We start from the raw sequence: 56,276 nt of genomic DNA on the forward strand, positions 1-56,276 counted from the left end.
GTGGTGGTGGATCTCGCCGCCGACCAGGGCGGGAACTGCGCACTCACTCGGCCGGGCGAAATCGTCGACCACGGCGGCGTGCACGTGCACGGGCCGCTCAACGTGCCCAGCACCATCCCGCTGCACGCCAGCCAGATGCTCTCGAAGAACTTCCAGAACTTCCTGCTGCACCTGCTGAAGAAGGGCGAGGCGCAGATCGACCTGGCCGACGAGGTCACGGCCGGGGCGCTCGTGACTCGCGGCGGCGAGGTCGTGCATCCGGCCGTGAAGGCCGCGCTGGGCTAGCGACTCACTTCTTCGGCGTCGTGTTCGGCTGCGCCGGGGCCGGCGCCGGGGTCTGGTTGTTGGCCGCGTTCGGATCGTCGTCGACGGTGATGTCGACGCCGCCCTTCTTGGTCTTGTAGATCTTGCGCAGCTCCTCGCGGCGCTCGCGCTCGATGTCCTGCTGCTCCTTCACGGTCGACAGGTCGAGCTCGCGCCGCGCGACCGCCTGCTTCTCGCGCTTGCACGCGTTCTCCATGTGCGGGCCGCAGGTCGGGTTCTTGCAGCAGGCCTCCGCGAAGTCGTCGAAGGTCTTCATCTTCCTGGGCAGCGGCGCGCCGTCCCAGGTCTCGGAGAAGGCCTTCGACAGAGTGACTGCGCCGTTGAAGGTGTCGCGCGCCTCGACCATGTCGTTCTCCTTCCAGGCCAGCAGGATGGAGATGCGGTCGAGCTCGTCCTGCGGCGCCTGGGTCTTGCCCGCCTTGGTGAGATAGCGGCGCGCGGCCTCGAGGTCGCCCTTGTACACGCAGATGTGGGCCAGGTTCGAGTAGAAGGTCCCGCCGTACTGCCGGTAGCGGTCTTCCTGCGCCAGCCGCAGCGCGTTGCGGAACGAGGTCTCGGAGCCGCTCAAGTCGCCTTCGTAGGCCGTGATGATGCCGAGCCAGGTGTGCGGGCTGGGGTCGGTGGGCTCGAGCTTGGCCGCGGCCAGGATCTCGTTCTGCGCCTTGCGCAGATACTCGACGTACTCGGTCTGCTTGCCCTCGTCCATCGCCTTGCGCGCGAGCTCGTAGTAGAGCTGCCCCAGCTTCATGCGCGCGTCGAAGTCCTTGGGGTCGGAGTCGACGTCTTTCTGCAGCTTGTCGGCGGCGCTCTCGAGCCGGCCCGCCTTCTCGTCCTGCGCGATCTCGCGCGGCGACGTGCCCGTGGAGCACGAGCCCAGGGCCAGGGTGAGCGCACACAGCCAGGCGAACGGTCTCTTGGACATGGAAACTCCTGTGACTCAAACTCCGGTGAAGAAGGCCTGCAGCACGCGGATCATCGGCTCGACGTCGGCCGCGCCCGCCATCTCGCGGCACGAGTGCATGGAGAGCATCGGGTTGCCGACGTCGACCGCGGGAATGCCGGTGCGCGCGGCGCTGATCGGCCCGATGGTCGAGCCGCACGGGCCGTCGTTGCGCGGCGTGAACTGCTGCGGCGTCACGCCGACCTCGGCGCACAGCGCGGCGAACGCGCCGGCGGTGCGCGCGTCGCTGGCGTAGGACTGATTCACGTTGGTCTTGATCACCGGCCCGCGGCCGAGCACCGGCCGGTGACCGGCGTCGTGCTTCTCGGCGTAGTTCGGGTGCACGCCGTGCGCCATGTCGGCCGAGACCAGGAGCGAGCGCGAGCGCGCGCGCGCGAAGCCCTGCGGCTCGCCGCCCTTGAACGCGCCCACGATCCGCTCGAGTGACTCGAGCAGGAACGTGCCGGCCGCCCCCTGCGCGCTCTGACTCCCGACCTCCTCGTGGTCGTAGAGCACGACCGCGCGCGTGGCGCGGCCGAGCGGCGCGTTCGCCGCGCCGAGCAGCGCCGTGGTGGCGGCGTGACACGAGGCCAGGTTGTCGAGCCGGGGCGCGGCCAGGAACGCGCCATCGGCGCCCAGCGCGGCGGCGGGCTGCGCGTCGTAGAGCATGAGCTCGTGCGCCAGCACGTCTTCCGGAGCCACGTCGGCGAGCTGCTGCGCGCGCAGCTCGGTCGCAACCAGCGCCGCCAGGCCGGGCGCGCCTTCGAGCCCCACGACCGGGAGCGCCTGCGTCTCGGGGTTCAGCTTCAGGCCCGACTCGCGGATCTCGCGGTTCAGGTGGATCGCCAGGCTGGGAATGCGCAGCAGCGGACGGCCGAAGTCGACCAGCACGGTGCGCGCGCCGTCGCGCTCGCGCAGAGTGACTCGCCCGGCCAGTGACAGGTCGCGGTCGAGCCAGGTATGCAGGAGCACGCCGCCGTAGGGCTCCACGGCCAGCTGCCGGTAGCCGTGCGCGGACACGTCGGCGCGCGGCTTGGCGCGCAGGTTGGGCGAGTCGCTGTGCGCGCCCACGATGCGGAAGCCGCCCTCGACCGGCGACTCGTCGCCCACCTGGAAGGCCAGCAGGCTGCCCCCGTTGCGCACCACGAAGCGGCGGTCGCCCGGCGACAGGCTCCACAGCTCGCTCTCACTGCAGGCGCGGAAGCCGCGCTCGGCGAGCCGCCGCGAGACCTCGGCCACCGCGTGGTAGGGCGTCGGAGCTGCGTCGATGAACGCGAGCAGGTCGCGCGACGGATCCGGCATGCGCGCGAGGTTAGCGGCCCCTCGGGTAGAATGCAGCGCGCCCGCGGGGCGCGGCGAGGGAGTCGCGAAAAGCATGACCACGGTGGCCGCAATTGCGCGCAAGAGTCCGGACAAGCCGGCCCTGATCTACGGCAACGGCGAGACAGTCGAGACCTTCGGCCAGCTCGAGCAGCGCTCGCGGCGCATCGGCCACCTGCTGCGCAAGGCGGGGCTCGAGCCCGGCGACGGCATCGCGGTGTATCTCGCGAACGACGACGAGTTCTTCGACCTGTACTGGGCGTGTCACCGCGTCGGGCTCTACTTCACGCCGGTGAACTGGCACCTGCAGGAGGACGAGATCCAGTACATCGTCGACAACTGCGACGCGAAGCTCCTGTTCGCGCACGCGCGCTTCGGCGAGCTCGCCGCGCGGGTGGCTTCGCGCGCGCCCAAGCTCGCGGGCCGCTTCGCGCTCGGCGGCGAGATCCCCGGCTTCCGCAGCCTGGCCGAGGCGCTCGACGAGCTGCCCGCCGACGCGCCGCTCGAAGACGAGCTCGAGGGCTCGGTCATGCTCTACTCGTCGGGCACCACCGGCAAGCCCAAGGGCGTGCGGCGCGCGCTGCCGCGCCTTCCGGCGGGTCACCCGTCGACCATGGCAGGCGTGGTGGGGCTGGCGATGCTGTTCGGGATCAGCGAGAACGACGTGTATCTCACGCCGGCGCCGCTGTATCACGCGGCGCCGATCGGCTTCACGTCGTCGATGCAGCGCTTGGGCGCCACGGCCGTGGTGCTGCGCCGCTTCGAGCCGGAAGAGGTGCTGCGCACGATCGCCGACCAGCGCGTGACCTCGGCGCAGTTCGTGCCGACTCATTTCCGGCGCCTCCTCTCCCTGCCCGAGTCGGTGCGCGACAAGGCCGATCTATCGAGCCTGCGCGTCGCGATCCACGCGGCCGCGCCCTGCCCGATCCCGCTCAAGGAGCAGATGATCGCCTGGTGGGGCGACGCCATCATGGAGTACTACGGCGGCACCGAAGGCGGCGGCACGCTGATCCGCGCGCAGGAGTGGCTGACTCACAAGGGCTCCGTGGGCCGGCACTGGGCGGGCGGCGTGGTGCACACGCTGGACGAGAACGGCCTGGAGTTCGACGAGCCCGGCCGCGAGGGCGCGATCTACTTCGACGCCCCTTCGGACCCGAGCGCCCGCTTCTCCTACCACAAGGATCCGGACAAGACCGCGTCGACCTACAAGGGCAGCCTATTCACGATCGGCGACATCGGCTACAAGGACGCCGAAGGCTACGTGTATCTCACGGACCGGCAGTCGAACATGATCATCTCGGGCGGCGTGAACATCTACCCGCAGGAGACCGAGAACCACCTGATCATGCACCCCAAGGTGCAGGACGTGGCGGTGATCGGCGTGCCCAACGAAGACTTGGGCGAAGAGGTGAAGGCGGTGGTCGTGCCCGCGGCCGGAGTGAGTCCCGGCCCGGCGCTGGAGCGCGAGCTGATCGAGTTCTGCCGCAGCGCGCTCGCGCACTACAAGTGCCCGCGCACCATCGACTTCGCGTCGGACGTGCCGCGCACCGAGACGGGCAAGATGGCCAAGCGCCGGCTGCGCGAGAAGTACTGGGCGGGCCGCGAGAGCCGCATCGTATGACCCGGCCGGTCACGATCGTCGGCAGCTACCTCTCGCCCTACGTGCGCAAGGTGCTGGCGGTGCTGCAGCGCAAGGGCATCGCCTACGAGATCGACCCGATCACGCCCTTCATGGGCGACGAGCGCTTCTCGCAGCTCTCGCCGCTGCGGCGCATCCCGGTGCTCCTGGACGGCGACCTCGCGCTCGTGGACTCCACGGTGATCTGCGAGTATCTCGAGGAGCGCACGCCCGAGCCGGCGCTCTACCCGCGCGGCCTGGCGGCGCGCGCGCGCGCGCGCTGGCTCGAGGAGTACGCCGACTCGCGCATGGGCGACGTGTTCATCTGGCAGTACTGGTATCCGCTGGTGGTGAACCGCTTCGTGTTCGGCGCCAAGCCGGACCCGGCCGCGATCGAGAAGACCGTGGCGGTGGAGATCCCCGAGGTGCTCGGGTATCTCGAGCGCGAGCTGCCCGAGCGCGGCTTCCTGTTCGGCGCGGAGCCGACCGTGCCCGACCTCACGATCGCCGCGGTCTACCGCAACCTGGAGCTCGGCCGCCATCGTCTCGACGAGACCCGCTGGCCGAAGACCGCGGCGTTCCTGGCGCGCGCGGCCGCGCTCGACGAGCTGGCGCGCCTACGGCCGTTCGAAGAGGCCATGCTGCGCGCGCCTCCAACCCAACACCGGAAGGTGTTGGCCGAGCTGGGCGCGCCGCTCACGCGCGAGTCCTACGACACCGGCGTGCCGCGCCCGGGGATCATGCGCCTCTGACTCGTGGAGTCAGGTGCTGGACTCGTTCCCGCCCTGCTCCGGCTTCCACTCTTTAGGCGGCGTGCGCAGGTCGTGCTTGCGCAGCGGCAGCTCGCGCAGGCGCCGGCCGGTGAGCGCGAAGGCCGCGTTCGCCACGGCCGCAGCGATCGGCGGCGTGCCGGGCTCGCCCGCGCCGCCCGCGTGCGCGCCCGACGGCACGAGCGCGAGCTCGATCACCGGCGCATCGGCCAGCTTCACCATCGGGTAGTCGGGGAAGTTCTGCTCCACGACTCGCCCGTCCCGGATCGAGATCTCGCCGTAGAGCGCGGCCGTGAGTCCGTAGATGATGCCGCCCTCGAGCTGCGCCCGGATGCCGTCCGGGTGTACCACCTCGCCCGGGTCCGCCGCGCACCACACCTTGTGCACGCGCACGCGGCCGTCTTCGCCCGCCGAGACCTCGGCGACCTGCGCCACGATCGTGTCGAACGCCTCCTTCAGCGAGATGCCTCGGGCGCGTCCCGGCGGCGTGGGGCCGCCCCAGCCCGAGAGCTTCGCCACCGCCTCCAACACCGCGCGGTGTCGGGGCGCGCCGGCGAGCAGCTCGCGGCGGTATTCATAGGGGTCGCGCTGGGCGGCGGCCGCGAGCTCGTCCACGAACGACTCGATGAAGAAGCCGTGGATGCTGTTGTCGACGCTGCGCCACGGGCCGAACGGGATCGGGTCGGTGCCGGAGGCGAAGCGCGCGGCCCGGTGCTCGATGCCGTAGGCGATGTGGTTCGCGTCGGAGGGATCGTGCTTCTCGGTGAACTCCTGCAGCCAGGCGACCGTGCGCCCCGAGGCATCGAGCCCGCCGCGCATGCGCGAGATCGATGCGTTGCGGTAGTTGTCCTGAGTCATGTCCTCTTCGCGCGACCAGATCACGTTCACCGGGCGGTCGAGCTGCTTGGCGACGTCGATCGCGCGCTCGAGATAGTTCAGCGTCGGGCCGCGGCGCCCGAAGCCGCCACCCATCGCGGTGTGGTGCAGAGTGACTCGCTCGAACGACAGTCCGGACAGCTCGGCCGCCTTGGCCCGCGCGCCCAGCCCGTCCTGGAAGCCGCCCCAGACCTCGAGCCGGCCGTCGTGGAACCAGGCGGTGCAGTTCACCGGCTCCATGCAGGCGTGGGCGAGATAGGGCACGCGGTAGGTCGCCTCGACCACGCGCGCGGCGCCGGCCAGCGCGCCGTCGGCGTCGCCGTGCGCCCAGTCCTTGTGCAGGCCGCCGGCCTTCAAGGCCGCTTCCATGCCGGAGAAGATCGATCCCGACGAGTGACTCGCGGCGCCGCCCGCGAACTCGACGGGCAGCGCCTCGAGCGCCTGCTTGGCGCGCCAGTAGTTGTCGGCCACGACGGCGACCGCACCCGGGAGCTCGAACGCCTTCACCACGCCGCGCCGGCTCGAGACCGCCGCCGCGTCGAAGCGCGTCACGCGCCCGCCGAACACCGGGCTCGCGCGCACCGCGGCGAACAGCATGCCCGGAAGCCGGGTATCGATGCCGTAGCGCGCGCTGCCATCGACCTTCGAGGGCAGGTCGAGGCGCTGGATCGGCTGCCCGACGATCGTGTAGCGCTCGCGCGCCTTCAGCGGCACGTCGGCCGGCGGATCGAATGCGGCCGCGGCGCTCGCGAGCTCGCCGTAGCCGGCCGAGCGGTCCGATTTCGCGTGGAAGAGGCGGCCTTTCTCGGTGGTGACTTCGGACGCGGGCACCTTCCACTGCGCGGCCGCGGCCTGGACCAGCATCCAGCGCGCGGCGGCGCCGGTCCGGCGCATGCCCGCGATGCCGGTCGCGCGCACCGAGAGACTCCCGCCGGTGATCTGCACGTGCTTGAACTCGGCGATCTTGCGCGTGGCGAAGTCGGTCGCGCCCGAGAGCGACGCGGGTATCTCGTAGTCACCCAAGAGATAGCCGCGTGCCAGCGCACCGTTCGCGAACGCCGGGTCCGCCGGCGCCTGCTCCACGCGCACCTGGCTCCAGTCGGCGTCGAGCTCCTCGGCGAGCATCATGGGCAGCGACGTGTGCACGCCCTGGCCCATCTCGGAGTGCGGCACGATCACGGTCACCGTGCCATCGGGGGCGAGCTTCACCCAGGTGGCGAGCAGCACCTCGTCGCCGGCGGCGCCGAGCGAGCGCGCGCGCTTCAGGTTCGACAGAGGAGACAGGGCGTAGCCCAGCAGGAGTCCGCCGCCTGCCAGCGTCCCGCCGACGATGAAGGCGCGCCGGGTGAGTGCCATGGCGCCTCCTAGCCCCGCGCCACGGCGTGGATGGCCGCGCGGATGCGGCCGTAGGTGCCGCAGCGACACACGTTGGTCATCGCGGCGTCGATCTCGGCGTCGCTCGGCTTCGGGTTCGCGTCGAGCAGCGCGGCCGCCGCCAGGATCTGGCCCGACTGGCAGTAGCCGCACTGCGGCACCTGATGCTCGAGCCAGGCCTGCTGTACACGGTGCAGTGTACCCCCGCTCGCCAGCCCCTCGATCGTGGTGACCTCGTGGCCTTCGGCCGCGGCCACGGGCAGCACGCAGCTGCGCACCGCCTTGCCGTCGACGAGCACCGTGCACGCCCCGCAGTACGAGACACCGCAGCCGTACTTGGTCCCGGTCAGGCCGAGCTGGTCGCGCAGCGCCCAGAGCAGCGGCATCTCGCTCTCGACGTCGAGCTCGTGCGCGGTCCCGTTCACCCGGATCTGCATGGCGCCCTCCACTCGCTGGGGTCTGGCCAGGACGGTAGACCGATCGAGCGCTTTCGTCTCGTCGGCCCGGATCGTTCACCCGGGCATTCCGGCACTCAGCCCCAGCGCTCGAAGTAGGTGATCGAGTCGGCGCCGGGCCGGTCGGCGGGCTTGAAGTCCATGCCCTTGGTGTAGGCGACGGGCAGGAGCCCGACCTGGGTCACGTCCTTGGGGATGCCCAAGAGCTCGGCCGCCTCCTCCTCGCGGTTCATGTGCAGGGTGGTCAGCACCGAGCCCAGCCCGCGCGAGCGCAGAGCGAGCTGGAAGCTCCAGACCGCGGGGTAGATCGAGCCGTAGAAGCCTGCGCGCATGCCGAGCGGGAGTGAGTCGTTCACGCGCCCCAGCGCGCACGGGATCACGTGCACCGGCACCTCGTGCAGGTGGTCGACCAGCCAGAGCGCGGAGTCGTATACGCGCCGGGTCTGTGCCTCCCCGGGCGGTGTCGCCTTCAGGGCCTGCTCGAGATACTGCGCGCCGCCGCGCTTGTAGATCTCGGCGAGCGCCTGGCGCTTCTTCGCGTCGGTCACCACGAGCCAGCGCCAGCCCTGGCGGTTGGAGCCGGTCGGCGCCTGCTGGGACAGGCGGATGCACTCCAGGATCACCGACCTGGGCACGGGCTTGGCCAGGTCCAGGCGCTTGCGCACCGCGCGCGTCGTGGCGAGCAGGCGGTCGACGCCGTCGAGGTCGAAGCCGCCGCCGAAGCTCGCGGCGTCCTCCCAGCCGATGCCCACGTCGAGCTTGACGCCGAACTTGCCGATCATCACGCCCGCGTCCTCGCGCAGCGACTTCCAGGGCGCGGAGTGACTGCTGCGGGTGAGCGCCTCCTCGCTGTCGAAGGCCATCTCGGCGATCCGGTGGAAGACCGGCGCGCCGCCCTCGAGGCCGGCGTCGGTGCGCGTCAGCACGATGCGCCGCAGCTCGGGGACCGCGCGCGCGAGCGGCACGTGGACCTCGAGGTAGTGTTTCTCGAACGCCGCCACGTCCGCGGGCTTGGGATGCGACCAGGCTGCCACCACCTTGTACACGCCGTTCTCCTTCGCCGTGACGGACTAGCCGCGCGCGGCCTTGGACACGTAGAAACGCACCAGCTCGAAGCGATCGTTGCCCCAGAACATCTCGTCGCCGACGAAGAGGGTCGGCACGCCGAACACGCCGCGCGCCACCGCGGCCTCCGTGTCGCGAGTGAGTCGCGCCTCGAGCTCGGCCGACTTCGCGCGCTCTAGAACCGCGTCCGGGTCGAGGCCGGCGGCGCGGATGCGCTGCGCGAGCAATGACTCGTCGGAGAGGTCGCGGGCCTCGGCCCAGCGCGCGCGGTACAGGGGGTAGTGCAGCTCGCGGAAGCGGCCCATGTCCTTGGCGACCAGCGCGCAGCGCAGGGCGAGCTGTGTGTCGCTCTTGTACAGGGCGCGCGCGGCCGGGTCGATCTGCGCGCCCAGCGCTTCGGCCCAGTGACGCACGTCGTTGGCGTAGTTGGCGGTCTTGCGCGGACCGAGCTCGGGCGGCTTGCCGACGCCGGGCTCGACCAGCCGGCGCAGGTGCACCGGCCGGAAGTCGATCTCGACCCCGAGGTCGCGGAAATACGCCTCGGCGCGGTGCGAGCCCAGGTACGCCCACGGACACGCGTAGTCGAAGTAGAGCGGAAGCTGCACGGCGGTTCCTCCCTGCGGCCAGCGTATCATGCGGGCCTTCGTGGAACCGGACTTCACCGCGCTCGAAGCCGAGATGGAGCGCCAGATCGCGTCGGGCCTGCGGCCGACGCTGCAGATCGCCGTCGACTGGCGCGGCCGGCGCGTGTTCGAGCGCGCGCTCGGGCCGGGCGCCACGAGCGACGCGACTTACGTCTTGTGGAGCTCGACCAAGCCGTTCGTGGCGGTGGCGCTGCTGCAGGCCGTCGACGAGGGCAAGCTCGCGCTCGACACGCGCGTCGCGACTCACATCCCGGAGTTCGGCGCGCACGGCAAGCACAAGGTGACTCTGGCGCAGCTCTTGTCGCACCGCGGCGGCTTCCCCGACAACACGCCCGAGCTGTCGCGGGCGCTGGCGCGGGTGTCTCGCGACTGGAACGAGGCGCTGCGCTTCGTGTGCGACATGACGCCCGCCTGGGAGCCCGGCACCGACCGCGGCTACCACCCGTCGTCGGCCTGGTTCGTGGCCGGCGAGCTGCTGCAGCGGCTCGACGGACGGCCGCTCTACGACTCACTGCGCGCGCGCGTGCTCGATCCGCTGGGCATTCCGCGCGACGGCTTCACGCTGGGCCGGCCCGAGGAGCTGGCCGCGCCACCGCTGCGCGTGACTACGCGCGACGTGCGCGGCGCGCCACCGCAGGCAGAGGCCGACTGGTGGAACGACCCGCGCACACACTCCGCGGTGATTCCCGGCGGAGGCGGCATCGCGCGCGCGCGCAGCCTGGTCGCGTTCTACCGCGCGCTGCTCGCCGGCGGGCGCGGCGCCCACGGGCGCATCCTGTCCGCGGCGATGTTGCGCGCCGCCACCTTCCCGCACGCAGTCGGCATCCGCGACCGCACGTTCCTGCTCGACATTCCGTGGGGGCTCGGCTTCCACCTGAAGCACGTGGTGCCGTCGCTCGATGACTGCGGCACGCGCGCGACGCCGGGCACGTTCGGACACGGCGGGCACTTCCTGGTGAACACGGCGTTCGCGGACCCGAGCCGCGACCTCGCGGTCGCGATCCTGTCGAACGGGCTGGGCGAGCCGCGCGCGGGCCGCGCAGCCGTGACCGCGCTGTCGGACGCGGTGCACGCCGCGATCGACGCTGCGCAGGCGCGCGTCGCGGAGTAGACTTCGGGCATGAGCGGTGACTCGATCGCGCCGGGCCTCCTCCTCGCCATGCCGCAGCTCGACGATCCGAACTTCGCCCGCGCCGTGGTGCTCATGGTGCAGCACGGCGACCAGGGCTCGTTCGGCCTGGTGATCAACCGGCCGAGCGAGACACCGGTGATCGACGTGACCGCTCCCATGGGCATGCGCTGGCGCGGCGATCCGTCGGCGGTGATCTGGATCGGCGGGCCGGTGAGTCCCGAGACCGGCTGGCTGTTGCACGAGCCCACGCAGGCGGTCGCCGGCGAGGGCACGCTCGAGGTGAGCGACGGCGTGTCGCTCTCGACCTCGCCCCACAACTTCCGCGCGCTGATCGAGCACCCGCCGCGCCGCGTGCGCTTCCTGGCGGGCTACGCCGGCTGGGGCGCGCATCAGCTCGAGAGCGAGCTGGCGCAGGGCGCGTGGCTCACGAGCGATGTCACTCCGGAGCTGGTGTTCGACACGCCGGCGGAGCGCATGTGGGACGTGGCGCTGCGCTCGCTCGGCATCGAGCCGGGGGCGCTCGTGCCGGGCGTCGGAGTCCACTGAGTCAGGCGAGCAGCTTGCGCAGCGCCGGCTCGAGCTCGGGATCCTGGAAGCGGAACCCGCTGGCCAGGAGCTTGGCGGGCCGCACCCGCTGACTCGCGAGCAGCATGCCGTCGGCCGCTTCGCCCAGCGCCAGCCGCAACAGCGCGGCCGGCAGCGGCAGAACGGCCGGCCGGTGCAGCGCGCGCGCGAGCGCCTTCGAGAGCTCGGCGTTGGTCACCGGCTGGGGCGCCACCAGATTCACCGCGCCCACGAGCGCGGGCGTCACCAGGATGTGTCGTGCGGCGGCGCACACGTCGGCGCTCGTGATCCACGACACCCATTGCGTGCCGGGCCCGACGCGCCCGCCGAGCCCGAGGCGGTGTTGCAGCGCCAGCGGCGCCAGCGCGCCGCCGTTCGGATCGAGCACGACCCCGAGCCGCAGGTTCACCACGCGCGCGCCCGCCGCGCGCGCGGGCTCGCACGCGCGCTCCCACTGCGCGCACACATCGGCCAGGAAGCCCTGTCCCGCCGGGCTCGTCTCTTCCAGCCACTCACCGCCGCGGTCGCCGTAGTAGCCGATCGCCGAGGCACAGAGCAGCGCCGGCCGCGGCGTGAGGCGCGCGATCGTCTCGGCCACGAGCGTGGTCGACGCCACGCGGCTGGCCGCGATCTCCTGCTTGCGCGCGGCGGTCCAGCGCACGCCGGCGACCCGCTCCCCCGACAGGTGGATGAACGCATCGAGCCCCGCGAGCCGCGCGGGATCGAGCCGGCCCCGCGCGGGGTCCCACTGGAGCTCGTTCTCGGCCGCGCTGCCGCGCACCAGCCGCAGCACGCGGTGGCCGTCGGCGCCCAGCGCCTCGGCCAGGCGCGCACCGACCAGGCCGGATGCCCCGCTCAGCGCGATGCGGGCCATCAGCGCCGGATCTCGAAGGCGCCGAGTGTCTCGCCGGCGCTCGCGTCGGCCACCTCGACCCCGGTCACGAGCGCGCCGCGCGGACCGCGGCGCAGGAACGCGAGCGCCTGCTCGAGCGCCGCGTCGTCGCCCTCGACCAGCGCCTCGACGCGCCCGTCGGGCAGGTTGCGCACCCAGCCGCGCACGCCGAGCTCGCGCATGCGCTCCTGAGTCGCACCGCGGAAGAACACGCCCTGCACCCGCCCCGTGACCCAGCAGCGCAAGCGCTTCATTCCGCCTCGGGCTCGGCCGGTCCCATGGCCGCCGCCAGCGCCAGGTCGCGCTCGCGCACCGAGCCCGGGTCGAACTTCCGGGCGGAGGCCGCCATGCGCGTGAGCGCCGCCCCGATCGGCATGGGCGGCGCCGAGTCGCCCTTCTTCGGCTTCACGAAGCGCACCGGGTTGATGCGCGCGACCACGAGCGTGCGCAGATACGGTGACTGGAAGCCGCGCTCCTGCAGACCCGTCACGATCTCCTTCACGCGCGCGTCGATCTCGAGCAGGCGCGCCGAGTAGCCGGCGCGCTCGCGCAGCGCCGCCGGGAGTGACTTCTCCGAGAAGCGGTCCACCCGGCGCAGGAACGACAGGTACGCGCCCCCCGCGAAGCGCGGCGCGCTCTGGTAGCACAGGCCCAGGGTCAGGAACGCGGGCTGCTCGAACTCGGCCGCGAGCTGCGACTCCGCCGTGCGCGGCCGCTCCTTGGCCAGCGCCTGGGCCATGCGAATCACTTCGAGGCTGCGGTCCTTGGTGTTGTGCGCCTTCTCGGTGTTGAGCGCGAGGATCTTGTACGCGAGCGCCTCGTCGGCCGACACGAGCGCGGTGATCGCGCGCATGCCGAGGAGCTTCGCCGCCGCGAGCCGGTGTCTCCCGTTGGGCGTCCAGAAGCGGCCGCCGCCGCGCACGGCGATGACCGGGTCGAGGAACGGCCCCGACTCCTCGATCTTCTGCGCCAGCCGCTTCACGTGCGTGGGCGAGAGATCGCGCTGGAACGGGGTGGGCTCGATCGCCTCGAGCGGCAGCACCGCGAGCAGCAGCGCATGACTCGACAGCGGATCGCGGTAGGCGCCGGCCGGCGCGCCACCGGCGGCGATCACGGCGGCAGAGAGCTCGCCGAGCTCCGCGGCGTCCGGCAGAAGCGGGGCCGCCGTGGCCTCGGGCCCGCGGCGCTCCTTCGCGGGCGTGAGTCGCTTGCGCGCGGCGCCCGCCTTCTTCTTGCCTCCGGTCGCCTTCTTTCGGGCCGCCACGCGGCGATTCTACTCGGGAAGCGTGCGGACGACGTATCGGGGCGGCGCCCGGCCCCCCGAGCGCCGCCCCTTCCCCGTTTTCCGAGGAGTGACCCGTCGCCTGTTCGATCGGCGCCCGCGGGAGCGCCTGAGTGACCTCGATCACCCGAGCCCGCCGGCTAAGCTCTGCGCGTGTCCCGGGGCAAACGCCGCCGCCAGCGTCTCCGCTCGCCGTTGCGCCGCAATGGCCTGGTGCCGCGCCCGCGCGCGATCGCGGAGCTCGTGCGCACGCGGGAGCTGCGCTTCACGGACGGGAATCGGGTCGACCTGTACGAGACCGGGCGCGTCGGCCTGCAGGCCATGCTGGCCGCGATCGAGCGCGCGCGCCGGCGCATCCACCTGGAGACCTACATCCTGCGCACGGACGAGATCGGCAGCGAGTTTCTCGCCGCGCTCACCGAGCGCGCGTCGGTCGGCGTCGAGGTGCGGGTGCTCTACGACTCGCTCGGCTCGTTCGGGCTCGACGACGCGGCGCTCGAGCCGCTGCGCGCCGCGGGCGGACAGGCGATCGCCTTCAACCCGATCGTGCGCTTGTGGCCGCGCTTCGCGCCGCGCCGCCGCGACCACCGCAAGATCCTGGTGGTCGACGGCAGCGTGGCCTTCATGGGCGGGCTCAACATCGGCGACGAGTACATCTCGGGCCTGGGCCGCAAGCCCTCGGGCGAGGAGTGGCGCGACGCGCACGTGCGCGTCGAGGGCCCGTGCGTGCGCGACCTCGAGGCGGTGTTCCTCGAGAGCTGGTTCCGCGCCGACGGGCCCGAGGTCGCCTGGCACTCACTGCTCGAGCGCGCGCCCGCCCCGGCCGGCGACGTGCGCTGCGCCGTGCTGGCCGACGGCCCGACCTACCGCCGCCGGCGCACGCGCGACCTGTTGCTGGCAGCGCTCGAGCACGCGCAGGGAGCGGTGCGGCTGGTCTCGCCCTACTTCGCGCCCGGCCGCCGCGTGCTGGAGCTGCTCGCCGCGGCCAGCGCGCGCGGCGTGAGCGTCACTCTCTTGCTCGCGGGCACGCGCACCGACCATCCCTCGCTCATGCGGGCCACGCGCGCCGTGCTCCCGGGGTTGCTCGCCTGCGGGGTGCGGGTGTTCGAGTACGACGCCGCCATGATGCACGCCAAGCTGGCCTGCTTCGACGGCGACTGGTGCGCGGTGGGCACCTCGAACCTCGACCGCCAGAGCTTCGAGCATTCCTACGAAGTGAACCTGGTGATCGAGGACGCCGACGTCGCCAAGCGCACGATCGATCTGTTCGACGCCGACATCGCGCAGGCGCGCGAGGTCACGCTCGAGTCACTGGGCCGCCGGAGCTGGCTCGAGCGCATGCGCGACCGCTTCTGGGCCGTCGTCCTGCGCTGGGTGTGACTCACAGCGCGCCGCGTTCCACCAAAAGACCGAGCGCCACGCGGCCCGCGAGCTCGAAGATCGGCTGCGCGACCATGATGTGCTGGGTGGCGACGTGCACGTCGCGAAAGCAGCGCGAGAGCGGACTCGCGTCGTAGACCGAAGTGCCGCCGGCGGCGTGGTAGGCCAGGTCGACGGCGCGGGCGGCGCTCCAGGCCGCGTTCGCGGCCGCCAGCCGCAGGTCCGCGCGCGTCTCGATCGGCAGTGACTCGCCGCGCTGGGCGATCTGCCAGGCCTGGCCGACCGCGTCGTACACGTAGGCGCGCGCGGAGCGCAGCGCCGCCTCGCCCTCGCCCACCTGGCGCTGCACGACCGCGCGCGCGGCCAGGTTCCGCCCGCTGCCCGTGGGCACCTTGGCGCCCGCCAGGGCGACCAGCTCGTCCAGCGCGCGGCGCGCGATGCCCAGCGTGACTGCGCACACGCCGAGCGCGAGCAGCCCGAAGGTCGGGAACCGGTACAGCGGCCCCGGGCAGCGCGGCGGCTCGCCGATCACCAGCGAGCGGCCGTCGGGCACGAAGGCGTCGGTCACTTCGAAGTCGTGACTGCCGCTCCCGCGCAGCCCGCCCGTGTACCAGGTGTCGAGCACGCGCACCTGGTCGCGCGCGAAGAAGAACAGCCGCGACTCACCCGCCGCGTCGGGCGCCGTGCCGCCCACCAGCCAGTCCGAGTGCAGACACCCGCTGCCGAACGGCCAGCGGCCGCTGACCTCGTGTCCGCCCGGCACGGCGCGCGCGCGGCCCAGCGGCGCGGCCGCGCCGCCGGTGATCACGGCCGGATTCGCGCCGTAGATCTGCGCTGCCTGCGCCTCGGGCAGGGACGCCGCGAGCACGCCCGTGGTCGCGCCGATCATCACGCACCAGCCGGCCGCGCCATCTGCGCGAGACACTTCCTCGATCACGCGCAGCACGTCCGCTGGGGAGAGCTCGCTGCCGCCGAAGCGCGCCGGCACGCAGATGCCCATGACGCCCGCGCCGGCGAGCTTGCGCATCAGCGCCGCCGGCTGCGTGCGCGCGGCCTCGGCCTCCGCCGCCGCGGCGCGCACCTCGCCGGCCAACTCGCGCGCGGCGCGCAGCGCTGCGGGCTCGGCGTCGCTGACACTCATGGGCGCGCAATCTACACGAATTCGCGCGTTTGACCGGGCGCCGGAATCTTGTTAGTAAACGTTTACTAGATGCGAGCCACCCCTCGAGCCAGCGCCGTGCGCGCGCGTGCCGCGCGCCGGCCGCGGCCTACCTCCGAAGAGCGCCGCGGCCAGATCCTGCGCGAGGCCGCGCGCTGCTTCGGCACGCGCGGCTTCCGCGGCACCACCACGCGCGACGTCGCGAACGCGGTCGGCATCACCGAGGCCGCGCTCTACCGGCACTTCCCCAGCAAGGAGGCGATCTACGCCGCCATCCTGGACGCGCGCATGACCGTGCCCATGGCGATCGACGGCGTGGAGCCGCTCGCGCAGGCGCGCGACGACCGGCAAGTGTTCCAGACACTCGCGGTCGCGATCCTGGAGAGCGTCGAGTCCGACCCGTCGTTCCTGCGGCTCCTGCTCTACTCCGCGCTCGAGGGGCACGAGATGGCGCGCCCCTTCTACGAGAAGCGCATGCGGCGCGTGCGCGAGTTCCTGACCCGCTACATCGCGCAGCGCACGCGCGACGGCGAGTTCCGCGACCTGGAGCCCGTGCTCGCGGCGCGCGCGTTCGTGGGCATGGTCGCCGACCACCTGATCGCGCGCACCGTGTTCGGCCAGAAGGACCCCGTGCACTACGACCCGGAGCGCGTGGCCGAGAGCTTCACCTCGATCTTCCTCGACGGCGTGCGCGAGCCGGCGGCGCGCAAGCGCGGAGTGACTCGTGGCTGAGGCGGCGCTCGAAGGACGCGAACGCGGCCGCTTGAAGGTCGGCCTGCGCGAGGGCGTGGGCGCCGCGGTGCTGGTGCTGGTGCTGGCCGCGATCGGCTACTGGTTCGTGGCCCTGCGCGGGCGCGAGAGCACCGACGACGCCTTCGTCGAGGGCCACATGGTGCTGATCTCGCCGCGCGTGGCCGGCCAGGTGAGTCAGGTGTTCGTCGAGGAGAACTCGCACGTGCGCGCCGGCCAGCCGCTCGTGCAGCTCGACCCCGCGGACTTCGAGGCGCGCGTGGCCCATGCCAGAGCCGACGTCGAGGCCGCGAAGAACCGCATGGCCCAGTCACAGGCCGCCGCCGAGGCCGCTGCCGCGCAGGCCCGTGGGGCCGCGGTGCGCGTGAAACACGCCGAGCAGGAGCTCGAGCGCGCGAAGGGTCTGTTCGAGCGCAAGGTCTCGAGTCAGAACCAGCTCGACGCCGCGGTCGCAGCGCGCGACGCGGCGATGGCCGAGCTGCACGCGGCCGAGCAGCGCGAGCTCGCGGAGCGCGCGTCGGTGGTGAACGCGGCGCCCGTCCTGCAGGCCGAGGCATCGCTGCGCGAGGCCGAGCTGGCGCTCTCGCACGCCACGATCAGCGCGCCCTTCGACGGCGACGTGGGCCGCAGGTCGGTCGAGCTGGGCGCCAACGTGTCTCCCGGCCAGGCGCTGTTCGCGCTCACCGCGCGCGAGGGCAACTGGGTCACCGCCAACTTCAAGGAGACCCAGGTCGGGCGCATGCACCCCGGCGATCCGGTCGAGATCCGCGTCGACGCTTTCCCCGACCACGTGTGGCGCGGTCACGTCGAGTCGATCTCGCCGGCCACCGGCGCCAAGTACGCGCTGCTGCCGCCCGACAACGCCACGGGCAACTTCACCAAGGTGGTGCAGCGCATCCCGGTGCGCATCGCGCTCGACCCCGAGCCAGCGGGCGCCGCGGACGTCGCCTCGGGCCCGGCCGAACCGCTCTCGGTCGGGCTCTCGGTGAGCGTGAGTGTCCGCCTCCGCTGAATCTCCGTCCGATGGTCGCGTGGGCACCCTACCCACGCTCCGCGCCCCGTCCGATGATCGCGTGGGCACCCTACCCACGTCCGATGATCGCGTGGGCACCCTACCCACGCTCCCGATCCCGGACGAGTTCCGCATGGATCTGCGCAAGACCCTCATGCTCATCGGGGTCATGCTGGCGCTGGTGCTGGAGATCCTCGACTCGTCGATCGTGAACGTCGCCCTGCCCAGCATGATGGGCAACCTGGGTGCGACGGTGGACGAGATCTCGTGGGTGGTGACGAGCTACATCATCGCCAACGTGATCGTGATTCCGATGACGAGCTTCCTGTCGGGCCGCTTCGGCCGGCGGCGCTACTTCGTGGGCTCGATCCTGATCTTCACGGCCGCGTCGTTCCTGTGCGGACTGTCTCACACGCTGCCCCAGCTGGTCGTGTTCCGAGTGATCCAGGGCATGGGCGGCGGCGCGCTGCTGTCGACCTCGCAGTCGGTCATGATGGAGTCGTTCCCGCCCCAGCGTCAGGGCAGCGGCCAGGCGCTGTTCGGCATGGGCGCGACGCTGGGCCCGAGCCTGGGCCCGACGCTGGGCGGCTGGATCACCAACCAGTGGTCCTGGCCGTGGATCTTCTACGTGAACATTCCGCTCGGCCTGATCGCGGCGTTCCTGTGCTGGAGCTACCTGCCCGAGCCCAAGTTCGTGCGCCGCGTGGAGGGCGTGGACTGGCGGGGCATCGTCCTCCTGGTGGTCGGCGTGGGCGCGCTGCAGACCTTCCTCGAGCGCGGCAACCGGCTCGACTGGTTCGAGAGTGACTTCATCACGTTCCTGGCCGTGACCTGCGTGGCATCGCTCGCGTACTTCGTGTGGCACGAGCTGCACCACGAGCATCCGGTGGTCGACCTGCGCGTGTTCCGCCACCGGTCACTCATGATCGGCTCGATCTACGGCGCGATGATGGGCGTGGGCCTGTACGGCAGCGTGTTCCTGTTCCCGCTGTTCACGCAGCAGGTGCTGGGCTGGAGCTCGTGGCAGTCGGGCCTCGCGATCGCTCCGTCGTCGCTCGCGACCGCGCTGGTCATGCCGATCGCGGGCCGCGTGGTGTGGCGCTTCGGGCCCGCGCCGCTGTTCGCGACCGGCATCGCGATCTTCGTGCCCACGCTGTGGGCGATGAGTCACTGGACGCTGCAGAGCGGCGAGGCCGACCTGTTCTGGCCGCAGATCACGCGCGGCGTGGCGCTCGGGCTGATGTTCGTGCCGCTCTCGCTCGCCACGCTGCGCAGCCTGCCGCCCGAGGACATGCTGCAGGGAGCGGGGCTCTACAACCTGTTCCGCCAGGTCGGCGGGAGCCTCGGCATCGCCGTGCTCGCGACCCTGGTCGATCACCGCGCGGTGCTGCACCACGCCTATCTGTCCGAGAGTGTCTCGCCGTTCAGCATGGCGACCCAGGAGCGGCTGGCGGGGATCGCCGGCGTGCTGGTGCAGCGCGGGCTCGACCCGACCAGCGCCATGGACGCCGCGCGCCACACGCTCGACCTGATCGTCTCGCGTCAGGCGGCGGTGCTCGCGTTCCGCGATTGTTACTGGGTCGTGCTCGGCGTCTTCGCGGTGCTGGCGCCGCTCGTGCCGCTCTTGCGGCGCCCGCCCGGCGCCGGCCCGGGCGCGCCGCAGGCGTCCTCGGCCGCCGCGCACTGACTCAGCGCTGGCCCACCGTGGCGGGCGAGCGCGACTGGATCGAGCGCAGGAAGACCACGAGCTGGTCGATCTTGCGCTTCACCTCGGCCTCCTTGGCCGCGCCGGCGGCGGCGCCGCCGCCGAGCGCGCGGCCCCAGATCGGCATGTCGCTCTTGCCGTGCCCGTGCACGATGCGCCGGCCGTCGATGATCTCGCGCACCTCGACCTCGGGGAACTCACCACCACGCCGCTGCGAGATGTGCGTCAGGTCCGCGGGAGCGACGCGGAGCTCGTCCGCGAGCGGACCGTCGCCGCGTCCTTCGGCGCCGTGACACAGCTCGCAGTGCTGCTCGAACAGGTCGCGGCCCGCGGCGATGTCCTCCGACTCACCCGCGCGCGCGACCAGACCGAAGCACAGGAACGTCGCGACCCCCAGCCAGACGAAGCTTCTCGACATGACGCCGATCGTAGCAGCCGCCTGGCGCAGCGCGAGTGAGACATCGCGCCGCGGCGGCGGCGCGAATCGTCACACGTTGTCGGACTCCGTCGAGCTCGCCCGCGTGCCGGCGGAGCCCGCGAGATCGCCCCAGCGCCAGCTCGCGATCGCGGGCAGGTCCTCGCCGTGCCTCTCGATGTACTCCTGGTGCTCGATCAGCCGGTCGCGGATCGCCTGCTTCGCGTAGGCGGCGCGCGCGCCGAGCTGCGGCACGCGGTCGATCACGTCGTTCACCAGGTGGAAGCGGTCGAGGTCGTTGCGCACGACCATGTCGAACGGCGTGGTCGTGGTGCCCTCCTCCTTGTAGCCGCGCACGTGCAGGTTCTCGTGATTCGTGCGCCGGTAGGTGAGTCGGTGGATCAGCCACGGGTAGCCGTGGAAGGCGAAGATGATCGGCTTGTCGCGGGTGAACAGCACGTCGAACTCGCGGTCGCTGAGCCCGTGTGGATGCTCCTCCGCCGGCTGCAAGCGCATCAGGTCCACGACGTTGACCACGCGCACCTTCAGCTCGGGCAGGTGGCGGCGGACCAAGTCCACCGCCGCGAGTGTCTCGAGCGTCGGAACGTCGCCGCAGCAGGCCATCACCACGTCGGGCTCGCCGCCCCGGTCGTTGCTCGCCCAGTCCCAGATCCCGATCCCGGCGCTGCAGTGCTTCACGGCCTGATCCATGTCGAGCCACTGCGGCGCGGGCTGCTTGCCGGCCACGATCACGTTCACGTAGTTGCGGCTGCGCAGGCAGTGATCGGTGACCGAGAGCAGCGTGTTCGCGTCGGGCGGAAGGTAGACGCGGATCACTTCGGCCTTCTTGTTCACCACGTGGTCGATGAAGCCCGGGTCCTGGTGACTGAAGCCGTTGTGGTCCTGGCGCCAGACGTGGGAGCTCAGCAGGTAGTTCAGCGAGGCGATCGGCCGCCGCCACGCGATCTGCCGTGACACCTTCAGCCACTTGGCGTGCTGGTTGAACATCGAGTCGACGATGTGGATGAAGGCCTCGTAGCAGCTGAAGAAGCCGTGGCGGCCGGTCAGCAGGTAGCCTTCGAGCCAGCCCTGACACTGGTGCTCGGACAAGACCTCCATCACGCGCCCGTCGGGGGAGAGGTGGTCGTCCTCGGGCCGGATCTCCGCGACGAAGCAGCGGTCGGTGGCTTCGAGCACGTCCTGCCAGCGGTTCGAGTTGTTCTCGTCGGGGCTGAATACGCGGAAGTTCCGGCTCTCGAGGTTGCGCTCCATCACGTCGCGCAGGAATTCGCCCTGCACGCGCGTGGCTTCGGCGCTCGATGCGCCGGGCTTCGGCACGGGGACGGCATAGTCGCGGAAGTCGGGCAGCCGCAGGTCGCGCAGCAGGAGCCCGCCGTTGGTGTGCGGATTCGCGCTCATGCGGCGCTCGCCCTTGGGCGCGAGCGCGGCGAGCTCGGGCACGAGCCGGCCCGCCGCGTCGAACAGCTCGTCGGGGCGGTAGCTGCGCATCCAGCCTTCGAGCACGGCCACGTGCTCGGGCCGGTCCATGTCACTCATCGGGACCTGGTGACTGCGCCAGTAGCCCTCGCACAGCTTGCCATCGATCTCGCGCGGACAGGTCCAGCCCTTCGGCGTGCGCAGCACGATCATCGGCCAGATCGGCCGCGCCCCCTGGCCGCGCTCGCGCGCGTCGGCCTGGATGCGCCGGATCTCGGCCAGCACGCGCTCGAGTGTCTCGGCCATCTGCCGGTGCACGAGCTCCGGCTCGTGACCCTCGACGAAGAACGGCGCGTAGCCGTAGCCCTCGAGCAGCTTGCTGAGCTCGGCCTTCGGGATGCGCGCCAGAAAGGCGGGGTTGGCGATCTTGTAGCCGTTCAGGTGCAGGATCGGCAGAACGCAGCCGTCGCGCGCCGGGTTCAGGAACTTGTTCCCGTGCCAGCCGGTCGCGAGCGGCCCGGTCTCGGCCTCGCCGTCGCCGACCACGCATGCCGCGATCAGGTCGGGGTTGTCGAACGCCGCGCCGAACGCGTGGGCCAGCGAGTAACCGAGCTCACCGCCCTCGTGGATCGAGCCGGGTGTCTCGGGCGCCACGTGACTCGGAATGCCGCCCGGGAAGCTGAACTGCTTGAACAGACGGCGCATGCCCTCCTCGTCGGGACTGACGTCCGGGTAGACCTCGCTGTAGGTGCCCTCGAGATACGCCTGGGCGATCAGCGCCGGGCCGCCGTGACCGGGACCGGTCACGAACAGCATGTCGAGGTCGTGCTCGGTGATCAGCCGGTTCAGGTGCAGGTACGCGAAGTTCAGCCCGGGCGTGGTGCCCCAGTGGCCGAGCAGCCGCGGCTTGATGTGCTCGCGCGCGAGCGGCTTGCGCAACAGCGGGTTGTCGAGCAGGTAGATCTGTCCGACGGAGAGGTAGTTCGCGGCGCGCCAGAGCGCGTCCAGCCGGTGCAGCGACTCGTCCGAGAGCGGGCCCATGGAATGACTCCTTCTCCAGCTTGGGACGCAAGACGGATGCCAGGCGCTTCGATCAGGCGCGGAGCTCGGCCAGGCGCGCGACGGCGTGCTCGGCGTCGTCGGGCTCGAAGAACTCGATGCGCGTGATCCGGCCCGCCGCGACGGTCATGAGCGCCAGGTGATTCCCCTCGAACTCTCCGCCTTGCACGAGCGTCCCCGAGACCTGGACCACGCTCACCACCCCGTGCGGCTCGAGCGCCAGCCGGAAGGGCGTGACCACGCGCACGCGCGAGGCGAGCTCGGCCATCACCGCGACGCTCTCCGCGTAGGCGGCGGGCCCTTCCAAGAGCCCGAGCCGCATGCGCCGGTGATCCAGGAGCACGAAGTCGTCCGACAGGACCGCGCGCACCCGCACGGAGTCGCGCGCGTCCAGCGCGTCGGCGAGCTCGATCCCGGGCGCGAGCACCGCCGCGGCGACCGGGTCGCGCGCGCACAGGCGGTCGCGCAGCTCGCGCAGCGCGCGGGGGCGTTCGTCCGGGGCGAACTCGCGCAGCAGCGCGATGCGACCCTCCGCGTCGAGCTCGAGCATCCACAGTGACTCTGCGCTGTCCCCGCGGAGCAGCTCGACCGCGGAACGCGGGTCGGCGGCGCCGACCAAGGTGCGCGCGCGGACCGCGCCCGACTCGACGCGCTTGCAGAGCTCGGCCAGGCCCCGCTCGAGCTCCGCGCCGCCTGCGCACAGCCGGCGAGCGCCGCGCCAGTCACTCGCCGCGAGCGCGGCGAGCAAGCGGTCCAGAGCCACCGTCGCCTGGTTGGTGCTGGCGAAGCGCTCGATCGCACGCTGCGGGGGCTCGGCGCGAGCCCGGAGCTCCGCCTGCGCGGCGGCCCGGTCCTCCGGGTCGAAGTGCACGAAGCCACGCAGCCGACCGCCCGCGTCGAGCTCGACCAGGCGCAGGAACTCGCCTTCGAACGCGCCTTCGCCGGCCCCGCCGCTGTAGCGGAGGCGCTCGAGCGCGAGACGCTGGCCGCTGGTGGCGAGCAGCTCGCGCTGCAGCGCGATCTCGCCCCACGAGCGCACCACCGACAGGTTGCGCACGTAGGTCTCGACGTCCCCGCGCACCAGCGCCTGTCTGCGCCGGTCGTCGAATACGAAATCGGGAGTCACGAGCGCGCGCAGCGCGTCCCAGTCACCGGCGGGAACGATCCGCGCCAGCCGCTGTCCGGTGAAGTGCCAGGCGGCGTTCGGCGCCACCTGCCCCGGGACCGCTCGCCGCTCCGCGAAGTGCGCGCGGGCCAGCTCGAGCTGCTCGAGCGCGTACGCGTCCCAGCGCCAGATCCGGCCCGCGCCGTCCAGCTCGAGCAGGTTGGCCCCCGCGATCTCGAACGGACCGCCGTCGCGCGTGCCCTGCCAGTGACCGACGTTCAGCACCCCCCTCTCGTCCAGCTCGAGCACGTGCTCCGCGCGCGAGCGCACGTCGGGCGCCAGCTCGAACAGCTCGCGCAGGTGTGCGAGATACTCGTCGCGCGAGCGCAGCGTGCCGAAGCCCATGGGCCGGTGGTCGTGGAACACCAGGTCGGGCGCGAACACGGAAGCCAGCGCGCTCCAATCGCGCGCCGCCGTCGCGCTCTCGAGCCGCCGGAGCGTGTCGCGGGTGGTGGGGAACGGCGCGGCCTCGCCCGACGCGTAGCGGCGCTCGAGCTCGTCGTACGCCTCTTCGAGCTCTTCGGAATCGAAGCGCACCATCGCGGTCCGCTGGCCGTGCTCGTCGACCTCCACCACCGCGAGATTCTCCGACTCGCTGGCGCCCACGGTGTCTCCGGAGCCCGAGTAGCGCAGCCTGGCGAGCGCCAGCCGCTGGCCTCGGGTGGCGAGAATCACGTTGGGAAGCTGACTCTCGATCGTGTCGTACAGCTCGCGCATGAACGCCAGGAACTGGGCCCGATCGAGCTCGAGCTGCATCAGGCCGCGGCGGTCCTCGCAGCGGAAGTCGGGCGCGATGAGCGCGACGCAGGCCGTCCAGTCGCGCGCTTCCCACGCGCGACCGAAGCTCTCGAGCGAGCGGCTCGCGGCGTTCTCGATGCGCAGGACCGGAGCCCCTCCGCCAAGTGACTCACCGAGCGCGTGTCGCCGCCCGAGCTCCGCAAGCGCCTCGTCCAGGGCATCGGAGTCGAACACGACCAGCGCGCGGCGCCGCCCCAGGGCGTCCACCTCGATCACGTCGAGCGCCTCGACCGCGCTCGGGCCGCCGCCGCTCCCGGCGCGCGCGCCGAAACGCACGCGGAAGAGACCCAGCCGCTCGCCCCGCGTCGCCACCCGCTCGCTCTGCCAGCGGCTGCCTTCGAGCTCGAACAGGTGCCGCTCGTTCGCGACGAAGTCCGCGCTCTCCACCTGCATGCGGAACAGCCGCCGGCGGTCGTCCATGGCGTGGCCCGGCGCGTAGCTCGCCGCCACTCCCGGCCAGTCGCGCGCGTTCCAGGCGCGCTCGAAGCGCTCGAGCGCGCGCGTGGCCGCGTTGGCTGGGGGAACGGAGCTCGAGTCACTCGCGCCTCCGAGCGCCAGAAACCGCTCGCGCGCTTCCGCCTCGCGGCTCAGGTCGAACTGCTCGAACCGGGTCAGTCGCCCGTCGGCTCCGAACTGCCAGAGCATGACGGCCGAGCGCTCGAACTCGCCCCCGCTCACGAGATCGCGGCCGAACGTCACGTGCAGCGCCAGCAGCGCATCGGGCCGTACTCCGATCACGCGCGGGACCTGCGCGCTGAGCTCGGCCGAGAGCTCGAGCAGCGTTCGAATCGCGCGAGTCACCGCCTCGGCACCGGTCACGACGCCCGCGCCCACCGTCCGGTGGTCGAGCAGCCGGACCTCCGGTGAGAAGCTCGACGCGTAGCGCTCCAGGTCGAGACGGCCACGCCACGGCAGCGCAGAGACCGAGCGCGCGGTGGCCGCCGCCCGGGCTCGCTCCGGTCCATCGGGCGCCAGCTCCGCGTAGCGCTCGTAGAGGCGCGCGATCGCGTCGCCGAGGTTCTGGGGCATGAACACCTCGGAGCGCACGGCTCGCCCCCGCTCGTCGACCTCGACCAACACCAGGCTCTCGTGTGTCGTGGGACCGAACTCGAGGTCGCGAGTCGAGGAGCCGTCGAACGCGTATGCCTGCCGGCCCAGCGTCAGCGAGTCACCGAGGCTGGCGAGAGAGTCATAGCTCACCTCGCTCGCGCCTTCTTCGAACATCGCCCGCCAGCCCTGGAGCAGCCGCTCTCTGTCGTAGGTCGTCGCGACCCCGACGTGATCGACGTTGGTGATGTCGTCGGCCAGGAGACTCGATAGCGCGTCCAGATCGCGCGCGCGGATCGCGGCGACGACCCGCTCCTGATACGCCGTCGCGGCGTTGGCTCGGACGATCGGCGCGTCGACCCGCAGCTCGGGAAGCGCGGCGAAGCGCGCGAGCGCCTCGGACTGACTCCCGGCGTCGAACTGCTCCCAGCGCTCCAAGCGGCCGTCGGGTCCGAACGCGAAGAGCTGACACAGATCGCGCTCGAAGCCGCCGCCACCGTCGCGCCGTTCACCGGAGTTGGCCCAGCCGACCACGAGCGCGTCGGCGCGCAGCGCCCAGAGGTCGACGACCTGCACGCTGAAGCTCGCCGACAGCTCGAACAGCGCGCGGATGCTCTGCAGCACCGCCTCGAGCCCGCGCACCCGGCCCGGGCCGACGGTGCGCGTGTCGATGAACTCGATCCCGGGAGCGAAGGCCGGCGCCCAGAGGTCTGGATCCGCCGGCCCGAACAGCGCAGCGACCGCGCGCGCCGTGGCTGCGGCCCTCGACCGGGCAGGCCCGGCGGGCAGCCGTTCGGCGTAGCGCTCGTAGAGTCGGGCGATCGCCTCGCCGAGCTTCTCGGACGCGATGACCTCGTCGCGCGCCCGCCCGTTCGCGTCGACCTCGGACAACACGAGCTCGTGCGGCTCGAGACCCCGGGCGAGCTCGAGCGAGTCACCCAGCACGGCGAGCGTGCGTGGGCCGAGCCGGGTCCGCTGCGCGGCCGCGGCGTGGTCACTCACTCGTCGGGGCTGCGCGAGCGGATCGACGCGCGCCAGGCGCCCGGCACGCTCGGCGAGCAGCGTCGCGCCCTTGGCCTCCCAGAGCTCGACCGCGCGCGCGTCCTCGGCGTCGGCCTCCGCGCCGCGGCCAGCCGCGCGCAGCGCGGTCGCGAGCGCGCGGCGCGCGTTGGCGTGATGCAGCAGCGCGTCGGTGGCCGAGGCGATCTCGACGGCCGCGCGCGCGAGCTCCACGGCGGCGGCGTGCTCTCCGCGCCGGGCGAGCGCCTCCGCACGCACGCCGCGCCAGGCGATCGCGGCCTGCAGGTCGTCGCCGGCGAGCCGCTCACTCTCCTGACTCAACACCTCGGCGCCGATCGCATCGCCTTGCGCGAGACGCGCGCGCGCGAGCAGCGCCGCCGCCCGTGCGGCGTCGATCGCGAGCCCGTGCTCGCGCAGCCCCTCGTAGGCCACCGACAGGCAGCGCGCCGCGGCCTCGGGCTCCCCTTCGAGCAGCTCGATGTAGCCCGCAAAGAACTCGACCTCGAGCAGCTGCGGCGCGAGCCCGAGCTCCTCGACCGTGCGGCGCGCCGCGCCGATCATGCGCCGAGCGGCGTCGGCGCGGCCGCGCAGCGCCTCGAGCACGGCCTGACAGCGCAGCGCGACGGCCTCGACCACCGGCGCCCCCTGAGTGATTCGCAGCACGCGCACCACGTCGAGACAGCGACCGCTGGCGCGCGCGACGGGGCTCGGGCCGTACAGGGCGGCGACCGGCGCGCCGGCCAGCACGCTGTTCGCGCGCCGCCGGTCCTGTGCGCGGCGCGCCGCCGCGAGCGCGTGGTCGAGCGCCGCCTCAGAGGCGCCGATCCGACCCAGCCGCGCGAGGGCCGTGGCGTGCACCGAGTGCGCTTTGGCTTCGCCCGCGACGTCGCCCGCCGCAGCCAGCGCGGCCGCCGCCGCCTCGGCCGACTCCGCGGCGGCGCGCAGCGCCTCGGGGTCGGTGAGCACCGCGAGCTCGGCGGCAAAGCAGGCGTGCCAGGCGCGCAGGCGCTCGGAGCTCGGGGCGAAGCGCGCGAGCTCGGCGACCGCGCGGCTGGCCGAAGCGACCTCGCCCGCCGCCAGCAGTGACTCGCACCAGTCGAGCGCGAGCTCGGCGCGCGCCGGGTCGTCGGCATCGAGACAGCCGAGCGCGCGGCCGAGCAGGTCGGCCGCGAGCGTCAGCTCGTCGCGCGCGAGCGCCGCCCGCCCGGCGCCCCCCAGGTGCCGCGCCGCGCGCGCGCCGACCGCCCCGCCGTGCGAGTCGAGCGGGCCCAGCTCGCGCAGGTGCGCGTGCGCCTGCTCGAGGTGGAAGCCGATCCGCTCGGCGTGCTCGCGCGCCTCGCCCGCCTGCGCGGCGATCCACTCCGCCAGGCGCTCGTGCAGCTCGGCGCGCGTGCGGCGCAGCACGCGCCGGTAGGCGGCGTCGCGGATCAGCGCGTGGTGGAAGCGCAGCCCGGGCTCCCCGAGGAACCAGCCGTTGTCGGGCTCGATCAGCTCGCTGCGCCGGAGCGACTCGAGCCGCGCGTCGAGCTCCGCGGGGTCGCGCTGCAGGAGATGCGCGACGGCGGCGCGCGAGAAGTGGCGCCCGACCACCGCGGCGCGCTCGAGGATCGCGCGCTCGTCCGCGGCCAGCCGCTCGATGCGCGCGGCCAGCAGCGCATGGATGGTCGGCGGCATCTCGAGCCGGGCGAGCTCGATCCCGACGATCCAGCGCTCGCCGTCGCGCCGCAGCGCGCCGTCCTGCACCAGCATGCGCACGAGCTCGCCCACGAACAAAGGGTTCCCCTCGCTCGCGGCGAGCACGCGCCCGACCACCGCCGCGGGCAGCTCGTCCGCGCCGATCGCGTTGGCCGCGAGCCGTGCTGCTGCGGAGGCGTCGAGGCCCGAGAGAGTCACCACCTCGGCCACGACACCGCCTGGTGTCGCGAGCGACGAGCGCAGCTCGCGCAGCTCGGGGCGCGAGCCGAGCAGCACCAGGAGCGGCACGCCGCTCGACCACTCGACCAGGTGCTCGGCCAGGTCGAGCAAGAGCGGCTCCGCCCACTGCACGTCGTCGATCGCGAGCACCACGGGACGCGACACGGCCAGCCCCGCGAGCAGCCGGCGCACGACGAAGAAGGTCTCCTCGGGCGAGGCGGGGGCGCCGGCGAAGAGCGCCTCGAGGCCGCTCGCGAGCCGCGCGCGCTCGGCGTCCGCGCCGGGCACGGCGCGCTCGAGCGCGGCGCGAAGGTCGTCGGGCCCAAGCGCGTCACCGAGCCCGAGCTGGGCGCGCAGCGCCGCGGCCACGGGCGCAAAGCTGCGGCCTCGCGCCGGGTCGCAGCGCGCGGACAGCACGGTCGCCCGCTCGCTCACGCGGCGGGCGAACTCGGCGAGCAAGCGCGACTTGCCCAGGCCCGGTGAGCCGAGCAGCACGGCCATGCGCGCGCCGGGCGCGGCGACCGCGGTGTCGAACACGGCGCGCAAGCGGCGCAGCTCGTCCTCGCGTCCCACGAAGCTGGTCCCCGGCCGGGCTCCCCCGGGTGACTCGAGCGACACGACCCGGTAGGCCGACACGGGCTCCACGCGGCCGCGCAGCGCGAAGCTGCCCAGTGACTCGAGCGTGACCTCGCCCGCGACCAGGCGCCGGGTCGCCTCGCCGAGCAGAACGTCGCCATCGCGCGCCTCCTGCTGCAGGCGCGCCGCGACGTTGGTCGGATCGCCCGTCACGCTGGTCTGGTCATCGGAGACGATCACCTCGCCCGTGTTGACCGCGATGCGCAGGCCCGCGGCGCCCACGGCCTCGGCCTGCTCGCGCAAGAGCTCGCGAAAAGCCACCTGCATGGCGACCGCCGCGCGCACGCCGCGGATGGCATCGTCCTCGCCCACCCGCGGCACGCCGAACGCGCACAGCACCCCGTCGCCCAGGAGCTGGACCACGGTCCCGCCGTGGGCCCGGACCACGGCCGTCATTCCCTCGTGGTAGCGAGCCATGAAGCGGCGGGCGCGCTCCGCGTCGAGCCGCTCGTGGAGCCCCACCGAGCCGACCAGATCGGCGAAGACGATCGTGACCACCTTGCGCGCCGTGGTCTCGAGCGGCGGCGGCGCGGGACTTCCGAGCGCCGCGCCGCAGGCGTCGCAGAACTGCGCATCGGCCGGGCACTCGGCCCCGCAGCGCGGGCAGCGGGGCGCGAGCGCCTGCCCGCAGCCACTGCAGAATCGGGCGCCGGAGCGATTCGCTCGGCCGCAGCTCGCGCAGTTCACAAGTCATGGTACCGCGCGGCCCCGGCAGCCACTCACGCGCGGCGCGGGAGTCGGCTGCTGGCGTGCCTGGTCCCACGGCCGACCGGGGAGTTGAGACCGGCCGGGCAAGGGCCGATCGAGCGGAGATGACCACGCTGATCCGCCGACTCGGGAAGGGCTATTGCGCCGCCGGGGACGGCTTCTATTGCTTCGACGAGGACCTTTCACAGGTGCTACGCAAAGTCGCCGAGTTCACCCGGCGGCTCGATTGCGAGGCGGGCGCCGAGGGTCCAAGCGAGCGGCTCCCGGACGAAGGGCGAAAACCCGCCGCAACTTGACCCGTGACAGCTTGACGGGCGGGCTTTCGGCCACACTCGTAACGGGCGGCCCGGGAATTGCGTCTGTAGAAGCAAGCTCCCGTGGGAGGAACCCTGTGAACGACGACGCCCGAAAGCCACGACCCATCACGCTCCTCGAGCTGCTGGAAGTGATTCAGCAGGTCGCCGAGACGGACGACGAGGCCGCGGCCACGCTGGCCTCGATGTTGCGCAGCGGCCGGATCCAGCGCCTCACCGAGGAGGCGCTCGCAGCCTAAACTCGCCCGCGTGAGCTTCGCAGAAACTGCGCGGCCGTGGATCGCGGGGGTGGCTGCCATCGGGCTGCTGGCTGCGCGCAAGCCAGAGCTGCCGGCGCTCCCCCAGCTCGCGCCCGTTCAGGGCGCGGAGTCCTACGAATACACGCACGAGCACGACACGCTGCTCGACGTCGCGGCGCGCGCCGGCGTCGGCTTCATCCCACTCACCGCGCTGAATCCCGACGTCGACGTGTGGGTGCCGCCGGCGAACACGCGCGTCCGGCTGCCCACGGACTACGTGCTGCCCGACGCCCCCCACCAGGGGCTCGTGATCAACGTGCCGGAGATGCGCCTGTACGACTACACGTCGGATCCGAACTCACCGACCGTGCTCGCGGTCGCGGTGGGTGACATCACGGATCAGACACCCGTGCGCGAGTTCAAGGTCGGCGGCAAGCGCGTGGATCCGGTCTGGACCGTGCCCGAGTCGATCCGCGCCGAGCGCCCCGACCTGCCCGCCGTGGTGCCCGCGGGGCCCGACAATCCGCTCGGCGACCGCTGGCTCACGCTCGGCAACACGAGCTACGGCGTCCACGGCACGAACAACCTGTGGTCGATCGGGCGCCAGGCGACTCACGGCTGTGTGCGCCTCTACAACCACGACATGCGCGCGCTGTACGACCGGGTGCCGATCGGCACCCCCGTGCGGATCATCTACCAGCGCGTGAAGATCGGCGCGCGCGACGGCGGGGTGTGGGTAGAGGCCCACCCCGATCCGTACGACATGGACTTCGATCCGCTCCCGTCCACGCTCGCGAAGCTCGTCGCCTTCGACGCCCTCGGGATCGTCGACGGTGGCTCGATCAAAGGCTCGGACGTGCGGAAGGTCGTGAGCGAGTCGCGCGGCATCCCGGTGCGGGTCGGAAACCTCGCCGCGCGCGAGCCGCTGCGCGAGCCGCCCTTGCGCTAGCGGCCGCCCTTCGAGACCGACTTGTTGAAGATCGCCTCGCTCTTGCGAGCGGCGGCGTCGGCCTGACCCGCGGCGGCCTGCGCCTGGCTCGCGGCCATGTCGGCCTTCTGCTCCGCCGCGGCGGCGCGCTGCTCGGCGGCAGCGGTGCGCTCGTCCAAGCGGCGCGACAGGTCGTCGACCTTCTTGTTCAAGGCGTCGATGTCTCCACTCGTCGCGCATGCGGCGAGACCGAGACCCGCTGCCACCAGGAACGCGAGCTCGACCCTGCTTCGGCTCATTGCAGCCTCCTTCTCACGATCCGTTGACGGATACGCATTCGACGTACGGTACCAGGGGCTCGCAGCTCGCGCACTCCGCTCTTTCATGAGCGAAATCTCACGGTGATTCAATGCATGAACGCGCCGCACCCGCAAGTCTCAGCGCCCGGAGGTAAACCAACTGATGTCCGTTCGCATTGTTCTGTTGATCGCAGCTCTGGTGTTGGCAGGTGGCAACTTCGCGGGCGCCGCCGACAAGCCGGCCAAGTCGGTTTGTGCGGAGCACGTGAAGGCCATGAAAGGCATGAAGACTGCCGACGAGCGCACCGCGTACTGCAAGGAGCACGCGGATTGCGAGAGCAATCACTGCATGAGCAAGATGGGGCACCACAAGAGCGCGAAGAAGAGCACGGCGCCTTCTTCCAGCTCGACGATGCCCCCGAAGTAACTCTTCTGACTCACTGACCTCTGGGGGGAGGTCAGTACGGCTCGAGCGACTGAGTGCCGTGTTGCACTCCGACGCTCACCAGCAAGCCGGCCCGGTCGAACATCACCACGAGGCGGTCGCTCTTCTCCTGCTCTTTGGTGTATTCGAAGATCGTCGTGTGGGTGAAGACGGGCTCCGCCAAGATCAGGCTGTTCACGTTTCGGCGCGTGAAGGCGTAGACGAACACGTCTCCGTCGTACTGGCGCACGAGGCGGTCGGGCGGCCCGACTTTGCGGAGCACGTCCGCCTTCGTGGTGGTGCCCGGGACCAGCACCCCCTCGCTCACGTTCGGCAGCTCGTTGCCCTGGTAGCTGCGCAGCACGATGCAGCCGCTCGCGGCAAAGACTGCGAGCGCGAGCGCGAGCGGCCTAGTCCAGGTCATCGCTTCCCCTTCGGAAGCCGTAGGAAGCCACTCGATCCTGGGCGTCGAAGAACACCACCAGCGTGTCGTTGGTGACGCGCACGTCGAGCCAGTTCCACAGGATCAGGATCAGGCCCTTCACGCGGCCGTGCGTCATGCGGAACACCAGCACGTCGGCGAACGGCAGGTCCACGACCGGTCCGGGCGTGAGCTCGCGGTCGGCGAGGAACGCCTCGAGCATCTGCGCGTCGGCCATGCCGGACGGCGCGCCGAACCAGTCGAGGATCTCCTTCTTCGTGGTCTGACCCACGACGATCGCCGGGATCTTCTCGGACGCGACCGGCGAGCCTTCCTCGTAGCGGCCGATCATGCAGCCCGACGCGCACAGCAACAGCAGCAGCAGCAGAGCGGGAGCGGTCTTCAAGATCGGCGCAGATTATCGCGCTTGCTTGTGCCGCGCCCCCGCGCCATCGTGGTTGGCGAGAGTGACTCGTATGGACGATGAGTCCGCGTCGGCGCGGCGCGCGCGCATGGTCGAGCAGCAGCTCGCCGCGCGCGGCATCGCCGACGCGCGCGTGCTGGCCGCGATGCGCGCGCTGCCCCGACACGTATTCGTGTCGCCCGATCAGGCCGAGCTCGCCTACCAGGACCGCGCGCTGCCGTTGGGCGAAGGTCAGACGCTGTCGCAGCCCTTCGTCGTGGCGCTGATGCTCGAGGCGGCGCGGCTCGCAGGTCCCGAGCGCGTGCTCGAGGTTGGCGCCGGCTCGGGCTACGTGGCGGCGCTGCTGTCGCGGCTCGCGCGCGAGGTGTACGCGATCGAGCTCGACCCCGAGCTGGCGGAGCGCGCGCGGCGCCGGCTGGCGGAGCTCGGCTGCGCGAACGTGGAGCTGCGCGCCGGGGACGGCGCGCGCGGCTGGCCCGAGCGCGCGCCGTTCGACGCGATCCTGGTCTCGGCCGCGATGGAGCGTTTGCCGGAGGCGCTCGCGGCGCAGCTGGCCGTGGGCGGGCGGCTGGTCGCGCCGCTCGGTACGCCGCGCGGCGACCAGTCACTCGTGCGTCTCACCAAGACCGGCGGCGACTCACTGGCGCGCGAGGAGCTGTGCGTGGTGCAGTTCGTGCCGCTGGTCGCGCCTAGGCCGGCTTCACGCTGAACACCGGCAGCGGCGAGCGCCGGATCACGCGCTCCGCCACGCTGCCGAGCCACACGTGCGCCAGCCCGGTGCGGCCCTGCGTGCCCATCACGATCGCGTCGGCGGCGTGCTCGGCAGCGGCGTCGAGCACGGCGCCGTCGGCGGCGCCGAAGCGCAGGTCGAGCTCGGCCGAGACACCGCCCAGCGCGGGCACGAGCTTCTCGAACTCCGCGCGCGCCCAGGCCTCGCTGCGCGGGTCGGGCAGCGGCACGTCGGCGGCCAGCACGAGCGGGATCGCGTGCGCGAACACGAGCGAGCCGCCCGGCTCGAGCAGCCGGCGCGCCAGCTCGCCCGCCGCGCGGGCGGCGTCGGAGAAGTCGGTCGGCACGAGCAGCCGCTTCAGCGGCTTGGGAGGTGACACATCGGCGTGTAGGGTCAGCACGGGGCACGGCGCGAGCCGCGCCGTGCGCTCGGCCACGCTGCCCAAGAGCACGTGCGCCAGGCCCGCGCGCCCGCGCGTGCCCAGCGCGAGCAGGTCGGCGCGGTGCTCGCGGGCCAGCGCACAGATCCCGCTCGAGGGGTCCTCGTGGAGCACGGTCGTGGTGACCCGCAGCCCAGCCGCGCGCGCCGCCAGCTCGGCCAGCCGGCGCTCCGCGCCTTCCCGCAGGCCGCGCGTGAAGTCGGCCGGGATGCCGATCCCGGGCGGCCCGGGCGCGAAGGGCATCACGAACACCGAGGTCACGAGCTCGAGCTGCGCGGAGAAGCGCCGCGCGAGCGCCGCCGCCCATTCGAACGCGCGGTCCGCGTGCGGCGAGAAGTCGGTCGCGACCAGGATCCGCTGGAGTGAGGCGCTCGACATCGGCTGGGCCAATCATATCTCCTGCGGCTACTTTGGAGCCGATGGCAGACCCCGACCTCTACGCGGCGCTGGGCGTGGCGCGCACCGCCAGCGAAGACGAGATCCGCAAGGCGTACCGCAAGCTCGCCCGGAAGCACCACCCGGACGTGAATCCCAACGACCGCAAGGCGGAGGAGAAGTTCAAGGAGATCTCCTTCGCCTACGAGGTGCTCTCGGACAAGGAGAAGCGCGCCCGCTACGACGAGTTCGGCACCCAGGGCCTGGCCCAGGGCTTCGACCCGGCGCAGGCGCGCGAGTACATGCGCTGGTCGCAGGGCGCGCGGCGCAGCCCCTCGTACGAGTCGTTCAGCTCGGAAGGTGACTTCGACCTCGACGACCTGCTGGGCGGGATCTTCGGCGGCGGCCTGGGAGGCCGGCGCGCGCGCGGCCCGCAGCGCGGCGCCGACGCCTCGGGCGAGATCGACGTCGACTTTCTCGACGCCGTGCGCGGGGGCGAGGTGCGCGTACAGGTCGCGGACCGCGGCGCGTTGCGCATCAAGATCCCGCCCGGCGCAGTCACCGGCACCAAGATCCGCCTCGCCGGCCAGGGCGACTCGGGCGCGCAGGGCGCGGCCGCGGGCGACCTGTATCTCACGCTGCGCGTCCGGCCGCACGCGTTCTTCCGGCGCGAAGGCAACGACCTGCAGCTCGAGCTGCCCGTGACCATCCCCGAGCTCGTGCAGGGCGCGTCGGTCGAGGTGCCCACCGCGGACGGCAGCGTGACCATGAAGATCCCGCCGCGCTCCCAGAGCGGCCGCGTGCTGCGGCTGCGCGGCAAGGGCGCGCCGAAGCTCGGCGCGTCGGAACGGGGCGACCTGTACGTGAAGCTCGTGGCGGAGCTGCCCGATCCGGCCGACCCGCGGCTCGAGGCGATCGCGAAGGAGCTCGAGCCGCTGTACCAGGGCCGCGACCCGCGCGCGAAGCTGCGGAGTGAGTCATGACCTTCTACACGCGCAAGCAGATGCTCGAGCTGCTCGAGATCGACGAAGGCTTCCTCGTGACGCTCGAACGCGAGGAGATCGTTCTCCACGACGCGCCCAGCGGCGCGTCGGGCGACTTCTCGGAGCTGATGCTGGAACGCGCGCGCGTGGCCCAGAACCTGGTGCGGGACCTCGACGTGAACCTGCCCGGCGTCGCGGTCATCGTGCGCATGCGCGAGGAAGTCTCCGGTCTGCGCCGCAGGGTCGAGCAGCTGCTCGCCGAGCTGGGGCGCCTGCCGCGCTGAAACCCCGCTGAAATCCCGGAAAAAGGAGTGACGATATGGCCGAGCTCGACGAGCGACTGAAGAAGGAGATCGACGCGCTGCGCACGCTGCGCGACGAGCTGCGCGTCAAGCTGAACCTCGCCAGCAAGGACGCGCGCGATGCGTTCGAGAGCGCCGAGAAGACCTGGCGCAAGCTCGAGGGGCGCATCCGGCTGGTCGGGCGTGAGTCGAAGAAAGAGCTGAACGAGATCGCCGAAGCCGCGCGCCCGCTCGCGCAGGAGCTCAAGACCGCGTATCACCGCATCCGCGATCTGATCTGACCGCGGCCGGCGCGGGGCTCAGTCTGCCTCGGGCGGGCTCTCCTTGCGCACGAGCTCGGCGATCGTGCCGAGCTCTTCCGCGAGCGCGACCAGGATGTCGTCGAGTGACACGACGCCCACGAGCTCGCGGCGGCCGTTCACGACCGGCACGCGGCGCAGCGCGAGATCGCGCATGACGCAGAGCACGCTGGCGGTGTCCTGGGTGTCGGTGACGAAGATCGGGCGCTCCGACATCACCTCGCCCACCAGGGCCTTCTCGGCGTCGAGGCCTTCCGCGAGCACGCGCACGACCAGGTCGCGGTCGGTCAGCATGCCGATCGGCTCTCCGTCCTCGACCACCACCAGCGACCCCATCCGCTCGTCGCGCATGCACTGCGCCGCCACGGAGCACGGCGTGGCGGGCGAGACGGTTGCGGGCTCACGGCGCAAGAGCGTTCCGACGTTCATGACCTTCCTCTCAGTGCTGGGGCGGCGGCGCGACGGGCGCGGCCACTTGGATCGACTTCAGATACTCGACGAGCGATGCGATGCGGTCGCGAACCTCGACCTCGTTCGTCGCGTCCGCGGCGTCATAGGCGAAGACCTTGCCCCAGAGCGGCATCTTCGCGGGTCCGTGGCCGCGCACGCGCCTGCGGCCGTCGATGATCTCGCGCACCTCCGGCTCGGGAAACACACCGCCGCGGCGCTTCGCGATGGTCGTGAGATCGGCGGGCGCCACCTTCAGCTCGTCTGCCAGCGGGCCATCGCCGTGGGCGCGCAAGCCGTGACACACCATGCAGTGCTGCTCGTACAGGTTGTGCCCCGCCTGCGCCGGCACCGACTCCTCGCCGCGCGCGGAGCCGCCGATGACCAGCAAGAACCCCATTGCCGCGGTCGACCGCCAGAGCCCGTGCGATTTCATGGCCCGGCGCTGGTGCAACGCACATGCCGCCGCGGCCGCGCACGAGAGGTCACTCGACCGTGGCGGAATGACTCAGCGTGGCATCGAGTCACGAGCCCGAGCCACGAGCGCGCACCCGGCGCGGGTATGCTCGTTGCACCGCCGGCCCGCATGAGCTGGCCACCGCGCCGAATCCTCGTCGGAGTCGACTTTTCCGAGAGCTCCCGGGCGGCGCTGTCGGCGGCCAGCGGCCTGGCGCGACGGGTCGGCGCGACGCTCTCGCTGCTCCATGTCGTGCCCGATGCGCTGCTCTTCTCGCCCTCGCCGGAGGCCCGGGCCGCGGCGTCGAGGCGCTTGTCGCTGCTGGCCGAGCGCGAGGCGCCGCCGGGCACGGATTTCCACGTCCGAAAGGGCGACCCGACGCTCGAGCTGGTCGCGCTGCGCGACCTGGGCGACTTCGACCTCGTCGTGACTGGCGCGGGTCACATGCGCAGCATGGGGCGCTTCGTGCTGGGCAGCGTCGCGGGCAAGCTGCTCGGATACCCCGGAGCACCGCTCCTGATCGTCGCCTCGACGCCCTCGGGGGGCGAGTTCAAGCGCATCCTGATCGCGCAGGAGAACCCGCGAGTCACTTCGCCCTGGCAGAAGATCGGCCTCGCGCTGGCGCATGCCGAGCGCGGCGAGGTGGCGCTGCTGCACGTGCTGCCGCCGCGCGGCTATCTCTCCGATCGACACCACGTCGACCTCGAGCCGCAGCGCGCGCCATCGCGGCTTTGCGCACAGCTCGCCAAGCTCGATCCGACGGTGCCCGCCCAGGTGGTGATCCGGCAGGGCGAGGCCGGCAACGAGATCGCGGTCGCCGCGCGCGAGCTCGACGTTCATCTGGTCGTGCTCGGCGCCGAGCGCAACCGCCCCGACCACGGGCCCGGCCCGGTCGTGAACCGCATCGCGCGCTCCGGCGTCCCGGCGCTGCTCGTGATCTGGCCCGAGCGCGAGTCGGACGAGGAGTTCGCCGAGCATTGACCGCCGCGGCGCGACCTCGTGCCAGGCTCCACGGAGGCATCCCATGAACCTCTCCCAGCTCATGACGCGCGACCCCGAGACGATCACGGCGGACGCATCCGTTCTCGCCGCGCTCGACCTCATGCTCGATCGGGGGATCCGCCACCTGCCGGTGGTCGACCGGCATGAGCGGCTGCGCGGCATCGTCTCGCTCGACGATCTGCGCGCCGCACTGCCCTTCCCGGTCTCCCTGCGCACCGCCCCCGATCCGGCCGATCGGCTGCTGGCGCTGGACTGCGCGGTCGGCGAGGTCATGACTCACGAGCCGCTGACCGGCCGGCCGGAGATGCCCCTCGGCGACGCAGCGGAGCTCCTGGCGCGCTTCCGGATCGGCTGCCTGCCCGTCGTCGACCAGGAGGGACGCGTGGTCGGCATCTTCACCGAGGTCGACGCGCTGCGTGCGCTCGTCCTGCGCGAGCCGCAGAAGCGCAGCGCTGCGGACGCACGCCTGCTGGACCGCGAGCTCCTGGTCGCCGAGCTGCGCGCCGAGCGCGAGCGGATCGGCCAGCAGCTCCAGCGCCTGCAGGACTCGGAGCGCGGGCTCTCCGCCCAGACGCGCGAGCCCATCGACAACCCGGAGCGGGCGCGCCTGCTCGAGGAGATCTATCTGGAGGAGCCGCTCTCCGCGCTGGCGGCGAGCCGACTCGAGGCCTTGGACCACGCGCTCGCGCGCGCCACGCAGGGCAGGTTCGGAGTATGTGAGGATTGCGGGGCCGAGATCCCGGCGGCCCGCTTGCGCGCGATGCCGGGAGCGACTCTGTGTGTGCGCTGTGCGGCCGGAAGGTCGGCGCGCGCGGAGGCTCTGCGATGAAGGGCAAGGGGAAGGGACCGAAGAGCAGGAAGGCGAGCGAGCGCGCCGAGCGGCCGCAGCCGTCGCGGCACGAGCCGGAGCGCGGCAAGACCGATCGGCCCGCGGGCAAGCTCGCGGAGCCCCAGGTTTGCTCGACCTGCAAGGCGATCTACCACGAAGGACGCTGGGTCTGGCCGAAGGTCGCCAACCCGACGGGCCGGCCGACCCTCTGCCCCGCCTGCCAGCGGATCCGCGACGAGCTGCCGGGCGGCGAGGTGCGCATCTCGGGTGACTTCGCGCGCGAGCACAAGGACGAGATCCTGGCGCGCGTCCGCCACGTCGAGGAACGCGAGAAGGCCGAGCACCCGCTTCAGCGGCTGATGGCGATCCGCGAGGTGGCGCACGAGACGCTGATCACCACGACCGACTCACATCTCGCTCACGCGATCGGCACGGCGCTGCACGACGCCTTCAAGGGCGAGCTGTCGGCGCCGTGGGCCGAGAAGAACGAGACACTGCGGGTGCGCTGGTCGCGCTGAATCCCTTTCGGGGAGCCACCCGACGAGACGCAAGCGCGGGACGTGGATGGGGGGAAGCGGCTCCGCGCCTGCGCCTCGCGGTGACTCACTTGATCGCGATCTGGCGCGCCTTCGTCGCTTCCTTCTTCGGGATCTCGATGCGCAGCACGCCGTCGGCGAAGCTCGCCTTCAGCTGCTCGGCGAGCGCCGTGGGCGGGAGCGTGAAGGAGCGCGAGAACGAGCCGTAGGAGCGCTCGACCCAGTGCGAGCGGTCCTTCTTCTCCTCGCGTTCGCTCTTCTTCTCGCCGCGCAGGGTGAGCACATCTTCATGGAGCTCGACCGTGAGGTCTTCGCGGCGGACCCCCGGCAGCTCCGCGCTGATCACGAACGCGTGCTCGTTCTCGCTGAGATCGACGGCAGGTGAAAGCAGCGAACCCCTCGCCGCTTCTTCGCCTTGCCGCGCGACGCGGCCGAACGGCCAGTCGCGGAACAAGACGTCGGCGAGCGAAGGCTCGTCGCGTGGGTTCCAACGCTTGAGGCCAGAAGTTGGTTCCGCCATGAGCTTCTCCTTCGGGGTTGAGTGACTCGCAGTAGAGCAAGCGACGTGCCGGGAAACGCGTCGCCTGTCCGCGCGCCGCGGGGGGCCAGTGTGTGGCGGCGCCTCAGTGTGACCCTCGCGCAGGGGAATCTGTTCACAGCGCTTGACTTCGGCGCACCCAGCTAGAAAATTCGCCCAGGGATGCTGAACCACGAGCTTCGCCTCGCGTTCTACGAGCTTGGCGACGAGGATCGCAAGAACCTGTCGCAGCTCCGGCCCCTGCTCGAGAAGTGGGCCGATTCGCTCGTGGCCGCGTTCTACCGGCACCTGCTGAGCTTCCAGGCCACGCGCGAGCTCCTGGCCGATCCCGACGTCAAGGACCGGTTGCTGGTCAAGCAACGCGAGTATCTGCTCTCGCTCGCCGACCCCGGGCTCGATGCCGACTACTTCGCGCAGCGGCTCGGGATCGGACGAACACACGTTCGTGTAGGCCTCGAGCCGCGCTTCTACCTGGGCGCGTATTCGCTCTACTTGCGCCTGCTCGTGCCTGCGATCCTGGAGAACTGGCAGCGCGAGCCCGCGCTGGCCGAGCGCATCATCCTGTCGCTCGAGAAGCTGCTCATGCTCGACGCGTCGGTCGCGATGGACTCGTACATCGCGCGCCGCGAGGAGCGGCTCGCGTTCTTGAATCAGGAGCTCGCGAACGCCTCGCGCGAGAGCGAGCGGCGCTTCGAGGCCGAGCACGAGCGCTCGCGCGACGCCACGGCCCGCGCTCGCGCCGCCGAGCAGCTCGTTTCACTCGCCACGCTGGTCGCGGGGCTGGCCCACGAGATCGGAACGCCCATGGGCGTGATCCGCGGTCACGCCGAGCTGCTCGAGTCGTCGGTGGCCGACGAGCGCGGGCGCAAGCGCCTGCAGACGATCCGCGAGCAGATCGACCGCATCTCCCACATCATCCAGACGTTGCTCAACATGGCGCGGCCCGGCGCGCGCGACACCGCGCCCGTCGACGTGTGCGCGCTGCTGCGCGAGACGCTGGCCTTCCTGGCCGAGAAGCTGCGCGCGCACGCGATCGAGACCCGGCTCGAGCTGCCACCCCGCGCGATGGTGCGCGGCAGCTCGGACAAGCTGCAGCAGGTCCTGATCAACTTGGTGATCAACGCGGTCGACGCCATGAGCGCGGGCGGACAGCTCTCGGTGAGCGTCGACGCGAAATCACCCGACACGCTGGCGATCCGGGTCGCCGACACGGGCCAGGGCATGGATGCCGAGACCCAGGCGCGCATCTTCGAGCCGTTCTTCAGCACCAAGCCGCCCGGAAGCGGCAGCGGGCTCGGGCTGGTGGTCGTGCGCGAGATCGTGTCGGACCACGGCGGCTCGATCGAAGTCTCGAGCTCGCCGGGTCACGGCACCGAGTTCATCGTGACTCTACCGCGGCTGACTCAGTCCGACGCGCCGGTGAAGTCGGGAACGTAGGCCGCGCGCAGCAAGTCACTCTCAGTCACCAGGCCCAGCAGCACCGGCCCCGCGGGACCCGGGCGCACGACCGGCAGGCAGCCGATCTTCTGTCCGAGCATGCGGCGCGCGGCCGTCGCCAGCGTGGTGGTCTCGTCGGCGGTGGTGAGCGTGCGCTGCATGACCTCGCGGATCGAGATGCTCCGCAGGTGGTCGATGCGCTGGGCAGGCGCGGCCGCCTCGAGCTTCGAGATCGACGCGGCCAGCACGTCGCGGTGCGAGACCAGGCCGACCAGCACGTCCTTGTGCACGACCGGCAGGTGGCGGATGCGCGCGAGCCGCATGATCCGGTCGGCCTCGAGCAGCGTCTCGTCGGGCCCGACGGCGATGAAGTTCGAACGCATCAAGCTGGCGACGGTCCGAGCGGGCAGAGGCGTGGATTGGGCCATTGGTCCGGCGGATCGTGCATTGCGCGTGCCCTGTGGTTCGAAACCCCAGTTGTGGCGGTGTGCCCCATTCGGGCACAATGGAAGCGCGCGAATTGCGCTCCGGACGAGGGCACGCCCCCTGCTATGACGGCTGACCATGGGTGAACCGCGAAACGTACTGGTGGTCGACGACGAGCCCGCGATGCGGGAGATGCTGGTCTCTCTGTTGGAGGAGGCCGGGATTCACGCCCAGGCCGCCGAGTCCGCGCAGCAAGCGCTCGCGCTCTGCCGGGACACCGACCTCGACGCGGTGATCTCCGACATCCGCATGCCGGGGAAGGACGGAGTCACCCTGCTGGGCGAGCTGCGCGAGACCCGCCCCGAGACGCCGGTCATCCTGATGACCGCCTTCGGCAGCATCGACTCCGCCGTCGACGCCATGCGCCACGGCGCGTTCGACTACATCACCAAGCCCTTCCAGCGCGGCGCCGTGCTCGCCTCGCTCGAGCGCGCCTTCGAGCGGCGCACGCTCGAGCAGGAGAACCGGCGCCTGCGCCGCGCGCTCGACCGGACGAGCTCGTTCGGCGACCTGATCGGGGCGAGCCCGGCCATGCGCGAGATCTTCGCGCTGGTGCGCAAGATCTCGAGCAGCCGCTCGAACGTGCTGATCACCGGCGAGAGCGGCACCGGCAAGGAGGTGGTCGCGCGCACGATCCACTTCACCGGCGGCCGCGCGCACGCCGCGTTCGTGCCGATCAACTGCACGGCCATGCCCGAGGGCCTGCTCGAGAGCGAGCTCTTCGGTCACGTGCGCGGCGCCTTCACCGGCGCGCACACCAGCAAGCGCGGCCTGTTCGAGGAGGCGAGTCACGGCACGATCTTCCTCGACGAGATCGGCGACATGAGCCCGGCCTTGCAGAGCAAGCTCCTGCGCGTGCTGCAGGAGCACGAGATCCGGCCGGTGGGCGGCAACAAGACCGTGCAGGTCGACGCGCGAGTCATCGCCGCGACCAACAAGGACCTGCGCGCCGAGGTGGCCGCTGGCCGCTTCCGCCAGGATCTGTACTACCGGCTGAACGTGATTCCGATCCACATCCCCCCGCTGCGCGAGCGCCCGGAAGACGTCGCCCCGCTGGCGCAGTCGTTCCTGGCGCGCCACGCCCCGGGGCGAAAAGTCACGCTGGGGCTGGATGCGCTCGAGCTGCTGCGCCGCCAGCGCTGGGAGGGCAACGCGCGCGAGCTCGAGAACGCGATCGAGCGCGCGCTCCTGCTGACCGCCGGCGACGAGATCCGTGCCGCCGACCTGCCGCTCGAGGCCGCCGAGCTCCGGCCGGCCGGCGTGCCGGCTTCCCCCGCTGCAGCCGGGCTGCTCGACGACGCGCTCGCGCGCCAGCTCACGCTGGCGCAGCTCGGCACGCTGTACATCGAGCGCGTGCTCGCGCTCGTCCACGGCAACAAGGTGCGCGCCGCGCGCATCCTGGGCATCAACCGCCGCACGCTGTACCGCCGCAAGGAAACCCGCCGCGGCCGCGCGCAGAACCAGGAGTGACTCGTGCAGATCAAGACCATCCTCGTCCCCACCGACTTCTCCGAGCACGCCGAGCACGCGGTCTCGCAGGCCGCGGCGCTGGCGAAGCCGTTCGGCGCGAGCGTGCACCTGTTGCACGTGGTGCAGCTGCCCATGCTGCCCGCCAACCCCGAGGCGCCGCCGATCCCGATCACGTTCTGGCAGGAGATGCGCACCAACGCGCGCGCGCGGCTCGTGCCGATCCAGAAGAAGATCGAGTCACAGGGCGTGCGCTGCGAGATCGAGGTGGTCGAGGACATTCCCGGCTTCGCGATCGCGGCGGCCGCGGAGCGCGCGCATGCCGACCTGATCGTGATGGGCAGCCGCGGTCTCACGGGGCTGAAGCACGTGCTGCTGGGGTCGGTCGCGGAGCGCACGGTGCGCGCCGCTCACTGCCCGGTCCTGACCGTGAAGACCGCCGACGTGCGACTGCGCACGATCCTGGTGCCCATGGACTTCTCGCCCGCGGCGCAGCAGGCGCTCGAGCTGGCCAAGTCGCTGGCCAAGACCGCGGGGCCGGCGCACCTGGTGCTGGTGCACGCCTACTACGTGCCGGTGGAGCTCGAGCAGTATCTCGTCTCGCACGGCGACCCGTTCTTCGAGCGCCTCGCCAAGGGAGTCACCAAGGACCTGGAGGCGATCCTGACCGGGCTCTCCGACGCCGGCATCTCGGCCGAGTACGCGGCGCGCCCAGGAGTGCCCGAGACCGTGATCCTCGAGGTGGCCCGGGAGAAGAAGGCCGACCTGATCGCGATGGGCACGCACGGCCGGCGCGGCTTGAAGCACCTGCTCCTGGGTAGCGTGGCCGAGCACGTGGTGCGCGGCGCCGAGATCCCGGTGCTGACGGTGCGCGAGCGCAGCGCGTAGCTCGCTGATCGCGCTCAGCCGAAGCGGCCGCGGATGTAGTCTTCGGTTGCGCGCACGCGCGGCTTCACGAAGATCTCGCCCGTCTCGCCGAACTCGACCAGTGACCCGAGATACATGAAGGCCGTGTAGTCCGAGGCGCGCGCGGCCTGCTGCATGTTGTGCGTCACGATCACGATCGTGTAGCGCTCCTTCAGCTCCTGCATCAGCTCCTCGATCTTCTGGGTCGCGATCGGGTCCAACGCGGAGCAGGGCTCGTCGAGCAGCACGACCTCGGGCTCGACGGCGATCGCGCGCGCGATGCACAGCCGCTGCTGCTGGCCGCCCGAGAGACCGAGCGCACTCTCGTGGAGGCGGTCCTTGACCTCCTCGAACAGGCCGGCGCGCACCAGGCTCTTCTCGACGATCTCATCCAGCGCCGAGCGCTGGCGCAGGCCGTGGATGCGCGAGCCGTAGGCCACGTTCTCGTAGATCGACTTCGGGAACGGGTTCGACTTCTGGAACACCATGCCGATGCGCCGGCGCAGCGCGAAGACGTCGACCTCGGGCGCGAAGATGTTCGCGCCGTGGAACAGGATCTCGCCCGAGATCCGCACGCCGTCGACCAGGTCGTTCATGCGGTTGATCGAGCGCAGGAGCGTCGACTTTCCGCAGCCCGACGGCCCGATCAGCGCGGTGATCTTGCGCTCGGGGACCTCGAGCTCGATGTCGTGCAGCGCCTGTGTCTCTCCGTACCAGAGTGACAGGCCGCGCACGCGCAAAGCCGCCTTCTCGAACTCGGGTAACCTGGCCAGGTCTGGACTCCGCGCCGGTTGCACGACTTACACTCCGCTCCCGGCGTACTTTCGACGCAAGTGATTGCGAACGAGGATCGCGGTCAGATTGGTGCACAGCACCACGAGGATCAGCAAGAGGGCCGTCGCGAACACCAGCGGCCGCACGGCCTCCACGTTGGGGCTCTGGAAGCCCACGTCGTAGATGTGGAAGCCCAGGTGCATGAACTTCCGCTCCAGATGAACGTAGGGAAACTCGCCGTCGAGCGGCAGGCTGGGCGCGAGCTTCACCATGCCCACGATCATGAGCGGCGCGACCTCGCCTGCGGCGCGCGCCATGGCCAGGATCAGCCCGGTGAGTGCGCCCGGTAGCGCGGCGGGCAGCACCACGCGCCAGAGTGTCTCGACCTTGGTCGCGCCGAGAGCCAGTGACCCCTCGCGCACGATGCGCGGCACGGCCGCGAGGCCTTCCTCGGTCGCGACCACCACCACCGGCAGGGTGAGGAGCGCGAGCGTGAGGCTCGCCCAGAGCACGCCGCCCGTGCCGAAGGTCGGGGTGGGCAGGCGGTTGGCGAAGAACAGCGCGTCGAGGAGGCCCCCCACGCCGTACACGAAGAAGCCCAGGCCGAACACGCCGAACACGATCGACGGCACGCCCGCCAGGCTGTTCACGGCGATGCGCACGCTGCGCACGAGCCAGCCCTCGCGCGCATACTCGCGCAGATAGAGCGCGGTCAGCACGCCCAGGGGAGACACTGCGACGCTGGTGAGCAACACGAGCAGCACCGTGCCGAAGATCGCCGGGAAGATGCCGCCCTCGGTGTTCGACTCGCGCGGCTCGGCGAACAGGAACTCGCCCAGGCGCGAGACGTAGAGCCGGAGCTCGCCCGAGAGCCCCAGCGCGTTGGCCTGCACGGCGCGCACCACGTGCGCGAGCGCGATCGGCTTCTCGCTGCCGTCGGCGGTGCGCATGACCAGCACGTCGCCCATCACTTCCGACTCACGTTTGGCGAGCTCGGCGGCCGAGACCTCGTAGCGGGCCCGGAGCTGGGACACGTCGCGCCCCTCGCGCGCGCCGGCCTCGATCGCGCGGTTCTGGCCGCGGATCTCGCGCCGCAGCGGCTCGAGCCGGGCCTCGATCTCGGCGCGCTTCTCGCCCAGCTTCTCGGGCAGCGCGGCGATCACCGCGGCGGTCCCGTCCACGAGCGCCGTGTCTCCGCGGCGGATCGCGACCGGGAAGCCGTAGAAGCGCCCCCACTCCTCGCGCTCGAGCACCAAGGCCTCGGCCGGCCGACTCTGCGCGCGGATCTCGGCCGGCGTCAGCCAGCGGAAGTCGGCGCCGCCGAGCTCGCGGTTGCCGAAGTGGACGCGCAGCTCGTCGCCCTGGTGCTCGACGATCTCGCCCAGCGCGCGCGTGCCGTCGGCGAGCTCGAACTCGGTGAGCGGCGACTGCCAGAAGTAGCCGAGCCCGTTCCAGGCCACGAGCACCACCAGCCCGGTCACCAGCAAAAGACTCACCGCCAGAGCGCCCGCCGACAGCCACAGCATGGCCGCCCCGAAACGGGCTCGCCGCGTGCTCCCGCCCGGGGCAGTCACTGCGTCCCCGAGTAGCGGCGCCGCAGGCGCTCGCGCACGACGTCGGCCAGGCCGTTGGCCGCGAAGGTCACCACGAACAGGAGCAGCGCCGACAGGAACAGCACGCGGTAGAGCGTGGCGCCCTGCGGCGCCTCCGGGATTTCGACCGCGATGTTCGCAGACAGCGAGCGGAAGCCGTTGAAGGGCGACAGGTCGATGAGCGGAGTGTTGCCCGTCGCCATCAGCACGATCATGGTCTCGCCGACGGCGCGGCCGAAGCCGATCATCACCGCGGCGAACAGCCCGGGGCTGGCCGCCGGCAGCACCACGCGCGCGATCGTCTGCCAGCGCGTCGCGCCCAGCGCGAGCGACGCGGCGGACAGCGTGCGCGGCACGTTGGAGAGTGACTCCTCGGCGATCGAGAACACGATCGGGATCACCGCGAAGGCCATCGCGACGCCGGCGACGATCGCGTTGCGCGGGTCGTAGGTCGCGCCAGTCACCGTGCGCAGCCAGGCCGAGAAGTCACCGCCGAAGAAGAGCCGCTCGAGCCCGGGCGAGGCGCGCAGGCACAGCCAGCCGCACGTCAGCAGCACGGCGGCCGAGAGGGCGACTTCGGTGCCCAGCGGCAGCCGGCGCGTGAGTCGCACCGGAAGCGCGGCGTACAGCGCGCCCGCCGCGAGCGCGGCCAGCGGCGCGCTGCAGACCGCGGCCAGGAAGCCCGGGAACACGTGCTCGAGCCGGGGCGCGAGCCACAGACCCGCGAGAAAGCCGAGCACCACGCTCGGCAGGGAAGCCATGATCTCGACCGCCGGCTTCACCACGCGCTGCAGCCGGGGGTCCATCACCTGCGACGTGTACAGCGCGCCCATCACGCCCAGCGGGATGGCGAAGAACAGCGCGTAGAACGTGCCCTTCAGCGTTCCGAACCACAGCGGAGTGAGTGACAGCTTGGGCTCGGCCTCCTCGGTCCCGCCGGTCGACTGCCACACGAACGCGGGCTCGGGGTAGTCCTCGTACCACACGCGCCCGAACAGGCTCGAGAGCGAGATCTCCGGATGCAGGCTCGTGACCGACAGCGCGCGCACTTCGTCCGCGCGCGCCAGGAACGCCCGGTCGCCGCGCGTCGAGAACGCGACCGCGCGCGCGTCCGGCGTGCCGGAGTCACCGCGCCACAGCACGCGCTCCGAGGTCGAGTGATACAGCCCGAGCTTGCCGTCGCTGCCCAAGGCCAGGAACGATCGGCCGCGGCCCGACGGCGCGAGCGCGCGAATCTCGCCGCCCTGGGAGCCGAAGTGGTGGGCGCGCACCAGCTCGGTGCGCGCGCGGCCCTCGCGCAGCCGGAACCAGACCGAGAGCGTCCCGTCCTGGTGACCGGCGACCAGGCTGCGGCCGCCGACCAGCAGTCCCAGCGCAGTGACCGGCACGCCGGCATCGGCCACGTCGGGACCGGAGAGCCCGTTCGCCCCGAGCTCCCAGGCGTAGAGGTGACTCGTGGCCGCGCCGTAGAGCATGCGCTGGTCCGGGTCGAGCGCCAGGAACGCGAGCGGCTGCGCCGCGCTGAGCGCGAAGCGCTCGCTCTTCTCCTCGCGCTCGCCGCTGAAGGCGTTCACCTTCACGCTCTTGCGCACGACCGCGAGCGTGCCGTCGTCGAGCGCAACCGCGCCGGTGACCTGCTCCGCCCCGGCGCGCGCGGCGAACGCCTGCACGCGGTCGCCCGGGACGTCGAGCGCCAGGTCCACGGGCGGGCCCGCGCTGGGAGTCACTCTGCGCCCGCCCTCGCCGTAGCGGACGTTCCACTCCAGGGGCTGCACGCGCAGGTGGCCATCTTCGCCCAGCGCGACGAACGCCGAGTCACCCGCGGGCGCGACCCTGCGCGCGGGCGCCGCCGCCGGCACGTCGAGCGACGTCTCTCCGCCGTCGAGCGAGTACACGCGCAGGTGGCCGTCGCCGCCCATCGCCGCGAGCTGGGACATGCGCGGCTCGACCACGAGCGCCCCCGCAGCGAGCTCCGGCGTCGCCAGCGCGCCCAGCGGCGAAACGCTGGCCGAGCGCAGCAGCGGCGCCGTCTCGAGCACGAGAAACACCAGGATCGCGATCAGGCTCGCGACCACCAGGATGCCCCCCGCACGCACGACGACGGCTGCGGCCCGATCGAGCCACAGCCGCCGGCGCGAAGTCACCCCTGGGGCCGGCGGAGGGGCCCGCGGCGGTGGCTCCGGATCGAGACGAAGCGCGGGCTCCATGGCTAGCGGAGCTTCGCGAGCTCCTGCTCCACGGTGGCGGCCTTGAGCGGCAAGTATCCTTCCTTCTTCACGTCTTCCTGTCCGTCGTGGGACAGCGCGAAGCGCATGAACTCGAGCGTGAGCGGATCGAGCGCCTTGCCGGGCGGGCGGTTCACGTACACGTAGAGGAAGCGCGCGAGCGGATACTTGCCCGCGTACACCTCTTCGGGCTCGGTCGTCGAGTACGGGCTGTTGGCGTCCTTGGCCAGCGAGAGTGTCTTCACGCCCGCGGTCTTGTAGCCGATGCCGCTGTAGCCCATGGCCTGCTTGTCCTCGGTGACTCCCTGCACGACCGCCGACGAGCCGGGCTGCTCCTTCACCGTGTCGCGGTAGTCGCCGCCGCACAGCGCCACTTCCTTGAAGTAGCCGTAGGTGCCCGAGGCCGAGTTGCGGCCGTAGAGCCGGATCGGCTGACTCGCGAGGCCGCCCTTCACGCCCAGATCACCCCAGTTCTCGATCGAGGCCGGGTTGCCGCAGCGGCGGGACTTCGAGAACACCGCGTCGACCTGGGCGAGCGTGGCCTTGTCGAGCGGGTTGTCCTTGTGCACGTAGACCGCGAGCGCGTCGATCGCGACACGGATCTGTGTCGGCGGGTAGCCGAACTTCTTCTCGAAGGCGTCGAGCTCGTCGGCCTTCATCTCGCGGCTCATGGGCGCGAGCTGCGCCGTGCCCGCGATCAGTGCCGGGGGCGCGGTCGAGGAGCCCTTGCCCTCGACCTGCACCTGCACGCTCGGGTACTCCTTGCGGAAGCCCTCCGCCCAGGTGCTCATCACGTTGTTGAGCGTGTCGGAGCCGATCGCAGACAGATTCCCCGCGATGCCGCTCACCTTCTGATAGGCGGCGATCTTCGCTTCTACCTGCGCCTCGGCGGCCTGCGCACCCTCCGCCCGGAGGACACACCAGCCGAGAGCGAACACGAGAGCCAGTCTTCCCCGCAGCATTCCAGCCTCGCTTTTCAGTGGGTTGGCGCAAGACTCGTGGCCGGCAGTGTCGCCGGAACGTCGCGTCCGTGACGTTTCCGTGACGAATCGTCTTCGCGGAATCGCACGCTCGGCGTCACTGAAATGACACGCGGGATCGGGGCGGCGAGGCTATTCTGCCCGCAGGCATGACCGGTAAGGCCGAAGCCACGATCGAGGGGCTGCGCGAGCTGGTGCTGCGCATGGGCGCTCTCGCCGAGGCGATCTTCGCCAAGGCGGTGCGCGTGGTCCACGAGCGCGACGCCCGGCTCGCCGCCGAGGTGCAGCGCGACGACCTGGAGCTCGACAAGCTCGACATCGAGATCGACGACGCGGTGCTGCGTGCGCTCGCGCTGCAGCAGCCGGTCGCCGAGGACCTGCGCCAGGTGATCGCGATCAAGACCATGGCCACCGACCTCGAGCGGGTCGGTGACATCTCGCGCAACATCGCGCGCAGCGGCGCGCGCCTGGCCGAGCGGCCGCGCACCGACCTGCCGATGCGGCTCGAGCCGCTCGAGCGCGAGGCGCGCGGGCAGCTGGCCGCGGCGCTCGACGCCTTCCAGGACCTGAACGTGGTGGGCGCGCAGGCCGTGCTCGACGGCGACGACCGGCTCGACCGGCTGCAGGACAACCTGGTGCGCGACCTGATCGAGCGCATCGAGCGCGACTCCACGACCTCGGCCCAGGCGGTCGACGTGATCTTCATCGCAGAGAGTCTCGAGCGCATCGGCGATCACGCCACCAACGTGGCCGAAGAGGTCATCCTGGTCGCGGAGGCACGCAACGTGAAGCACGCCGAGAAGCTGGCGAGATACGCACGGGAGCGATGAGATGAGCGCACGCGTGCTGGTGGTCGACGACGAGCCGGATCTCTTGGAGCTCGTGCGCGTGAACCTGGCCAGCTCGGGCTACGCGGTCGAGACCGCGGCCTCGGGCACCGACGCCCTGGCCGCGCTGCGCCGCGCGCCGCCCGACGTGATGGTCCTCGACCTCATGCTGCCCGACATCTCGGGCACCGAGCTGTGCGCGCGCGTGCGCGCCGACCAGCGGCTCACCGGGCTCCCGATCATCATGCTCACGGCCAAGTCCGAAGAGATCGACCGCGTGGTGGGGCTCGAGCTCGGCGCCGACGACTACGTGACCAAGCCCTTCAGCCCGCGCGAGCTCGCGCTGCGTGTGCGCGCCGTGCTGCGCCGCCGCGCGCCGGCGGGCGAGGACGCGCGCGTATTCGAGCACGGCGAGCTGCGCGTCGACCCCGACTCACACCGCGCGAGCGTCAGCGGGCGGGAGATCACGCTCACCGCCAAGGAGTTCCAGCTGCTGGTGGCCTTGATGGGCCGCCCCGGCCGGGTCATGACCCGCGAGCGGCTGCTCGACGAGGTCTGGGGCTCGGACATCACGGTCACCTCCCGGACCATCGACACCCACCTGAAGCGCCTGCGAGAAAAGTTGGGCGTGGCCGGAGATTTGATCGAGACTGTGCGCGGCGTCGGCTACCGTTTCGCGGAGTAGCCCCGCGGACGGAGGCATGCCGAAGATCCAGGTCAGGCTCGCAGCGGCGTTGGCCGGGCTGGCCATCGCCATCTCGCTCCTGTTCGGAGCGCTGGTCGAGCGCAGCCTGCGCGCGCGCGAGCTGGCGCGGGTCGAGCACGGGCTCGAGGCGTCGGCGCGGCTGGTCGACGAGCTGTGTCACGGTGCCGTGTTCGCGCCCGGCAGCGGTGCCGCCGAGCTGACGGCGCTGGCGGCCCGCGCCGCAGCGGCCGCGGGCGCGCGAGTCACGTTCATCGCCCCCGACGGCACCGTGGTGGCCGACTCCGAGCTGCGCGCCGACGAGCTGTCGAAGGTCGCCAACCACGCCGGGCGGCCCGAGATCGCCCAGGCGCTCACCGGCCAGCTCGGCGTCGCTTCGCGGCGCAGTGAGACGGTCGGCAAGCCCTATCTCTACCTGGCATTGCCGCGCGGCCCCGGCGAGCCGGGCGTGGTGCGCGTGGCCGCGGACCTGGCAGGCGTCGAGGCGGCGGTTGCCGCGATGCGGCGCTCACTCTTGATCGGCGGCCTGCTCGCGGTGAGCGCGGCACTCGTGCTGTCGTTCCTGCTGTCGCGCGCGCTGGTGGAGCCGCTGCGGGCGATCCACGCGGCGCTGGTGCAGATCTCGGGCGGCGACCTCGGCGCGCGCGTGCGCTGGCGCTCGCACGACGAGCTCGGCCAGGTCGCGCGCGCGATCGACCGCATGGCGGGCGATCTCGAGCAGTCACACGGCGAGATCTCGGCCGAGCGCGACCGGCTCGAGACGGTGCTGCGGGTCATGGTCGAGGGGGTGCTGGTGGTCGACCACGAGCTGCACATCCTGCTGGCCAACCCGCGCGTGCGCGAGCTGCTCGCGACTCGCGGCGAGCTCGAGGGCCGCCGGCCGCTCGAGGCGATCCGCTCGGCCGACGTGCACGACCTCCTGGTGGAGGCGCTGGCGAGCCGCGGCCCGGTGCGCCGCGAGCTGTCGCTCTCGGGCGGCGACCGGCGCGTGCTGGCGGTGCATTCGGCGAGCTTCTCGATCGCGGGCGCGAAGGGCGCCGTGGCCGTGTTTCACGACATGACCGAGGTGCGGCGGCTCGAGACCGTGCGCCGCGACTTCGTGGCCAACGCCTCGCACGAGATCAAGACGCCGCTCACGGCGATCCGTGGCTTCGCCGAAACGCTGCTCGGGCAGGCGCTTCCGCCGGAGGAGAGCCGGAAGTATCTCGGCATCATCCTGAGTCACTCCGAGCGCCTGTCGCGGCTGGTCGAGGACCTGCTCGAGCTGTCGCGCCTGGAGTCCGGTGCGACCAAGCTCGAGCCCGCGCCGCTCGACGTGGCGGCGCTCGCGACGCGGCTGTGCGAGGAGCTCGCGCCGCGCATCCGCGAGCGGGGCTTCGACGTGCGCGTGCACGGCGCCGGCGCACCGCGCGCCTTCGCCGACCGGCGCGCGGTCGAGCAGATCCTGCAGAACCTGCTCGACAACGCGCTCAAGTACGCCGACTCCGGCAAGCGCATCGACGTGCGAGTCACCTCCGAGGACGGCTCGGTGCGGGTCGACGTGGCCGACCGCGGCCCGGGCATCTCCGACGCCGATTCCGCGCGCATCTTCGAGCGCTTCTACCGCGTGGACCGCGGCCGCGCGCGCGAGCAGGGCGGAACGGGCCTGGGACTCGCGATCGTGAAACACCTGGCCCAGGCGAGCGGCGGCGAGGTGTGGGTGGAGAGCACGCCGGGCGAGGGCTCGACCTTCAGCTTCAGCCTGCCCGCCGCTGACCCGGCGGTTTGAAGCCGCTCTTCACTCGACCGTCACAGATACGCCACCGAACCTCACTGACCGCCTCGTAGCATCGACGCCCACAACCAACTGAGGGGGCTCTCCGATGCTGGGATCGAGGGGTTCGGTGCGCGCGCTGTTCTGCGCGGCCGTGCTGTCCATGGGAACGTTCTGGGCCGGCGCCGCGCGCGGCGACGACGCATCGGCGGTCGAGCAGATCGTCGCCGTGCTGCGCGAGAAGGGGCTGATCGATCAGGCCACGGGCGACGAGATACTCGCCAAGCAAGCGCAGAGCGAAGTCAAAGAGAACGCCAAGCCGACGCCGGCCGTGTCTCAGGCCCCGGGCCTGCTCGACGGCTTCATCTTCAGCGGCGACGTGCGGCTGCGCGACGAGCAGTACTGGTACAACCACGGGCTGCAGGGCACCGAGGCGAACGACAACAACCGCTTCCGCTACCGCGCGCGCTTCGGCTTCACCAAGCAGGTCAACGATTGGGCGCTGGTGGGCGTGCGGCTGGCATCGGCCAGCAACACCGGCGACGGCGTCAACCGCAGCACGAACCTGAGCGCGGGCGAGACCTCGGACTTCAGCTACGACCCGATCTTCTTCGATCGGCTGTACGCGCAGTTCACGTTGCCCGACCCGGGCATCGGACTCACCACCACCGTCACGGGCGGCAAGATGGCCAACCCGTTCATCTGGAAGAACGGGCTCGACAAGATGCTGTGGGACGACGACATCTCGCCCGAAGGCGTGCAGATCTCGTCGACCTGGGCCGTGAACGAGAAGGCGAAGCTGTGGGGGAACTTCGGCTACTACGTGGAGCTGCAGAACGCGAGTCAGGTCGACCCGCGCGTGTTCGCGTACCAGTTCGGCGGCTCTTACAAGCTGCCCGAGGCGTTCGAGATCGGCGCGCGCGCCAGCTACTACGACTGGCAGTTCCTGGGCAACGACTCGACCTCGGCCACTCATACCGGCTACTTCGACCGCGCCCGCGCGAAGGGCAACCTGCCCAACGGCTTCAATCCCGACATGCACATCATGGAGTCGAGCGGCTACGTGACCTGGGGCGGCGTGCAGGAGTGGCCAGTCACCTTCTGGGGCTCGTGGATGCAGAACCTGGCGGCCGACGGCGCGGTCGTGAGCGGCGTCCGGATCGGCGCGAACGACACGGCTTACGGCTACGGCGTCGAGGCCGGCGACATGAAGCGCTGGGTGCGCGTCGGCGTGGCCTGGCAGCACGTCGAGGCCAACGCGGTGCCCTCGCTCTACACCGACAGCGACATGTTCGACGGACTCACCAACCGCGAGGGCTGGGCGCTCTACGCGTCGCGTGAGATCTTCGCGAACACGGAGGTGCGGCTGTGGCTGTGGGACGAGTCGCCGATCAAGACCACGCAGAGCGGTGTCGGCGGCGGCCCGTTCAACATCTCGACCGCGACCGACTCACAAGCCAACCGCCTGCGGCTGCAGACCGACTTGATGCTCAAGTTCTAGGAGTGAGCGGCAGCCGGACGGTGAAGACGGTGCCTCGGCCGAGCTCGGAGCTGACCTCGATCTCGCCCCCGTGTCTCTCGACGATCTCGTAGCAGATCGAGAGGCCGAGGCCCGTCCCCTCACCCACCGGCTTGGTGGTGAAGAACGGATCGAACACCCGCGGCAGGTGCTCGCGCGCGATGCCCGCGCCCTCGTCGGCGACGTCGATGCGCGCGCGGTCACCCTCGCGGGCGGTGGTGATGCGGATCGTGCCGCCGCCCGCGCTCGCGTCCGCTGCGTTCAAGAGCAGGTTCAGGAACACCTGCTCGAGCTCGCGCGGCGCGCACTCCAAGGGCGGCAGCGGCCCCGACGCGCGTTCGAGCGCGATGCCGTCGCGCAGGCGCGGCCGGGCCATGCGCAGCGCGGAGTCGAGTATCAGCTCGAGCTCGGCGGTCTCGCGCGCGCCCTCGTCGGCGCGCGTGAAGCGGCCGATCTGCTGCACGATCGAGGTGATGCGCTCGATGCCCTCCAGTGACTCGTCGATCAGCTCGGCGCCGTCGGCGAACAGCCGGGTCTTCTCGTCGTCCTCGCCGCGCCCGATCAGGAGGTCGGCTGCGTTGCCCCAGTACTCGCGCAACAGCAGCATGTTCGAGCGCACGTACGCGGTCGGGTTGTTGACCTCGTGCGCCACGCCCGCGGCCAGCTGACCGACCGCGGCCATGCGGGCCGACAGCACGAGCCGGCGCTGCAGCGCCTCGATCTCGCGCATGTCTCGCACCACCACGGCCAGGCCCGTCTCGACCCCGCGCCGGTCGCGCAGAAGTCGAGCGCTCACCGACACGGGCACGCGCTGCTCGCCGGGTCCGTAGAGCCAGGCACGCGTCTCTTCGACCTCGACCGGCGGGCTGGCGAGCGCGAGGGACAGGATCTCGCCGATGCGCCGTGACTCGACCTGTTCGAGCGGCAGGCCGAGCATGCGCACGAGCCCCGCGTTGGCCGAGCGGATGCTGCCGTCGAGCCGCACCAGCGCCAGGCCCTCGCTCATGGTCTCGGTGATCTGCGCCGCGAACGTGCCGGGTGAGAGGATCGAGTAGCCGAAGCGCGAGAGACTCCAGGCGAACAAGACGCCCATGGCGGCATAGGACGTGGTCGCGACCTGCGGCACGGGATGGCCGAGCCAGGGCAGGAGGCCGTCCGAGGTACCGCCCACGAACAAGAGCTGTGCCGTACCCGCGCCGAGCCACAGCCCCTGGCGGCGCTCGCTGCCGAGCCGGCTCGCGCGGTAGGCGCGCGTGGCAATCACGAGCGCCCACACGAAGGCGCTCACGTTGAGCGCGAAGCTCGCGGGATACAGCCAGCCGAAGCGGTAGCCCCAGCCCCACGACATGCGCACGGCACCGGTGTGGATCCAGGGCGTGAGCAAGTCCGCCACCACCACCGCTCCGCTGCCGGCGAAGAAGAACGGCAGCGCGCGCCGCAGCGTGGGCGCGGGCGCGCGAGTCACATCGAGGATGAAGCGCGCCGACAGCGGGCCGAGCGCCGCCCAGCCCAACGACGACAGCCGCAAGAGTCCGAGCGCGCGCTCGGGGGAGTCGGTCGTGGTCCACAACAGCTGGCAGCTGGCCCAGATCGCGCCGCTGTACAAGAGCATGGCCGCGGAGCGGTTGCCGCGGTCGCCGGGGTCGCGCGCCACGATCACCGTGGCGCACACGAGCAACGCGCACAGGTCGACGAGCTGAAGGGCCGTGAATGCGTTCATGTCGCTCCCGTCCGCGCATCGGCGGCGACCTGTGTAGACTTGCGGGAAACAGGCGAGGGAGTCCGCGGTGTCTGCAGAGCTGGTGCGCTTCGAACGACGGGACCACGTGGCCGAGGTGACGATCTCGCGCCCGGAGAGCCGCAACGCGCTGAACCCCGAAGCCTACCGGCAGCTCGAGGCCGCGGTCCGCACGGCGCAGAGTGACCCCGAGGTGCGCTGCGTGCTGCTCACGGGTACCGATCCCGCCTTCTGCAGCGGCGACGACGTGAAGGAGATCATGGCCGGCCCCGCGCGCGAGACCACCGTGGCCAGCCTGCGGCAGGTGCGGCCGCGCGCCACGCCCGCGGCCATCACCATCCTGGAGTGCGACCGGCCGGTGATCGCGGCGGTGAACGGCCCGGCGGTCGGCTGGGGCATGGACCTGACCCTGTTCTGCGACA

At 71.7% G+C, this 56,276-nt stretch carries 54 protein-coding genes and 1 pseudogene (1 of these 55 running past the window's edge); 28 read left to right on the forward strand and 27 right to left on the reverse strand.

The features are described from left to right. A partial coding sequence (locus VMR86_09635; GenBank protein ID HTO07302.1) for an NAD(P)(+) transhydrogenase (Re/Si-specific) subunit alpha occupies positions 1-285 on the forward strand: 285 nt, incomplete at its 5' end. Positions 286-289: 4 nt separating this feature from the next. Here VMR86_09635 and VMR86_09640 read toward each other — a convergent pair. Together VMR86_09640 and VMR86_09645 are read right to left on the reverse strand one after the other, a co-directional pair. Further along, positions 290-1,246: a hypothetical protein gene (locus VMR86_09640; GenBank protein HTO07303.1), complete on the reverse strand. Its 957-nt coding sequence runs from the start codon at positions 1,244-1,246 to the stop codon at positions 290-292. Positions 1,247-1,261: 15 nt separating this feature from the next. Then, a complete protein-coding gene (locus VMR86_09645; GenBank protein HTO07304.1) occupies positions 1,262-2,566 on the reverse strand; it encodes a M18 family aminopeptidase in 1,305 nt (434 codons plus the stop codon). 73 nt (positions 2,567-2,639) lie between these two features. On the opposite strand from VMR86_09645, the gene VMR86_09650 reads away from it, so the two are divergent. Continuing rightward, entirely contained in the window at positions 2,640-4,205 is a 1,566-nt protein-coding gene (locus VMR86_09650; protein ID HTO07305.1) for an AMP-binding protein, read from the forward strand. Further along, entirely contained in the window at positions 4,202-4,954 is a 753-nt protein-coding gene (locus tag VMR86_09655) for a glutathione S-transferase family protein (protein ID HTO07306.1), read from the forward strand. Before VMR86_09650 ends, VMR86_09655 begins: the two co-directional genes overlap by 4 nt. Before the next feature lie 9 nt (positions 4,955-4,963). On the opposite strand, the gene VMR86_09660 is transcribed toward VMR86_09655, so the two are convergent. The 5 genes and pseudogenes from VMR86_09660 to VMR86_09680 form a co-directional block, all read right to left on the reverse strand. Continuing rightward, positions 4,964-7,204 (reverse strand): molybdopterin cofactor-binding domain-containing protein, encoded by a 2,241-nt coding sequence (locus VMR86_09660; protein ID HTO07307.1) that lies wholly within the window; start codon positions 7,202-7,204, stop codon positions 4,964-4,966. An 8-nt stretch (positions 7,205-7,212) separates the two neighbouring features. Then, a complete protein-coding gene (locus VMR86_09665; GenBank protein ID HTO07308.1) occupies positions 7,213-7,659 on the reverse strand; it encodes a (2Fe-2S)-binding protein in 447 nt (148 codons plus the stop codon). A 95-nt stretch (positions 7,660-7,754) separates the two neighbouring features. Next, complete coding sequence (locus VMR86_09670; GenBank protein HTO07309.1) at positions 7,755-8,423, reverse strand: nitroreductase family protein; 669 nt, start codon at positions 8,421-8,423, stop codon at positions 7,755-7,757. A gap of 45 nt (positions 8,424-8,468) precedes the next feature. Continuing rightward, positions 8,469-8,723 (reverse strand): annotated as a pseudogene (locus tag VMR86_09675) (EthD family reductase). 24 nt (positions 8,724-8,747) lie between these two features. Further along, positions 8,748-9,347 (reverse strand): DsbA family protein, encoded by a 600-nt coding sequence (locus tag VMR86_09680; GenBank protein HTO07310.1) that lies wholly within the window; start codon positions 9,345-9,347, stop codon positions 8,748-8,750. Between the two features lie 40 nt (positions 9,348-9,387). On the opposite strand from VMR86_09680, the gene VMR86_09685 reads away from it, so the two are divergent. Together VMR86_09685 and VMR86_09690 are read left to right on the forward strand one after the other, a co-directional pair. Further along, positions 9,388-10,497: a serine hydrolase domain-containing protein gene (locus tag VMR86_09685; protein ID HTO07311.1), complete on the forward strand. Its 1,110-nt coding sequence runs from the start codon at positions 9,388-9,390 to the stop codon at positions 10,495-10,497. A gap of 9 nt (positions 10,498-10,506) precedes the next feature. Then, positions 10,507-11,064, forward strand: a complete 558-nt coding sequence (locus VMR86_09690) for a YqgE/AlgH family protein (GenBank protein HTO07312.1) — start codon at positions 10,507-10,509, stop codon at positions 11,062-11,064. 1 nt (position 11,065) lies between these two features. Here the strand turns inward: VMR86_09690 and VMR86_09695 are convergent, their stop codons facing one another. Genes VMR86_09695 through VMR86_09705 form a run of 3 tightly spaced genes read right to left on the reverse strand, consistent with a single transcriptional unit; the run spans position 11,066 to position 13,238 of the window. Beyond that, a complete protein-coding gene (locus tag VMR86_09695; protein HTO07313.1) occupies positions 11,066-11,956 on the reverse strand; it encodes a TIGR01777 family oxidoreductase in 891 nt (296 codons plus the stop codon). Then, positions 11,956-12,228, reverse strand: a complete 273-nt coding sequence (locus VMR86_09700) for an acylphosphatase (GenBank protein HTO07314.1) — start codon at positions 12,226-12,228, stop codon at positions 11,956-11,958. Before VMR86_09700 ends, VMR86_09695 begins: the two co-directional genes overlap by 1 nt. Next, a complete protein-coding gene (locus VMR86_09705; GenBank protein HTO07315.1) occupies positions 12,225-13,238 on the reverse strand; it encodes a ParB/RepB/Spo0J family partition protein in 1,014 nt (337 codons plus the stop codon). The genes VMR86_09700 and VMR86_09705 overlap by 4 nt, the downstream gene beginning before the upstream one ends. Before the next feature lie 171 nt (positions 13,239-13,409). Between VMR86_09705 and VMR86_09710 the strand changes: the two genes are divergently transcribed. Then, positions 13,410-14,636: a phospholipase D-like domain-containing protein gene (locus VMR86_09710; GenBank protein HTO07316.1), complete on the forward strand. Its 1,227-nt coding sequence runs from the start codon at positions 13,410-13,412 to the stop codon at positions 14,634-14,636. A gap of 1 nt (position 14,637) precedes the next feature. Here the strand turns inward: VMR86_09710 and VMR86_09715 are convergent, their stop codons facing one another. Then, positions 14,638-15,777, reverse strand: a complete 1,140-nt coding sequence (locus VMR86_09715) for an acyl-CoA dehydrogenase family protein (protein HTO07317.1) — start codon at positions 15,775-15,777, stop codon at positions 14,638-14,640. Between the two features lie 96 nt (positions 15,778-15,873). Here VMR86_09715 and VMR86_09720 point away from each other — a divergent pair, with 96 nt between their 5' ends. The 3 genes from VMR86_09720 (at position 15,874) to VMR86_09730 (ending at position 19,244) form a co-directional block, all read left to right on the forward strand. After that, positions 15,874-16,527, forward strand: a complete 654-nt coding sequence (locus tag VMR86_09720; protein ID HTO07318.1) for a TetR/AcrR family transcriptional regulator — start codon at positions 15,874-15,876, stop codon at positions 16,525-16,527. Continuing rightward, positions 16,520-17,557 carry an HlyD family secretion protein gene (locus VMR86_09725; protein ID HTO07319.1) on the forward strand — a complete coding sequence of 346 codons (1,038 nt, stop codon included), beginning with the start codon at positions 16,520-16,522 and terminating at the stop codon, positions 17,555-17,557. Before VMR86_09720 ends, VMR86_09725 begins: the two co-directional genes overlap by 8 nt. 91 nt (positions 17,558-17,648) lie before the next feature. Continuing rightward, on the forward strand, positions 17,649-19,244 hold the full coding sequence (locus VMR86_09730; GenBank protein ID HTO07320.1) for a DHA2 family efflux MFS transporter permease subunit: 1,596 nt from the start codon (positions 17,649-17,651) through the stop codon (positions 19,242-19,244). A gap of 1 nt (position 19,245) precedes the next feature. On the opposite strand, the gene VMR86_09735 is transcribed toward VMR86_09730, so the two are convergent. The 3 genes from VMR86_09735 to VMR86_09745 all read right to left on the reverse strand — a co-directional run bounded on the left by VMR86_09735 (position 19,246) and on the right by VMR86_09745 (position 29,440). Beyond that, on the reverse strand, positions 19,246-19,680 hold the full coding sequence (locus tag VMR86_09735) for a cytochrome c (GenBank protein HTO07321.1): 435 nt from the start codon (positions 19,678-19,680) through the stop codon (positions 19,246-19,248). 69 nt (positions 19,681-19,749) lie between these two features. Continuing rightward, on the reverse strand, positions 19,750-22,155 hold the full coding sequence (locus tag VMR86_09740; GenBank protein HTO07322.1) for a phosphoketolase family protein: 2,406 nt from the start codon (positions 22,153-22,155) through the stop codon (positions 19,750-19,752). 52 nt (positions 22,156-22,207) lie between these two features. Beyond that, complete coding sequence (locus tag VMR86_09745; GenBank protein HTO07323.1) at positions 22,208-29,440, reverse strand: nuclear transport factor 2 family protein; 7,233 nt, start codon at positions 29,438-29,440, stop codon at positions 22,208-22,210. 125 nt (positions 29,441-29,565) lie between these two features. Here VMR86_09745 and VMR86_09750 point away from each other — a divergent pair, with 125 nt between their 5' ends. The 3 genes from VMR86_09750 (at position 29,566) to VMR86_09760 (ending at position 30,963) form a co-directional block, all read left to right on the forward strand. Then, the gene (locus tag VMR86_09750) at positions 29,566-29,757 is read left to right on the forward strand and encodes a hypothetical protein (protein HTO07324.1); all 192 of its coding nucleotides are present in this window, start codon (positions 29,566-29,568) and stop codon (positions 29,755-29,757) included. 95 nt (positions 29,758-29,852) lie between these two features. Beyond that, positions 29,853-30,014 carry a hypothetical protein gene (locus VMR86_09755; GenBank protein HTO07325.1) on the forward strand — a complete coding sequence of 54 codons (162 nt, stop codon included), beginning with the start codon at positions 29,853-29,855 and terminating at the stop codon, positions 30,012-30,014. Positions 30,015-30,024: 10 nt separating this feature from the next. Then, entirely contained in the window at positions 30,025-30,963 is a 939-nt protein-coding gene (locus tag VMR86_09760) for a L,D-transpeptidase family protein (protein HTO07326.1), read from the forward strand. Here the strand turns inward: VMR86_09760 and VMR86_09765 are convergent. Further along, on the reverse strand, positions 30,960-31,241 hold the full coding sequence (locus VMR86_09765) for an Lpp/OprI family alanine-zipper lipoprotein (protein ID HTO07327.1): 282 nt from the start codon (positions 31,239-31,241) through the stop codon (positions 30,960-30,962). The genes VMR86_09760 and VMR86_09765 overlap by 4 nt on opposite strands. A 163-nt stretch (positions 31,242-31,404) precedes the next feature. On the opposite strand from VMR86_09765, the gene VMR86_09770 reads away from it, so the two are divergent. Next, positions 31,405-31,668 (forward strand): hypothetical protein, encoded by a 264-nt coding sequence (locus tag VMR86_09770; protein ID HTO07328.1) that lies wholly within the window; start codon positions 31,405-31,407, stop codon positions 31,666-31,668. Positions 31,669-31,699: 31 nt separating this feature from the next. Here VMR86_09770 and VMR86_09775 read toward each other — a convergent pair whose 3' ends face one another. After that, entirely contained in the window at positions 31,700-32,089 is a 390-nt protein-coding gene (locus VMR86_09775; GenBank protein HTO07329.1) for a hypothetical protein, read from the reverse strand. Then, positions 32,076-32,492, reverse strand: a complete 417-nt coding sequence (locus tag VMR86_09780; protein ID HTO07330.1) for a hypothetical protein — start codon at positions 32,490-32,492, stop codon at positions 32,076-32,078. Before VMR86_09780 ends, VMR86_09775 begins: the two co-directional genes overlap by 14 nt. A 70-nt stretch (positions 32,493-32,562) precedes the next feature. Between VMR86_09780 and VMR86_09785 the strand changes: the two genes are divergently transcribed. Then, entirely contained in the window at positions 32,563-33,219 is a 657-nt protein-coding gene (locus tag VMR86_09785; GenBank protein HTO07331.1) for a protein-L-isoaspartate(D-aspartate) O-methyltransferase, read from the forward strand. On the opposite strand, the gene VMR86_09790 is transcribed toward VMR86_09785, so the two are convergent. Continuing rightward, entirely contained in the window at positions 33,200-34,057 is an 858-nt protein-coding gene (locus tag VMR86_09790) for a universal stress protein (GenBank protein ID HTO07332.1), read from the reverse strand. The genes VMR86_09785 and VMR86_09790 overlap by 20 nt on opposite strands. A gap of 41 nt (positions 34,058-34,098) precedes the next feature. Between VMR86_09790 and VMR86_09795 the strand changes: the two genes are divergently transcribed. Genes VMR86_09795 through VMR86_09805 form a run of 3 tightly spaced genes read left to right on the forward strand, consistent with a single transcriptional unit; the run spans position 34,099 to position 35,620 of the window. Continuing rightward, on the forward strand, positions 34,099-35,037 hold the full coding sequence (locus tag VMR86_09795) for a DnaJ C-terminal domain-containing protein (GenBank protein ID HTO07333.1): 939 nt from the start codon (positions 34,099-34,101) through the stop codon (positions 35,035-35,037). After that, positions 35,034-35,321, forward strand: a complete 288-nt coding sequence (locus tag VMR86_09800; protein ID HTO07334.1) for a chaperone modulator CbpM — start codon at positions 35,034-35,036, stop codon at positions 35,319-35,321. Before VMR86_09795 ends, VMR86_09800 begins: the two co-directional genes overlap by 4 nt. Positions 35,322-35,356: 35 nt before the next feature. Continuing rightward, positions 35,357-35,620, forward strand: a complete 264-nt coding sequence (locus VMR86_09805) for a hypothetical protein (protein ID HTO07335.1) — start codon at positions 35,357-35,359, stop codon at positions 35,618-35,620. An 18-nt stretch (positions 35,621-35,638) separates the two neighbouring features. Here the strand turns inward: VMR86_09805 and VMR86_09810 are convergent, their stop codons facing one another. Beyond that, a complete protein-coding gene (locus VMR86_09810; protein ID HTO07336.1) occupies positions 35,639-36,067 on the reverse strand; it encodes a CBS domain-containing protein in 429 nt (142 codons plus the stop codon). A gap of 10 nt (positions 36,068-36,077) precedes the next feature. Continuing rightward, positions 36,078-36,485: a c-type cytochrome gene (locus VMR86_09815; GenBank protein HTO07337.1), complete on the reverse strand. Its 408-nt coding sequence runs from the start codon at positions 36,483-36,485 to the stop codon at positions 36,078-36,080. A 186-nt stretch (positions 36,486-36,671) separates the two neighbouring features. On the opposite strand from VMR86_09815, the gene VMR86_09820 reads away from it, so the two are divergent. Genes VMR86_09820 through VMR86_09830 form a run of 3 tightly spaced genes read left to right on the forward strand, consistent with a single transcriptional unit; the run spans position 36,672 to position 38,891 of the window. Beyond that, positions 36,672-37,523, forward strand: coding sequence for a universal stress protein (locus tag VMR86_09820; GenBank protein ID HTO07338.1), 852 nt, complete (start codon positions 36,672-36,674; stop codon positions 37,521-37,523). A 43-nt stretch (positions 37,524-37,566) separates the two neighbouring features. Then, the gene (locus VMR86_09825; protein ID HTO07339.1) at positions 37,567-38,373 is read left to right on the forward strand and encodes a CBS domain-containing protein; all 807 of its coding nucleotides are present in this window, start codon (positions 37,567-37,569) and stop codon (positions 38,371-38,373) included. Continuing rightward, positions 38,370-38,891, forward strand: a complete 522-nt coding sequence (locus VMR86_09830) for a BCAM0308 family protein (protein HTO07340.1) — start codon at positions 38,370-38,372, stop codon at positions 38,889-38,891. The genes VMR86_09825 and VMR86_09830 overlap by 4 nt, the downstream gene beginning before the upstream one ends. 85 nt (positions 38,892-38,976) lie before the next feature. On the opposite strand, the gene VMR86_09835 is transcribed toward VMR86_09830, so the two are convergent. Next, positions 38,977-39,621 (reverse strand): Hsp20/alpha crystallin family protein, encoded by a 645-nt coding sequence (locus VMR86_09835; GenBank protein ID HTO07341.1) that lies wholly within the window; start codon positions 39,619-39,621, stop codon positions 38,977-38,979. Between VMR86_09835 and VMR86_09840 the strand changes: the two genes are divergently transcribed. Next, positions 39,610-40,884 carry a protoglobin domain-containing protein gene (locus VMR86_09840; protein HTO07342.1) on the forward strand — a complete coding sequence of 425 codons (1,275 nt, stop codon included), beginning with the start codon at positions 39,610-39,612 and terminating at the stop codon, positions 40,882-40,884. The genes VMR86_09835 and VMR86_09840 overlap by 12 nt on opposite strands. Here the strand turns inward: VMR86_09840 and VMR86_09845 are convergent. Then, a complete protein-coding gene (locus VMR86_09845) occupies positions 40,851-41,267 on the reverse strand; it encodes a CBS domain-containing protein (protein ID HTO07343.1) in 417 nt (138 codons plus the stop codon). The genes VMR86_09840 and VMR86_09845 overlap by 34 nt on opposite strands. A 181-nt stretch (positions 41,268-41,448) precedes the next feature. Here VMR86_09845 and VMR86_09850 point away from each other — a divergent pair, with 181 nt between their 5' ends. Together VMR86_09850 and VMR86_09855 are read left to right on the forward strand one after the other, a co-directional pair. Then, positions 41,449-42,840, forward strand: a complete 1,392-nt coding sequence (locus VMR86_09850; protein ID HTO07344.1) for a sigma-54 dependent transcriptional regulator — start codon at positions 41,449-41,451, stop codon at positions 42,838-42,840. Between the two features lie 3 nt (positions 42,841-42,843). After that, positions 42,844-43,725 (forward strand): universal stress protein, encoded by an 882-nt coding sequence (locus tag VMR86_09855; GenBank protein ID HTO07345.1) that lies wholly within the window; start codon positions 42,844-42,846, stop codon positions 43,723-43,725. A gap of 14 nt (positions 43,726-43,739) precedes the next feature. Here the strand turns inward: VMR86_09855 and pstB are convergent, their stop codons facing one another. The 4 genes from pstB to VMR86_09875 form a co-directional block, all read right to left on the reverse strand. After that, complete coding sequence (gene pstB, locus VMR86_09860; GenBank protein HTO07346.1) at positions 43,740-44,540, reverse strand: phosphate ABC transporter ATP-binding protein PstB; 801 nt, start codon at positions 44,538-44,540, stop codon at positions 43,740-43,742. A gap of 3 nt (positions 44,541-44,543) precedes the next feature. Continuing rightward, entirely contained in the window at positions 44,544-46,043 is a 1,500-nt protein-coding gene (gene pstA / locus VMR86_09865) for a phosphate ABC transporter permease PstA (protein HTO07347.1), read from the reverse strand. A 44-nt stretch (positions 46,044-46,087) separates the two neighbouring features. After that, positions 46,088-48,253, reverse strand: coding sequence for an ABC transporter permease subunit (locus VMR86_09870; protein HTO07348.1), 2,166 nt, complete (start codon positions 48,251-48,253; stop codon positions 46,088-46,090). A 65-nt stretch (positions 48,254-48,318) separates the two neighbouring features. Next, positions 48,319-49,296: a PstS family phosphate ABC transporter substrate-binding protein gene (locus tag VMR86_09875; protein HTO07349.1), complete on the reverse strand. Its 978-nt coding sequence runs from the start codon at positions 49,294-49,296 to the stop codon at positions 48,319-48,321. Between the two features lie 167 nt (positions 49,297-49,463). Between VMR86_09875 and phoU the strand changes: the two genes are divergently transcribed. From phoU to VMR86_09895, 4 genes are all read left to right on the forward strand, one after another. Beyond that, on the forward strand, positions 49,464-50,144 hold the full coding sequence (phoU, locus tag VMR86_09880) for a phosphate signaling complex protein PhoU (protein HTO07350.1): 681 nt from the start codon (positions 49,464-49,466) through the stop codon (positions 50,142-50,144). Position 50,145: 1 nt separating this feature from the next. Then, positions 50,146-50,826, forward strand: coding sequence for a response regulator (locus tag VMR86_09885; GenBank protein ID HTO07351.1), 681 nt, complete (start codon positions 50,146-50,148; stop codon positions 50,824-50,826). A gap of 16 nt (positions 50,827-50,842) precedes the next feature. Then, complete coding sequence (locus tag VMR86_09890; GenBank protein ID HTO07352.1) at positions 50,843-52,612, forward strand: ATP-binding protein; 1,770 nt, start codon at positions 50,843-50,845, stop codon at positions 52,610-52,612. A gap of 115 nt (positions 52,613-52,727) precedes the next feature. Beyond that, positions 52,728-54,098 (forward strand): putative porin, encoded by a 1,371-nt coding sequence (locus VMR86_09895; protein HTO07353.1) that lies wholly within the window; start codon positions 52,728-52,730, stop codon positions 54,096-54,098. On the opposite strand, the gene VMR86_09900 is transcribed toward VMR86_09895, so the two are convergent. Beyond that, a complete protein-coding gene (locus VMR86_09900; GenBank protein HTO07354.1) occupies positions 54,088-55,836 on the reverse strand; it encodes an ATP-binding protein in 1,749 nt (582 codons plus the stop codon). The genes VMR86_09895 and VMR86_09900 overlap by 11 nt on opposite strands. Before the next feature lie 67 nt (positions 55,837-55,903). Here VMR86_09900 and VMR86_09905 point away from each other — a divergent pair, with 67 nt between their 5' ends. Continuing rightward, positions 55,904-56,276, forward strand: partial view of an enoyl-CoA hydratase-related protein gene (locus VMR86_09905; GenBank protein HTO07355.1) — the 5' portion only. Its footprint extends 422 nt past the window's final position; 373 of the gene's 795 nt are visible here — the first part of the coding sequence; its start codon is at positions 55,904-55,906; its stop codon lies off the right edge, out of view.

This window comes from Myxococcota bacterium, from assembly GCA_035498015.1.
Classification (GTDB): Bacteria; Myxococcota_A; UBA9160; order SZUA-336; family SZUA-336; genus VGRW01.

Excerpts from the sequence above, each read along its gene's own strand:
- VMR86_09695 (HTO07313.1), bottom strand. The coding sequence starts at position 11,956 with ATGGCCCGCATCGCGCTGAGCGGGGCATCCGGCCTGGTCGGTGCGCGC.
- VMR86_09840 (HTO07342.1), top strand. The coding sequence starts at position 39,610 with ATGCTGAACCACGAGCTTCGCCTCGCGTTCTACGAGCTTGGCGACGAG.
- VMR86_09785 (HTO07331.1), top strand. The coding sequence starts at position 32,563 with ATGGACGATGAGTCCGCGTCGGCGCGGCGCGCGCGCATGGTCGAGCAG.
- pstA (HTO07347.1), bottom strand. The coding sequence starts at position 46,043 with ATGCTGTGGCTGTCGGCGGGCGCTCTGGCGGTGAGTCTTTTGCTGGTG.
- VMR86_09740 (HTO07322.1), bottom strand. The coding sequence starts at position 22,155 with ATGGGCCCGCTCTCGGACGAGTCGCTGCACCGGCTGGACGCGCTCTGG.
- VMR86_09650 (HTO07305.1), top strand. The coding sequence starts at position 2,640 with ATGACCACGGTGGCCGCAATTGCGCGCAAGAGTCCGGACAAGCCGGCC.
- VMR86_09690 (HTO07312.1), top strand. The coding sequence starts at position 10,507 with ATGAGCGGTGACTCGATCGCGCCGGGCCTCCTCCTCGCCATGCCGCAG.
- VMR86_09885 (HTO07351.1), top strand. The coding sequence starts at position 50,146 with ATGAGCGCACGCGTGCTGGTGGTCGACGACGAGCCGGATCTCTTGGAG.
- VMR86_09660 (HTO07307.1), bottom strand. The coding sequence starts at position 7,204 with ATGGCACTCACCCGGCGCGCCTTCATCGTCGGCGGGACGCTGGCAGGC.
- VMR86_09900 (HTO07354.1), bottom strand. The coding sequence starts at position 55,836 with ATGAACGCATTCACGGCCCTTCAGCTCGTCGACCTGTGCGCGTTGCTC.
- VMR86_09770 (HTO07328.1), top strand. The coding sequence starts at position 31,405 with ATGTCCGTTCGCATTGTTCTGTTGATCGCAGCTCTGGTGTTGGCAGGT.
- phoU (HTO07350.1), top strand. The coding sequence starts at position 49,464 with ATGACCGGTAAGGCCGAAGCCACGATCGAGGGGCTGCGCGAGCTGGTG.
- VMR86_09810 (HTO07336.1), bottom strand. The coding sequence starts at position 36,067 with ATGAACGTCGGAACGCTCTTGCGCCGTGAGCCCGCAACCGTCTCGCCC.
- VMR86_09875 (HTO07349.1), bottom strand. The coding sequence starts at position 49,296 with ATGCTGCGGGGAAGACTGGCTCTCGTGTTCGCTCTCGGCTGGTGTGTC.
- VMR86_09790 (HTO07332.1), bottom strand. The coding sequence starts at position 34,057 with ATGTCGAGCGCCTCACTCCAGCGGATCCTGGTCGCGACCGACTTCTCG.
- VMR86_09735 (HTO07321.1), bottom strand. The coding sequence starts at position 19,680 with ATGTCGAGAAGCTTCGTCTGGCTGGGGGTCGCGACGTTCCTGTGCTTC.
- VMR86_09765 (HTO07327.1), bottom strand. The coding sequence starts at position 31,241 with ATGAGCCGAAGCAGGGTCGAGCTCGCGTTCCTGGTGGCAGCGGGTCTC.
- VMR86_09850 (HTO07344.1), top strand. The coding sequence starts at position 41,449 with ATGGGTGAACCGCGAAACGTACTGGTGGTCGACGACGAGCCCGCGATG.
- VMR86_09700 (HTO07314.1), bottom strand. The coding sequence starts at position 12,228 with ATGAAGCGCTTGCGCTGCTGGGTCACGGGGCGGGTGCAGGGCGTGTTC.
- VMR86_09815 (HTO07337.1), bottom strand. The coding sequence starts at position 36,485 with ATGGGGTTCTTGCTGGTCATCGGCGGCTCCGCGCGCGGCGAGGAGTCG.
- VMR86_09775 (HTO07329.1), bottom strand. The coding sequence starts at position 32,089 with ATGACCTGGACTAGGCCGCTCGCGCTCGCGCTCGCAGTCTTTGCCGCG.
- VMR86_09795 (HTO07333.1), top strand. The coding sequence starts at position 34,099 with ATGGCAGACCCCGACCTCTACGCGGCGCTGGGCGTGGCGCGCACCGCC.
- VMR86_09640 (HTO07303.1), bottom strand. The coding sequence starts at position 1,246 with ATGTCCAAGAGACCGTTCGCCTGGCTGTGTGCGCTCACCCTGGCCCTG.
- VMR86_09890 (HTO07352.1), top strand. The coding sequence starts at position 50,843 with ATGCCGAAGATCCAGGTCAGGCTCGCAGCGGCGTTGGCCGGGCTGGCC.
- VMR86_09750 (HTO07324.1), top strand. The coding sequence starts at position 29,566 with ATGACCACGCTGATCCGCCGACTCGGGAAGGGCTATTGCGCCGCCGGG.
- VMR86_09825 (HTO07339.1), top strand. The coding sequence starts at position 37,567 with ATGAACCTCTCCCAGCTCATGACGCGCGACCCCGAGACGATCACGGCG.
- VMR86_09665 (HTO07308.1), bottom strand. The coding sequence starts at position 7,659 with ATGCAGATCCGGGTGAACGGGACCGCGCACGAGCTCGACGTCGAGAGC.
- VMR86_09645 (HTO07304.1), bottom strand. The coding sequence starts at position 2,566 with ATGCCGGATCCGTCGCGCGACCTGCTCGCGTTCATCGACGCAGCTCCG.
- VMR86_09805 (HTO07335.1), top strand. The coding sequence starts at position 35,357 with ATGGCCGAGCTCGACGAGCGACTGAAGAAGGAGATCGACGCGCTGCGC.
- VMR86_09845 (HTO07343.1), bottom strand. The coding sequence starts at position 41,267 with ATGCGTTCGAACTTCATCGCCGTCGGGCCCGACGAGACGCTGCTCGAG.
- VMR86_09820 (HTO07338.1), top strand. The coding sequence starts at position 36,672 with ATGAGCTGGCCACCGCGCCGAATCCTCGTCGGAGTCGACTTTTCCGAG.
- VMR86_09800 (HTO07334.1), top strand. The coding sequence starts at position 35,034 with ATGACCTTCTACACGCGCAAGCAGATGCTCGAGCTGCTCGAGATCGAC.
- VMR86_09655 (HTO07306.1), top strand. The coding sequence starts at position 4,202 with ATGACCCGGCCGGTCACGATCGTCGGCAGCTACCTCTCGCCCTACGTG.
- VMR86_09715 (HTO07317.1), bottom strand. The coding sequence starts at position 15,777 with ATGAGTGTCAGCGACGCCGAGCCCGCAGCGCTGCGCGCCGCGCGCGAG.
- VMR86_09830 (HTO07340.1), top strand. The coding sequence starts at position 38,370 with ATGAAGGGCAAGGGGAAGGGACCGAAGAGCAGGAAGGCGAGCGAGCGC.